This is a genomic window from Burkholderia sp. AU31624, from assembly GCF_020420065.1.
In the GTDB taxonomy this organism is placed as follows: Bacteria; Pseudomonadota; Gammaproteobacteria; order Burkholderiales; family Burkholderiaceae; genus Burkholderia.
Genome location: NZ_JAIZRT010000005.1, coordinates 454692 through 510441 on the forward strand (window position 1 = coordinate 454692; position 55750 = coordinate 510441).

General features: G+C 66.1%; 55 protein-coding genes and 2 pseudogenes (2 of these 57 only partly in view). 18 read left to right on the plus strand and 39 right to left on the minus strand.

Going from position 1 to position 55750, the window contains the following annotated elements:
* Positions 1 to 165: the 5' portion of a toxin-antitoxin system YwqK family antitoxin gene (locus LGM89_RS21165; protein WP_226273793.1), read on the minus strand. 129 nt of this gene lie to the left of the window's left edge; only the first 165 of its 294 coding nucleotides appear in the window; it begins with the start codon at positions 163 to 165; the stop codon falls past the left edge of the window.
* Positions 166 to 1054: 889 nt separating this feature from the next.
* Between LGM89_RS21165 and LGM89_RS21170 the strand changes: the two genes are divergently transcribed.
* Together LGM89_RS21170 and LGM89_RS21175 are read left to right on the plus strand one after the other, a co-directional pair.
* The gene (locus tag LGM89_RS21170; RefSeq protein ID WP_226273794.1) at positions 1055 to 1987 is read left to right on the plus strand and encodes an STM4504/CBY_0614 family protein; all 933 of its coding nucleotides are present in this window, start codon (positions 1055 to 1057) and stop codon (positions 1985 to 1987) included.
* Positions 1988 to 2103: 116 nt separating this feature from the next.
* The gene (locus tag LGM89_RS21175; protein ID WP_226273795.1) at positions 2104 to 2268 is read left to right on the plus strand and encodes a hypothetical protein; all 165 of its coding nucleotides are present in this window, start codon (positions 2104 to 2106) and stop codon (positions 2266 to 2268) included.
* 53 nt (positions 2269 to 2321) lie between these two features.
* Here LGM89_RS21175 and LGM89_RS21180 read toward each other — a convergent pair whose 3' ends face one another.
* Positions 2322 to 3227 carry an NAD(P)-dependent oxidoreductase gene (locus tag LGM89_RS21180; RefSeq protein ID WP_226273796.1) on the minus strand — a complete coding sequence of 302 codons (906 nt, stop codon included), beginning with the start codon at positions 3225 to 3227 and terminating at the stop codon, positions 2322 to 2324.
* Between the two features lie 516 nt (positions 3228 to 3743).
* Between LGM89_RS21180 and LGM89_RS21185 the strand changes: the two are divergent.
* Positions 3744 to 3914, plus strand: a pseudogene (locus LGM89_RS21185) (chromate transporter); the annotation flags it as partial.
* Between the two features lie 122 nt (positions 3915 to 4036).
* Here LGM89_RS21185 and LGM89_RS21190 read toward each other — a convergent pair.
* From LGM89_RS21190 to LGM89_RS21200, 3 genes are all read right to left on the minus strand, one after another.
* Positions 4037 to 4462 (minus strand): lysozyme inhibitor LprI family protein, encoded by a 426-nt coding sequence (locus tag LGM89_RS21190; RefSeq protein WP_226273797.1) that lies wholly within the window; start codon positions 4460 to 4462, stop codon positions 4037 to 4039.
* Entirely contained in the window at positions 4459 to 4956 is a 498-nt protein-coding gene (locus tag LGM89_RS21195; protein ID WP_085039541.1) for a glycoside hydrolase family protein, read from the minus strand. The genes LGM89_RS21190 and LGM89_RS21195 overlap by 4 nt, the downstream gene beginning before the upstream one ends.
* A gap of 121 nt (positions 4957 to 5077) precedes the next feature.
* Positions 5078 to 5635 (minus strand): SOS response-associated peptidase family protein, encoded by a 558-nt coding sequence (locus LGM89_RS21200; protein ID WP_226273798.1) that lies wholly within the window; start codon positions 5633 to 5635, stop codon positions 5078 to 5080.
* 55 nt (positions 5636 to 5690) lie between these two features.
* On the opposite strand from LGM89_RS21200, the gene mutS reads away from it, so the two are divergent.
* A complete protein-coding gene (gene mutS, locus LGM89_RS21205) occupies positions 5691 to 8354 on the plus strand; it encodes a DNA mismatch repair protein MutS (protein WP_226273799.1) in 2664 nt (887 codons plus the stop codon).
* Complete coding sequence (locus LGM89_RS21210; RefSeq protein ID WP_226273800.1) at positions 8335 to 9606, plus strand: hypothetical protein; 1272 nt, start codon at positions 8335 to 8337, stop codon at positions 9604 to 9606. The genes mutS and LGM89_RS21210 overlap by 20 nt, the downstream gene beginning before the upstream one ends.
* Here LGM89_RS21210 and LGM89_RS21215 read toward each other — a convergent pair.
* Complete coding sequence (locus LGM89_RS21215) at positions 9586 to 10128, minus strand: FKBP-type peptidyl-prolyl cis-trans isomerase (protein ID WP_059554208.1); 543 nt, start codon at positions 10126 to 10128, stop codon at positions 9586 to 9588. The two genes, LGM89_RS21210 and LGM89_RS21215, sit on opposite strands and share 21 nt — an antisense overlap.
* Before the next feature lie 32 nt (positions 10129 to 10160).
* On the opposite strand from LGM89_RS21215, the gene LGM89_RS21220 reads away from it, so the two are divergent.
* The 3 genes and pseudogenes from LGM89_RS21220 to LGM89_RS21225 all read left to right on the plus strand — a co-directional run bounded on the left by LGM89_RS21220 (position 10161) and on the right by LGM89_RS21225 (position 11877).
* Positions 10161 to 11381, plus strand: coding sequence for a cupin domain-containing protein (locus LGM89_RS21220; protein ID WP_226273858.1), 1221 nt, complete (start codon positions 10161 to 10163; stop codon positions 11379 to 11381).
* A gap of 56 nt (positions 11382 to 11437) precedes the next feature.
* Positions 11438 to 11684: pseudogene (locus tag LGM89_RS37330) on the plus strand (hypothetical protein).
* Positions 11614 to 11877 (plus strand): hypothetical protein, encoded by a 264-nt coding sequence (locus tag LGM89_RS21225; protein WP_021162672.1) that lies wholly within the window; start codon positions 11614 to 11616, stop codon positions 11875 to 11877. The pseudogene LGM89_RS37330 and the gene LGM89_RS21225 overlap by 71 nt, the downstream one beginning before the upstream one ends.
* A 113-nt stretch (positions 11878 to 11990) precedes the next feature.
* Here the strand turns inward: LGM89_RS21225 and LGM89_RS21230 are convergent, their stop codons facing one another.
* The 10 genes from LGM89_RS21230 to LGM89_RS21275 form a co-directional block, all read right to left on the minus strand.
* Positions 11991 to 12767 carry an MBL fold metallo-hydrolase gene (locus LGM89_RS21230; RefSeq protein WP_226273801.1) on the minus strand — a complete coding sequence of 259 codons (777 nt, stop codon included), beginning with the start codon at positions 12765 to 12767 and terminating at the stop codon, positions 11991 to 11993.
* 4 nt (positions 12768 to 12771) lie between these two features.
* Positions 12772 to 13917, minus strand: coding sequence for an outer membrane protein assembly factor BamC (gene bamC, locus LGM89_RS21235; RefSeq protein WP_089456463.1), 1146 nt, complete (start codon positions 13915 to 13917; stop codon positions 12772 to 12774).
* A 111-nt stretch (positions 13918 to 14028) separates the two neighbouring features.
* Positions 14029 to 14934 (minus strand): 4-hydroxy-tetrahydrodipicolinate synthase, encoded by a 906-nt coding sequence (gene dapA, locus LGM89_RS21240; RefSeq protein ID WP_011352532.1) that lies wholly within the window; start codon positions 14932 to 14934, stop codon positions 14029 to 14031.
* Between the two features lie 48 nt (positions 14935 to 14982).
* Positions 14983 to 15585, minus strand: coding sequence for a class I SAM-dependent methyltransferase (locus LGM89_RS21245; RefSeq protein WP_089495148.1), 603 nt, complete (start codon positions 15583 to 15585; stop codon positions 14983 to 14985).
* An 8-nt stretch (positions 15586 to 15593) separates the two neighbouring features.
* The gene (locus LGM89_RS21250; RefSeq protein ID WP_011352534.1) at positions 15594 to 16796 is read right to left on the minus strand and encodes a tryptophan--tRNA ligase; all 1203 of its coding nucleotides are present in this window, start codon (positions 16794 to 16796) and stop codon (positions 15594 to 15596) included.
* Positions 16797 to 16804: 8 nt separating this feature from the next.
* Positions 16805 to 17467: a site-2 protease family protein gene (locus LGM89_RS21255; RefSeq protein ID WP_089495149.1), complete on the minus strand. Its 663-nt coding sequence runs from the start codon at positions 17465 to 17467 to the stop codon at positions 16805 to 16807.
* 49 nt (positions 17468 to 17516) lie between these two features.
* Positions 17517 to 18149, minus strand: coding sequence for an L-threonylcarbamoyladenylate synthase (locus tag LGM89_RS21260; protein ID WP_226273802.1), 633 nt, complete (start codon positions 18147 to 18149; stop codon positions 17517 to 17519).
* Between the two features lie 73 nt (positions 18150 to 18222).
* A complete protein-coding gene (locus LGM89_RS21265; protein ID WP_226273803.1) occupies positions 18223 to 19053 on the minus strand; it encodes a 3',5'-nucleoside bisphosphate phosphatase in 831 nt (276 codons plus the stop codon).
* 81 nt (positions 19054 to 19134) lie between these two features.
* Positions 19135 to 20025, minus strand: coding sequence for an alpha/beta fold hydrolase (locus LGM89_RS21270; RefSeq protein ID WP_089425744.1), 891 nt, complete (start codon positions 20023 to 20025; stop codon positions 19135 to 19137).
* 178 nt (positions 20026 to 20203) lie between these two features.
* Positions 20204 to 21061 carry a ferritin-like domain-containing protein gene (locus LGM89_RS21275; RefSeq protein WP_226273804.1) on the minus strand — a complete coding sequence of 286 codons (858 nt, stop codon included), beginning with the start codon at positions 21059 to 21061 and terminating at the stop codon, positions 20204 to 20206.
* Positions 21062 to 21210: 149 nt separating this feature from the next.
* Between LGM89_RS21275 and LGM89_RS21280 the strand changes: the two genes are divergently transcribed.
* From LGM89_RS21280 to LGM89_RS21290, 3 genes are all read left to right on the plus strand, one after another.
* Positions 21211 to 21735, plus strand: coding sequence for a gamma carbonic anhydrase family protein (locus LGM89_RS21280; RefSeq protein WP_071334714.1), 525 nt, complete (start codon positions 21211 to 21213; stop codon positions 21733 to 21735).
* Positions 21736 to 21760: 25 nt separating this feature from the next.
* Entirely contained in the window at positions 21761 to 22711 is a 951-nt protein-coding gene (hslO, locus tag LGM89_RS21285) for an Hsp33 family molecular chaperone HslO (protein ID WP_089440497.1), read from the plus strand.
* Positions 22712 to 22845: 134 nt separating this feature from the next.
* Entirely contained in the window at positions 22846 to 23205 is a 360-nt protein-coding gene (locus LGM89_RS21290; RefSeq protein WP_089473144.1) for a hypothetical protein, read from the plus strand.
* A gap of 90 nt (positions 23206 to 23295) precedes the next feature.
* Here the strand turns inward: LGM89_RS21290 and ftsB are convergent, their stop codons facing one another.
* From ftsB to LGM89_RS21335, 9 genes are all read right to left on the minus strand, one after another.
* Positions 23296 to 23721, minus strand: coding sequence for a cell division protein FtsB (gene ftsB / locus LGM89_RS21295; RefSeq protein WP_046546044.1), 426 nt, complete (start codon positions 23719 to 23721; stop codon positions 23296 to 23298).
* An 81-nt stretch (positions 23722 to 23802) separates the two neighbouring features.
* Complete coding sequence (gene eno / locus LGM89_RS21300; protein WP_011352544.1) at positions 23803 to 25086, minus strand: phosphopyruvate hydratase; 1284 nt, start codon at positions 25084 to 25086, stop codon at positions 23803 to 23805.
* A gap of 106 nt (positions 25087 to 25192) precedes the next feature.
* Complete coding sequence (gene kdsA, locus LGM89_RS21305) at positions 25193 to 26047, minus strand: 3-deoxy-8-phosphooctulonate synthase (RefSeq protein ID WP_046546045.1); 855 nt, start codon at positions 26045 to 26047, stop codon at positions 25193 to 25195.
* 2 nt (positions 26048 to 26049) lie between these two features.
* Entirely contained in the window at positions 26050 to 27702 is a 1653-nt protein-coding gene (locus LGM89_RS21310; RefSeq protein ID WP_046546046.1) for a CTP synthase, read from the minus strand.
* A gap of 181 nt (positions 27703 to 27883) precedes the next feature.
* Positions 27884 to 28729, minus strand: a complete 846-nt coding sequence (locus tag LGM89_RS21315; protein WP_089495152.1) for an alpha/beta fold hydrolase — start codon at positions 28727 to 28729, stop codon at positions 27884 to 27886.
* A 229-nt stretch (positions 28730 to 28958) separates the two neighbouring features.
* The gene (locus LGM89_RS21320; protein WP_226273805.1) at positions 28959 to 31457 is read right to left on the minus strand and encodes a DNA internalization-related competence protein ComEC/Rec2; all 2499 of its coding nucleotides are present in this window, start codon (positions 31455 to 31457) and stop codon (positions 28959 to 28961) included.
* Between the two features lie 57 nt (positions 31458 to 31514).
* Entirely contained in the window at positions 31515 to 32303 is a 789-nt protein-coding gene (locus LGM89_RS21325; protein WP_089495154.1) for a TatD family hydrolase, read from the minus strand.
* Between the two features lie 67 nt (positions 32304 to 32370).
* Positions 32371 to 33129 carry a lipoprotein-releasing ABC transporter ATP-binding protein LolD gene (gene lolD, locus LGM89_RS21330; RefSeq protein WP_372684011.1) on the minus strand — a complete coding sequence of 253 codons (759 nt, stop codon included), beginning with the start codon at positions 33127 to 33129 and terminating at the stop codon, positions 32371 to 32373.
* Positions 33122 to 34375 carry a lipoprotein-releasing ABC transporter permease subunit gene (locus LGM89_RS21335; RefSeq protein WP_226273806.1) on the minus strand — a complete coding sequence of 418 codons (1254 nt, stop codon included), beginning with the start codon at positions 34373 to 34375 and terminating at the stop codon, positions 33122 to 33124. The genes lolD and LGM89_RS21335 overlap by 8 nt, the downstream gene beginning before the upstream one ends.
* A gap of 162 nt (positions 34376 to 34537) precedes the next feature.
* On the opposite strand from LGM89_RS21335, the gene LGM89_RS21340 reads away from it, so the two are divergent.
* The 5 genes from LGM89_RS21340 (at position 34538) to LGM89_RS21360 (ending at position 41271) form a co-directional block, all read left to right on the plus strand.
* Positions 34538 to 35602 carry a regulator gene (locus LGM89_RS21340; RefSeq protein WP_089495313.1) on the plus strand — a complete coding sequence of 355 codons (1065 nt, stop codon included), beginning with the start codon at positions 34538 to 34540 and terminating at the stop codon, positions 35600 to 35602.
* 14 nt (positions 35603 to 35616) lie between these two features.
* On the plus strand, positions 35617 to 37314 hold the full coding sequence (recJ, locus tag LGM89_RS21345; protein WP_046546052.1) for a single-stranded-DNA-specific exonuclease RecJ: 1698 nt from the start codon (positions 35617 to 35619) through the stop codon (positions 37312 to 37314).
* Positions 37315 to 37466: 152 nt separating this feature from the next.
* Positions 37467 to 38571 (plus strand): peptide chain release factor 2 gene (gene prfB, locus LGM89_RS21350; RefSeq protein WP_111941483.1). Its coding sequence is split into 2 segments (ribosomal slippage): positions 37467 to 37547 and positions 37549 to 38571, totalling 1104 coding nucleotides; the frame shifts between segments, so codons are not numbered across the junction.
* Positions 38572 to 38653: 82 nt separating this feature from the next.
* On the plus strand, positions 38654 to 40180 hold the full coding sequence (gene lysS / locus LGM89_RS21355; RefSeq protein ID WP_089431260.1) for a lysine--tRNA ligase: 1527 nt from the start codon (positions 38654 to 38656) through the stop codon (positions 40178 to 40180).
* Positions 40181 to 40527: 347 nt separating this feature from the next.
* Complete coding sequence (locus LGM89_RS21360) at positions 40528 to 41271, plus strand: glycine zipper 2TM domain-containing protein (protein WP_089495157.1); 744 nt, start codon at positions 40528 to 40530, stop codon at positions 41269 to 41271.
* Between the two features lie 142 nt (positions 41272 to 41413).
* On the opposite strand, the gene iscX is transcribed toward LGM89_RS21360, so the two are convergent.
* The 12 genes from iscX to LGM89_RS21420 all read right to left on the minus strand — a co-directional run bounded on the left by iscX (position 41414) and on the right by LGM89_RS21420 (position 50538).
* Positions 41414 to 41623, minus strand: a complete 210-nt coding sequence (gene iscX, locus LGM89_RS21365; protein WP_069621826.1) for a Fe-S cluster assembly protein IscX — start codon at positions 41621 to 41623, stop codon at positions 41414 to 41416.
* Between the two features lie 19 nt (positions 41624 to 41642).
* The gene (fdx, locus tag LGM89_RS21370; RefSeq protein WP_011352558.1) at positions 41643 to 41984 is read right to left on the minus strand and encodes an ISC system 2Fe-2S type ferredoxin; all 342 of its coding nucleotides are present in this window, start codon (positions 41982 to 41984) and stop codon (positions 41643 to 41645) included.
* An 88-nt stretch (positions 41985 to 42072) separates the two neighbouring features.
* Complete coding sequence (hscA, locus tag LGM89_RS21375; RefSeq protein ID WP_226273807.1) at positions 42073 to 43941, minus strand: Fe-S protein assembly chaperone HscA; 1869 nt, start codon at positions 43939 to 43941, stop codon at positions 42073 to 42075.
* 54 nt (positions 43942 to 43995) lie between these two features.
* Entirely contained in the window at positions 43996 to 44523 is a 528-nt protein-coding gene (gene hscB / locus LGM89_RS21380) for a Fe-S protein assembly co-chaperone HscB (RefSeq protein WP_089495314.1), read from the minus strand.
* 97 nt (positions 44524 to 44620) lie between these two features.
* The gene (gene iscA / locus LGM89_RS21385; protein ID WP_012492710.1) at positions 44621 to 44944 is read right to left on the minus strand and encodes an iron-sulfur cluster assembly protein IscA; all 324 of its coding nucleotides are present in this window, start codon (positions 44942 to 44944) and stop codon (positions 44621 to 44623) included.
* A 64-nt stretch (positions 44945 to 45008) separates the two neighbouring features.
* A complete protein-coding gene (iscU, locus tag LGM89_RS21390) occupies positions 45009 to 45416 on the minus strand; it encodes a Fe-S cluster assembly scaffold IscU (RefSeq protein ID WP_089425757.1) in 408 nt (135 codons plus the stop codon).
* A gap of 68 nt (positions 45417 to 45484) precedes the next feature.
* The gene (locus LGM89_RS21395) at positions 45485 to 46708 is read right to left on the minus strand and encodes an IscS subfamily cysteine desulfurase (RefSeq protein ID WP_046546057.1); all 1224 of its coding nucleotides are present in this window, start codon (positions 46706 to 46708) and stop codon (positions 45485 to 45487) included.
* Between the two features lie 64 nt (positions 46709 to 46772).
* Positions 46773 to 47312, minus strand: coding sequence for a Fe-S cluster assembly transcriptional regulator IscR (iscR, locus tag LGM89_RS21400; protein ID WP_009691731.1), 540 nt, complete (start codon positions 47310 to 47312; stop codon positions 46773 to 46775).
* A gap of 114 nt (positions 47313 to 47426) precedes the next feature.
* A complete protein-coding gene (locus LGM89_RS21405; RefSeq protein WP_089495159.1) occupies positions 47427 to 47909 on the minus strand; it encodes a low molecular weight protein-tyrosine-phosphatase in 483 nt (160 codons plus the stop codon).
* Positions 47910 to 48010: 101 nt separating this feature from the next.
* Positions 48011 to 48238: a hypothetical protein gene (locus LGM89_RS21410; protein WP_089495160.1), complete on the minus strand. Its 228-nt coding sequence runs from the start codon at positions 48236 to 48238 to the stop codon at positions 48011 to 48013.
* A gap of 130 nt (positions 48239 to 48368) precedes the next feature.
* Positions 48369 to 49781, minus strand: coding sequence for a lactate utilization protein B (locus tag LGM89_RS21415; protein ID WP_089440509.1), 1413 nt, complete (start codon positions 49779 to 49781; stop codon positions 48369 to 48371).
* A 34-nt stretch (positions 49782 to 49815) separates the two neighbouring features.
* Complete coding sequence (locus tag LGM89_RS21420) at positions 49816 to 50538, minus strand: (Fe-S)-binding protein (RefSeq protein ID WP_069248359.1); 723 nt, start codon at positions 50536 to 50538, stop codon at positions 49816 to 49818.
* 184 nt (positions 50539 to 50722) lie between these two features.
* Here LGM89_RS21420 and LGM89_RS21425 point away from each other — a divergent pair, with 184 nt between their 5' ends.
* A complete protein-coding gene (locus tag LGM89_RS21425; RefSeq protein ID WP_034183553.1) occupies positions 50723 to 51532 on the plus strand; it encodes an IclR family transcriptional regulator in 810 nt (269 codons plus the stop codon).
* A gap of 92 nt (positions 51533 to 51624) precedes the next feature.
* On the opposite strand, the gene pbpG is transcribed toward LGM89_RS21425, so the two are convergent.
* Complete coding sequence (gene pbpG, locus LGM89_RS21430) at positions 51625 to 52791, minus strand: D-alanyl-D-alanine endopeptidase (RefSeq protein ID WP_089440510.1); 1167 nt, start codon at positions 52789 to 52791, stop codon at positions 51625 to 51627.
* 653 nt (positions 52792 to 53444) lie between these two features.
* On the opposite strand from pbpG, the gene LGM89_RS21435 reads away from it, so the two are divergent.
* Positions 53445 to 54011 carry a phasin family protein gene (locus LGM89_RS21435; protein WP_226273808.1) on the plus strand — a complete coding sequence of 189 codons (567 nt, stop codon included), beginning with the start codon at positions 53445 to 53447 and terminating at the stop codon, positions 54009 to 54011.
* Between the two features lie 202 nt (positions 54012 to 54213).
* Here LGM89_RS21435 and lpdA read toward each other — a convergent pair whose 3' ends face one another.
* A protein-coding gene (gene lpdA, locus LGM89_RS21440; RefSeq protein ID WP_089495162.1) for a dihydrolipoyl dehydrogenase crosses the window boundary here: on the minus strand, positions 54214 to 55750 show its 3' portion. The gene runs 230 nt beyond the window's last position; the window shows 1537 of its 1767 coding nt (coding positions 231-1767); the start codon falls outside the window, past its right edge; it ends in the stop codon at positions 54214 to 54216.

Here is a 55750-nt window from a genome sequence, read left to right on the forward strand (position 1 = left end):
GCCGTGTTCGTAGACTCCTTCAGACGCGATAGTACCGTCCTCTCTGTATTCAACGAAGAGGCCGTGCCGAACCCATCGCCGCCCATCAGCGGCCAGGTATCTGCTATAGCGGTATCTAAATGCACCGCTTGGATACAAAACTTCCACGATGTTCAATTCCGCCATTGCACCCTCCGCTTTGCACCTCTTCGTCAGCCAGCACGTCATTCAAGACTGTGCCGTAATCGCGACATCATTATGTTGCCCATGTGAGACGAGCATTGCGAGAGCGACTTTGCCAGCTCCTGCTCATAAGGAATGTCGAGACTCTCGACCCCGTGAACAATGCTCCACAGTACTCCCGCCCCATCACTATCGGGGAATCGTTCAAAAAGACCGAATAGGACACTCAGCGACTTTTCCGACGCCCCAACGCTCCAGAGATCTTCCAAAAGACGCTCGAGCGGTAACCAGTCTCCACCAGCCGGACTAAATTGGGCGATTTGAGAAAGAACCTCTTGCTCTGACCGAAACGGGCGCGGCTGACTGTCGACGCACATGATGGGTGGTGGGTAAGCTCGTAAGGGCTTCCGAGTTGACTGGGCTGCAGAATTGTTGCTGATCCAGACTTGGTTGTCGAACATGTACTGCGAGCCACCTGTCGTGATCGGCGACAACTGGCCGAACGGCGAACTTCGCGCAGGCATACTAGGGCCGCTGGTAAACTCGGGCAGCTAAAGCAACTTTTCCCGGTCACATGAGCATGCAACCCACCGCAGCACCTGCACCCGTCACTCCAATGATGCAGCAGTACCTGCGCCTTATCTGACAAGGCACGGCACATAAACCTACGCCGAGACCTACGCCTGCCCTTTTGAGGATCGTCCGCTGACGACCCATGTCCGCCGCTCAATGCCGCACTGGGTGAACGGCAGCATTCAAGGTTCAATACCGCATTGCGAACCATACGCTGGCTCAGTGCCGCGCCCGCAATCTAAGGACACAAGCGACGCGTTTGCATCGCGTTCGTTGTAACATCCTCCGGTACCCAATCCAACCGACTATACAGGTAGCTATGAGCGTAGTTGACCTCTATTCGAAGCGCAAGAAGCGGGCGCAGGGCCAGGTTATTGACACGTATCAGTATGACGTGTTTCCTAGGCCGTTACGTGTTCAATTATGGCAGATTTTCGAGCGAGTTCTTGGGAATACGACGGAATTCTACGATAGTCTGAAATTGGTTAATGCCACCTATAACGGCATAGTGCGTGTTTTATGTCACGAATATGGGGAATTCTGTCTCAGTGTAAAAGAGGACCATCCCGCTATTTTTCAGCTTCGAGATTTTATTCTTTCGACGGCGAACGTAGATCATCTTTTGGACGCTGTCGAATTGGCGCTCCGCGCAATCGACCGCCAGACTCGCAAGCCTGAATATCGGCGCGTTAGAAACTGCAATGCGCTGGCCGACGGCGCCATCGAGGAGGTCAACATCCGCATGCGAGAACACGGCGTCGGCTACGTGTTTCAAAACGACGAAATAATGCGAGTTGATTCGCAGCTTATACACGCGGAAGTCGTGAAGCCCACGCTCCAGCTACTGAATGTTCCCGGCTACGAGGGGGTGCAAGATGAATACCTTGCCGCGCACGAACACTACAGGCACGGTCATGCGAAGGAGGCTCTCGTTGAGTGCCTGAAGGCATTTGAGAGCATGATGAAGGTTATTTGCGCAAAGCGTAATTGGAGTGTTGGTGGCCGTGGTACCGCTGGCGACCTGATCAAGGCGATTTTTGATAACAAACTTGTTCCCGACTTCTGGCAAAGCCATTTTGGATCGTTACGTTCTACGCTGGAATCAGGTATCCCGACCGCGCGAAACAAGCTGGCTGGACATGGGCAGGGCGCAGAGCCTATCAATGTGCCTAACGATATTGTTGCCTACATGCTTCACATGACTGGGGCAGCGATTGTTCTGTTGTCGGAGCGCGATAAAGCCCTAAACTAGTACCGCAAACGATCGCGGTGCTGAGACACGGTTAAGGCCTCGCCCTCAGCCCCAGGGCCCATTCGGCCCGACACTCTGAGACCCGTTGGCAAGGCAAAACGGCCGTTCGAGCGTCCATGAGAGCGCGCCAGCGAGTGTCGCAAACTAGCCGGCAACCGCCGGACGTGATCTCCAGCAACTGGCCGAACGGCGAACTTCGAGCGGTCGCCGCGCCGATCGCGGCCAGCATGCAGGTCCTGTGCGTCGACATCAATTGGGAAGCCGCCGCGCATCGCGGATGAGACGGCGACCGAGGCTCATGGCCGCCGTCGGGGCTCCGCGCCGCGACGACGATTTAACTCCGGCCCCCGCGAGGCTTCCTGAAGCATTCGAACACGGCGGCCAGCTCATGTTGACCGTGGCCCATGGCGATGGCCTGCTGGAGTCGCGCCAGGACTTCCTGCGGGTAGCGGCTGTCCGTGCCAGCTACGTGGCTGTGCGCCACAAACTGCTCGATGCCCGCGGTCCAGGTGTCGATCGTGGCCTGCGACCCTGAGTAATCCCCCTTGTTGATCATCTGCACGCACGTTCGAAGCGTGTCCTCGACGAAGGGACGACGGGCCAAGGCAAGCGACAAGTAGGCGTCGAGGGAGACGCCTTCGGCATCACACACGGCGGCGCCGTAGAGAAACGCGAGCGCGGCCCCCAGGGCATACGAACCGGTAATGGCGCCATCGAGAACGGCGGCATCCCCGAATCGCTCGCCAACGAACACGGCATGTCCACTCAGGTTCGCCAGAATAGGCTGCAGGGCTTCGAAGGTCGAACGCGAGCCGGCATACAGAATCGATCCATCCGGCGTGCCGATATGGTGCGGGTAGCAGCTGATGGTGCCGTCCAGGTAAGCCACGCCGTGTTCCGCAGCCCACTCCGAAGCTTCTTGCGCGCCCTCCGGCGTGCCCGTCGTGAGCTGAACGATCGTTTTGCCTTTGAGACTGGCCACGACTTCCGGGGTGCGCAGCAACGAGTCGGACGTGTCATAGTTGCTCACGCAAACCACCACGATCTGACTCGCATCGACGGCCTCGGCGGCCGAGTGCGCAATGCGGGCGCCAAGCTCGGCAAGCGGCTCGGCCTTGCTCGCAGTGCGGTTCCAGACGGTGACGCGATGATGAGCGGCAAGCAATGTCTTGGCCAGGGCCGCTCCCATGGGGCCGAGCCCAATGACGGATATTGACTGCGTCGTGACGGTATCTGCCATCACAAACCTCCTTGGAATCAGGTAGACGAAATTTCAGAAGACATTGCCTTCGGCCGAAGGCTCATGAAAAACCGAACATCAACACTCAGCGCTGTCCAGAAAATCCGGCCGGTTCAAAAACACCCGGTATTCACACTCCAACCTGTCCATGCTCGACTCCTTGGGAAAATTCGTTCTCGGATCGTCAGATCCGAATTATTCTAATGACCAAGTCAGTTGACCGTGTATGCGCCGCCGACAGGAATCGTGGGGAATGCGGCATGACTGCACCGCACGCCCGAACGTCTATCGGACAAATTGGTCGAGTGACCAAGTCAAGTGTGTCCAAATATTTTCCCGACGGTAATACACGTTTACGCTAGCCCCATGCTGCGCGGAACCGACGCCACGCGAGGTACGCTTCAATCGGCGATCTGCGCGTGCGGCGCGAGCGACAGTCACCCAGCGCGACGCGCGCCCGCAGTGGCGGCGCTATCGTAGCGGCTCTGCGTCCATTCCCCACCCGAGCCGCAGCCCATGCCCCCCACCGCGCTCCCCTCTTCCCGCAACCCCTGGCCCGTCTTCGTCGCGTTCCTGCGCCTGTGCCTCACGTCGTTCGGCGGCCCGATCGCGCATCTCGGCTACTTCCACGACGAATTCGTCATACGGCGCCGCTGGCAGCCCGAGCGCAGCTACGCGGATATCGTCGCGCCGTCATCAAATGGGGCAGTGAATCGCCCCTGCTGCTGCAAATCCTCGGCATGTAAAAAAGCCCGCTCGCAGCGGGCCTTTGCGCGTCTGGTACATCGATCGAGCACAGCGTTACGCGGTCATGTCGGCTTTCGAGTCGCGGTCGCAGATAGCCTCTGCGTCATCTTTTTCGTCACGATCGCCGCACAGGTCGCTTGCGCCGCCGGCCGCATCGACCCATCCCCCCACTCCTTACGCGCCGACTTCTCGCACGACGCGTCTCGGGCCTTCTTCCACTTCGAGATCTTCGCCTCAAGCGCAGCCTTGCGCTCCGGATGCGCTTCGATCTGCTTGTCGACGACCTGCTGCAACTGACGCTCGGCGACGATCTGGTCGCGCCACGCACAAAAGTTCATGCTGGTCTGACTGCCATCGCAATTGTTCAATAGCCCGACCACTTCACTCGCCGGTAGACCGCTGCGTGCCGCGATTTCGTCTGCGGGCGTCTGCTCGGCATGTGCGGCAGCCGACACGATCAGGAGCAGCCAAACGCACTGTTTCCTCATGGCGTCACCTGCGGTTGGAACGGAGCTGCTTCCAATCGCCGCCGGTTGACGAGGCCGCCCGAACGGACCGCGCGAAGCCGACGACCATGCGCATCGCGCGGATGAACGTAGACGCGCTGATTCATGTGGGACACAACGCCGGCATCGTTGCTCTGGTTCGCGGCGTGTAGTGCGTCTACGGCCCCGGTATTGCCAGCGTTGTAGGTGTAGCTGACGAGTTCGTCGAACTGGGCCTGCGTCAACTCTCGCTGGGTGACGGTTCTACGCACCTGGGCTTCAGCTCGGCTCACGCCCGTAGCGAGTTGCGCATTAACCTGCGCGGCAGTAACCGGGCGACGCAGCTCCTCGGGGGTGCAGGGCCCCGTATGCGCAAGCGTCCCAACCCCAAAGGTGCAGTTGTTCGCCTGATCGTTGTAATAGGCCATGACCGCCTGTTCCCGCGTCCGCAGAGCGGCCCAGCCGGCCTCGCTTAACCGCATATTTTCATTTGCCATCGTCGCCCTCTCAAAGCGCATATTCGTATCCCACGACTCCGCGTGGTCGAGGCACTTTACCACTTGCTGAGGACCACAATCGCGAAACCGCAAGCAGGCTAGAGGCGGGACGGCGTAAAAGTCACTTTGGCATCACTGCCATCTCATCCGCCGGATAGAGATGCAGCATCGTGCGGGCAGCCTCAATGTTCTTCGTGTGCAGCCACTCGTCATAATCAGCTGGGCGCAATATGACCACTGACCTCTTTTCGTCGCCGGGCTTGTGCATATGCCCCATCACGCCATGACCGTCCGCGTTGACGGTCATCATTGTCATGCCGATCAGCGAGCGACCGTCCTCGCCTTCGTAACGCCGCCAGATGCTGGCGACGCAATACGACTGCCAATCTGTAAGCCCGATCCTCTGCCAGACATTTCGGCCCGTTTCGTAACAGGGCTCGTATATCCATCGTGCCAGGATCAAGCAGCGCTGCCCAGCTCGCCACGCCTTGCCATACAGCCGGGACTCACCGACTGTTTCTGAACGGGCGTCGACCGTGTCGAGCTTTTTCCGCTTCTTGCCGTTGTCGTCGACGCGCTCCCGCTGCATAAACTTCGGCCAGAATCCGAACACCGCCTTGACGATGCCAAGGCCATCCCGGTCATCCGCATCCGACCAAACGGCCAACTTCGCGCCCACACATGAAGCCACTGGTAAACTCGGGCAACCAAAGCAACAACTTCACGCCTGACTTATGACCACGCTGTCGCCCGACGCCTTCGCCGGCCATACTCCGATGATGCAGCAGTACCTGCGCATCAAGGCCGACCATCCCGACACGCTTGTCTTCTACCGGATGGGCGACTTCTACGAGCTGTTCTTCGAAGACGCCGAGAAAGCCGCACGCCTGCTCGACCTGACCCTCACGCAACGCGGTGCCACCGCCGGCACGCCGATCAAGATGGCCGGCGTACCGCATCACGCGGTCGAGCAGTATCTTGCGAAGCTCGTGAAGATGGGCGAATCGGTCGCGATCTGCGAGCAGATCGGCGATCCCGCCACGTCGAAGGGCCCCGTCGAGCGCAAGGTCGTGCGCGTCGTCACGCCCGGCACGCTGACCGATGCCGCGCTGCTGTCCGACAAGAACGACGTCTACCTGCTCGCGATGTGCACGGGCCACAACAAGCGCGGCGTCGCGGTGAACATCGGCCTTGCGTGGCTGAACCTCGCCAGCGGCGCGCTGCGGCTCGCCGAAATCGAACCCGATCAGCTCGCGGCCGCGCTCGAGCGCATCCGGCCGGCCGAGATCCTCACACCGGACGGCGCGACCGACGCCGTGCCGGCCGGCGCCGGCGCCGGCGCAAGCAAGCGCGTGCCGGCATGGCACTTCGACATCGCGTCGGGCACGCAGCGCCTGTGCGACCAGCTCGATGTCGCGAGCCTCGACGGTTTCGGTGCGCATTCGCTCACGAGCGCGTGCGGCGCAGCCGGCGCGCTGCTGCTCTATGCGGCCGCCACGCAGGGCCAGCAACTGCGACACGTGCGCAGCCTGAAGGTCGAGAACGAAACGGAGTACATCGGTCTCGATCCGGCCACGCGCCGCAACCTCGAACTGACCGAGACGTTGCGCGGCACCGAGTCGCCGACGCTGTATTCGCTGCTCGACACGTGCTGCACGACGATGGGCAGTCGCCTGCTGCGGCACTGGCTGCATCACCCGCCGCGCGCGTCAGTCGCCGCGCAGTCGCGCCAGCAGGCGATCGGCGCGCTGCTCGATGCACCGGCCAACGCAAGCCTCGATGCGCTGCGCAGCGCGCTGCGCCAGATCGCCGACGTCGAGCGGATCACCGGGCGTCTCGCCCTGCTGTCCGCGCGCCCGCGCGACCTGTCGAGCCTGCGCGACACGTTCGCGGCGCTGCCGGCACTGCGCGAGCGCATCAGCGCGATCGTCGCGAACGCGGACGCACTCACCCGCGTCGACGCAGCACTCGCACCGCCCGCCGAATGCCTCGACCTGCTGACGAGCGCGATTGCGCCCGAGCCGGCCGCGATGGTGCGCGACGGTGGTGTCATCGCGCGCGGCTACGACGCCGAACTCGACGAGCTGCGCGACATCTCGGAGAACTGCGGGCAGTTCCTGATCGATCTCGAAGCGCGCGAGCGTACGCGCACCGGCATCGCGAACCTGCGCGTCGAATACAACAAGGTGCACGGCTTCTACATCGAGGTCACGCGCGGCCAGACCGACAAGGTGCCCGACGACTACCGCCGGCGCCAGACGCTGAAGAACGCCGAGCGCTACATCACGCCCGAACTGAAAACCTTCGAGGACAAGGCGCTGTCCGCCCAGGAACGCGCACTGGCGCGCGAGCGCGCGCTGTACGACGCAGTGCTGCAGGCGCTGCTGCCGTTCATCCCCGAGTGCCAGCGCGTCGCGTCGGCGCTCGCCGAACTCGACCTGCTCGCCGCATTCGCCGAACGCGCCCGCGCGCTCGACTGGGTCGCACCGACCTTCACCGACGAAATCGGCATCGAAATAGAACAGGGCCGCCACCCGGTCGTCGAAGCACAGGTCGAACAATTCATCGCGAACGACTGCCGCTTCGGCACCGAGCGCAAGCTGCTGCTGATCACCGGCCCGAACATGGGCGGTAAGTCGACGTTCATGCGGCAGACCGCATTGATCGCGCTGATGGCCTACGTGGGCAGCTACGTGCCGGCCAAGTCGGCATGCTTCGGCCCGATCGACCGGATCTTCACACGGATCGGCGCGGCGGACGATCTCGCGGGCGGCCGCTCGACGTTCATGGTCGAGATGACCGAAGCCGCAGCGATCCTCAACGACGCGACGCCGCAAAGCCTGGTGCTGATGGACGAGATCGGCCGCGGCACGTCGACGTTCGACGGCCTCGCGCTCGCATGGGCCATCGCGCGCCACCTGCTGGCGCACAACGCGTGCTACACGCTGTTCGCGACGCACTACTTCGAGCTGACGCAACTGCCGGCCGAATTCCCGCAAGCGACCAACGTCCACCTGTCGGCCGTCGAGCACGGCCACGGCATCGTGTTCCTGCACGCGGTCAACGAAGGCCCGGCCAACCAGAGCTACGGCCTGCAGGTCGCGCAGCTCGCAGGCGTTCCGGCGCCCGTGATCCGCGCCGCGCGCAAGCACCTCGCGTATCTCGAACAGCAGTCGGCGTCGCAGCACACGCCGCAGCTCGACCTGTTCAGCGCGCCGCCGGTGGCCGCCGACGATCTCGAATGCGCAGACGCGCCGGCGCTGCCCGACAGACCGCATCCGGCGCTCGAAAAACTGCGCGACATCGATCCCGACGATCTCAAGCCGCGCGAGGCGCTCGACCTGCTGTACGAACTGCGCACGCTGGTCCGGTCTCACGATGTCGACGGACACGCATAAGCGCATCCCGCGCGGCCTGCCGGCTCGCACGGCCGCCGCGCTCGTCGCGGCGGCGCTCGCGCTCGCGCAGGCCACCGCCCTGGCCGCGCCGCCGAAACGCAGCACGACGCCCTACTCGTTCGCGGTCGTGTCGGGTGTGATCAACGTCCCTGGCGACGAACCGGCCGCCCAGCGGCTGCTCGATGCGATCGCGCGCGAGCGCAACCTCGCATTCGTCGTCTACGCGGGCGATCTCAAGGGTTCGAAGGAAGCGTGCCGCGATGCGCTGTATTCGCAGCGGGGCGCGATCCTGGATGCGGCCCGCGTGCCGCTCGTGTTCATTCCCGGCCACGACGACTGGGTAACGTGCAACACCGCGGCCGGCGGCGGCTACGATCCGGTCGAGCGGCTCGACTTCCTGCGGCAGACGTTGCTCGCCGATTCCGCACTGCCCGACCCGGGCGCACTGCAGATCACGCGGGAAAGCGAAGTCGCACGGTTCCGACCGTATCGGGAAAACGCCCGCTGGATGCGCGACGACATCGTCTACGTCGCGCTCAACGCGCCGGCGCCGAACAACCACTACCTGACGGCCGGCGGCCGCAACGGCGAATTCGAGGACCGCATCATCGCGAACGGTTTCTGGATCGACCACGCGGCCGAATACGCGAAGCGGCGCGAGGCACGCGCGATGGTGGTGATGTTCGAAGGCGATCCGCAGTTCGAACGCTATGAACGCGCGGAACGCTTCGCATGGCTGCGTTTCAACCGGCCGCGCGTGCGCGACGGCTTCCGTGAGCTGAAACGAACGCTGGTGAAGGCGGCGGCGACGTTCCGCGGCCCGATACTCGTGATGCACGCGAGCAGCGAACCGCTTGCGAGCGGTTTTCTGATCGACCGCCCGCTGCGTGCAGATGACGGTGAACTGGTGGGTAATGTGACGCGCGTCGCGATCGGACCGCGCCATCCGACGAATCAGTGGGTCAAGGTGAGCGTGTCGCCGGCCCGGCAGACGATCTTCAACGTGAGCCTGCAGGAGGTGCCGAAGAACCTGCCCGTGCCGCCCGCGCTGCCGCTCGTGCCGCGTGACGACGTGCCGCTGCCGCAGATGCCGGAAATCCCTGCGTTGCCGGCGCTGCCCGACTCGTCGTCGGTCGCGCCGCCATTGCAGGGTGACGGCGCCGCACCGGGCGGCGCGTCGTGGCCGGCGCCCGCCCCTGCGTCGGGGCCGGCACCCGGCTTGCCTGCGAGCTCAGTGCAGGGTACGCCCTGACGGCGCTTCGCCGTCTTCGTCGTCGTCCTCGTCGACGATCTCGAGCCCTTCCGCACCATGTGCGTGCTCATGCTCGATTTCGTCTTCGGTGGCTTCGCGAACGTCCTTCACGGTGAGCGCGAAACGCAGCGCCATGCCTGCCAGCGGGTGATTGCCGTCGAGCACGACCTTGTCTTCGGCGACGTCGGTGACCGTGTAGATCAGCGAATCGACTTCCTCGTCGCCGTCTTCCGGCGTGCCTTCGAACTGCATGCCCACTTCGAGCGGCTCGGGAAAACGATCGCGCGGCTCGATCTTCACGAGTTCGGGATCGTAGTCGCCGAACGCGTCCTGCGGCTCGAGCTGAACCTGCGCCTCGTAGCCCGGCTCATGGCCGTCGAGCTGTTCCTCGATCTTGGGGAACGTGCCATCATAGCCGCCGTGCAGATAGACCATCGGCTCGTCGCTTTCCTCGATCAGATTGCCCTGTGCGTCCGACAGCTTGTAAGTGACCGACACGACGGTGTTTTTTGCGATTTTCATCCAATTCTCCCAAATACAAGTCTCATTATACGATGCGCAACCGGTCTCAAGCCGAACCGCGGGATGCCGCTGCCGCCCCGCTCGGCGCGCCGCCTTCCGATCTTCCCACACCGCTGCTCGGCGGTCTTACGCCGGCGCAATTCATGCGCGGCTACTGGCAGAAGAAGCCGCTCCTGATCCGCCAGGCGATCCCCGGCGTCGCGTCGCCGGTCTCGCGCGACGCACTGTTCGAGCTCGCAGCGGACTATGACGCGGAATCGCGACTGATCACCCATTTTCGTAACAAGTGGCAACTTGAGCACGGCCCGTTTGAGCCCGGCTCGCTGCCGGCCGTCACGCGCAAGGCCTGGACCCTGCTCGTGCAGGGTCTCGACCTGCACGTCGATGCGGCGCGCGCACTGCTCGACCGCTTCCGCTTCATCCCCGACGCGCGTCTGGACGACCTGATGATCTCCTATGCGACGGATGGCGGCGGCGTCGGTCCCCACTTCGATTCGTATGACGTATTCCTGCTGCAGGTCGAAGGCCGGCGCCGCTGGCGTATCGGTGCGCAGAAGGATCTGTCGCTGCAACCGGACGTGCCGCTGAAGATCCTCGAAAATTTCGAGCCGAGCGACGAATGGGTGCTGGAACCCGGCGACATGCTCTACCTGCCGCCGCACATCGCGCACGATGGCGTCGCCGAAGGCGAATGCATGACCTGCTCGATCGGCTTCCGGGCCCCGTCCGCCGGCGAGCTGGGCGCCCAGTTCCTGTACTATCTCGCGGAGCGTGGCGGCCTGCGCGACGGTGGCGGCGACGATCTTTACCGCGATCCGAAGCAGCCGGCCGTCGACACGCCCGCCCAGCTGCCTCCGGCGATGGTCGAGCGCGTGGCCGAGATCGTGGACGCGATCCGCTGGCGCAAGCGGGACGTCGCCGAATTCCTCGGCTGCTACCTGAGCGAGCCCAAGCCGAACGTCGTTTTCGACCCGCCCGCGCGCCCGCTGTCCGAGGCCGCGTTCGTCACGCAAGCGTCACGCCGTGGCGTGTGTCTCGACAGAAGGGCCGCATTGATGTATAACGCGCGCTCGTACTTCATTAATGGTGAAGAAGGACCGCTCGAGCAAGCCGGCGAATGGCTGCCCGAACTGGCCAATCAACGCCAGATGGAGGCGAAACGGTTTGTAACACTATCCCGGGTTCCCTCGATGACAGCCTTGTTGCACGAGTGGTATCGTGCGGGCTGGATACGGGTCGGAAACCGGATTTAGTGTGAGTCGCCCCGTATGCCCGTACGGATCAAATTCTGTATGGGAAAGACAACGTATTGACCCCGCATTTGTCGACGGTCGATAGGAAAGTGCATATAATTTCCGCCCAAGCCGTAGGGAAGATTCACGCTCTAAGAAGTGCATCTCCACCAGCGGCCCAGGTCGGTGTTGGAGCACATTACCGGTATTGTTTCGCGCTGTTGCTTACCTTTAACCATAAAAGGACGTGATCATGAAGAAATCCCTCCTCGTAGCTTCCCTGTTGGCTGCTGTTGCACTGGCTGCTTGCAACAAGAGCGCTGATCAAGCTGCTTCGTCGGCTGCAAGCGACGCGGCTGCTGCTGCTTCGTCGGCTGCTTCGGCAGTTGCTGGTGCTGCGAGCGACGCTTCGGCTGCTGCTTCGTCGGCAACGGCTGCTGCGAGCGACGCTGCTGCTGCAGTGGCGTCGGCTGCTTCGGCAGCGACGGCTGCTCCGGCTTCGGGCGCAAGCCAGTAAGCCTCAGCGTCAGCTGAAAAAAAACCGGCCCGAGGGCCGGTTTTTTTACGTCTGTCGTTTCAGCGTCTATCGCACGGCAGTCGCACCGGGCCGCCGCAGCGGCCCTGCCCCGCTCATCCGAGCGCCAGCCAGTCGAAGCCCGCGTCCTGCGTGGCCACGACCACGTCGTCCCCGCTCGTCCCCAGTACACCGCCAAACGCCTGGCGGACCAGTTCCGGCAGGTTGTTCTGCTGGCTCAGGTGCGCGGCGACCAGGTGCTTGAGGCGGCTGCGCTCCAGCGACGCGAGGATGTCCGCTGCGGCGTCATTGCTCAGGTGGCCGTGGTTGCCGCCGATACGCGCCTTCAGCGACTGCGGATAGCGGCTCGAGGCCAGCATCGCGGTATCGTGGTTGGATTCGAGCACCAGCGCGTCACAGCCGCTCAGGACGGCCGTGATGTGCGGCGTGGCCATCCCGACGTCCGTCAGCACGCCGAGCCGGCTGGCGCCGTCCATAAAGACGAACTGGAGCGGCTCACGCGCGTCATGAGGGACGGTATAGGGCATCACGGCCAGATCGCGGATCGCGGCCGTCTCGTCGCCCCACAGCACATTTAGATCGACATCGGCCTCGTCCGCGCCAACCGCGCGCGCGGTGCCCCAGCTCATGTAGAGCGGCAGCGATCCGCGGCGGGCGAGCGTCAACGCGCTGCCGACGTGGTCGCTGTGTTCGTGGGTGATGAGGATCGCATCGAGATCGCCGATGCAGAGATTCAGTCGGCCGAGCCGGCGCTCGACCTCCTTGGCGGAAAAGCCGCAGTCGAGCAGCACGCGGGTGGTCGTCGTGCCGCTCGAGGCCTCGACGACCAGCGCGTTGCCTTCGCTGCCGCTTCCGAGGCTGGAGAATCGCACGCGCTTAGTTCAGCTGCGCGTGGAGCAGCGAAATGATCCGCTGCGCGTCCGACGAGTTGTCGACCTGGCCGTTCGCGCCGACCACCGCAACCTGCGTACTGCCGTTGCCCTGTGCGCGCACGTTGACGAGGTACTCCTTGCCCGGCTTCGCGGCCGACGGACCGCCATAGAACAGCTTGCCGAACAGGCCGTCGCGCTTGAGCTCTTCCATCGTGTTCGCATAGCGCACGGTGTACACGCCCTTCTCGCGATCACGATTGTCGACCGCGAAGTTGGTGCGGTCGAGCGCCAGGCCCACGCGCAGCCATGCGCGGTCGAACGACTCGGCCAGTTGCAGCGTCGCCCCGCCGCTGCTCGTGTCGCTGACCTGCGCCGGCGCCGTCGCGGGACGGGCATCGGTCAGCAGCTGCTTCGCCTGCGCATCGGTCAGGCCGAACTTCTGCATCAGCTTCGACAGGAATACGGCTTCGAGCACCGGATTGCGCGGACGCTCTTCCCAGCGCGACGACGTGCCGCCCTGCGGGCCGACCATCATTTCCTCCATCGCGCTGTGCGTGATCGAGATATCGGTGTTGCCGTCCGACGTGCGGTTCACGAGCGTACGGAAGCGGTCGCGCGTGCCGGACGAGTACGCGAAATCGATGACTTTGCCGATCGTACGGCGGAACCAGTCGTCGGGGATGTTCGCGCGGTTTTCAGCCCAGTCGGTGGCCATGATGCCCGTCGACGGCGCATCGGTCTTCAGCGAGAAGCCGTTCTCCTGCCAGAACTCCTTCAGGATCGGCCACAGCTGCTCGGGCGTGCGGCCATCGACGACGAGCCAGCGGCGGTCGCCGTCGCGCTCGATGTGCATGCCGAGCGGATCCTGCGCGCTCGGGATGCCGTCGGTCGCGTTGCCCGCCTGCGTCGTGACACGCGGCGGCAGCGTGCCGAGGCCCGCGTTGCTCGGCGGCGCGACGAACTGCTGCGTCGTCGGCACCGGCTTCAGGTCGCTCGGCACCGCGAGCGGCGGCGCCGAACCGGTGTTCTTGTAGTTGACCCGGTCAGGGGCCAGGTAGTCGTTCAGCGTATCGCAGCCAGCGAGCGCGCCCAGCGCCAGCGCCACCACCGACATCTGGATGGCGCGAGAGGAAAAGGCGAAACGTTTCATGAAATCCTTCGTCTTGCTAGAACGCTCGTCAGGAGCGGCGCCGGACGGAGCCGGCCGGTGCGGGTTGATCAGGGTTCGAGCCGGCGGCCGCAGGACGCGGCCGCCTCGGCATCAGGCGAGGACGCCGGCCTCGACGAGGGCCGAACGCACGGCTTCGTGGCAGCGCTCGTCGAGCGCCGTGAGCGGCAGCCGGATGCCGCCCTGCATCTTGCCCATCGCCTGCAGCGCCCACTTCACCGGAATCGGGTTCGCTTCGATGAACAGGTTCTTGTGCAGCGACAGCAGCTTCATGTGCAGCGCGCGAGCCGTCTGTACGTCGCCGGCCAGCGCCGCGCGGCACAGGTCGCTCATCGCGCGCGGTGCGACGTTCGCCGTGACCGAGATATTGCCGTGGCCGCCGAGCAGCATCAGCGCGATCGCGGTCGGATCGTCGCCGCTGTAGATCGCGAAATGCTTCGGCGCGGCCTTGATCAGGTGCGCGGCGCGATCGATGTTGCCGGTCGCTTCCTTCACGCCGATGATGCCCGGGACTTCCGCGAGGCGCAGCGTCGTCTCGTTCGCCATGTCGGCCACCGTGCGACCCGGCACGTTGTACAGGATCACCGGCAGGTCGACCGCTTCGGCGATCGTCTTGAAGTGACGGTACATGCCTTCCTGCGTCGGCTTGTTGTAGTACGGCACGACCTGCAGCGTCGCGTCCGCGCCGACAGCCTTCGCGTGCTTCGTCAGCTCGATCGCCTCGGCGGTCGAGTTGCCGCCCGCGCCCGCGATGATCGGGATGCGTTTCGCCGCATGCTCGACCGCCGTGCGGATCATCAGGATGTGCTCTTCGACGTTGAGCGTTGCCGACTCGCCGCTCGTACCGACCACGACCAGCGCATCGGTGCCTTCCGCGATGTGCCAGTCGATCAGTTTGCGAAACGCCGGCAGGTCGAGACTGCCGTCTTCGAGCATCGGGGTGACGATCGCGGGGATGCTGCCGCGGATTTGAATGCCGTCTTGGGTGCCGTTAGCCATGAAACGCGAATGAGATTATGTACCGGTAAACATTGAGATTGTAGCGGATTAGCCGGGCAGTTCGTAACGTGGAATTCCCGCCCCCGCCTTCGGGGTCGCGCCCTCGCGCACTGCGCAGAGACGCTGGACGAACGCCTCGCGCGGCGCGGCGACGAACCCGTCCTCGTACGCAACCACCCGCAGGCGGCCGTGCACGGCGTCCAGCAGCTCGCCCGGGGCGAGCAGGAACGCGGGGTTGGACGGTTTCCCGACCGTTTCGTTTCCTTGCGCGAAGGTTTCGTAGATCAGCACGCCGCCCGGCGCCACCGCATCGAGCAGATGGGGCCAGAGCGGACGGTGCAGATAATTCGTGACCACCACCGCCGCAAACTGCTCGCCGGCCGGCAACGGCCACGGCGCGCCTTCGAGATCGGCGTCACGGGCATCGACGCCCGGAATCGAACGCAACGCGGCCAGCGCGGCCGGGTCGCGGTCGAGTGCGACGACCGGATGGCCGTGCGACGCGAACCCGCGCGCATGGCGGCCGCCGCCCGCGGCGACATCGAGCACCGCGCCGCCCGGCGACACGAGCCGCGACCATTGCGCGACCCAGCGCGACGGCTCGGCCTGGGCGACGTGGCCACCCGCGGCGGCAATGACGGATGCGCTCATGCGGTCGATCAGTTGTACGACAGGCCCATCGCGTCACGCACGTCGCGCATCGTTTCCGTCGCGTACTTGCGCGCCTTGTCGCAACCGTCCGCGACGATCGCGCGCAGCAGCGACGGGTCGTCCATGTACTTCTGCGCGCGCTCGAGCATCGGCTGCTGTTCGCGCAGGATGCCTTCGACGACCGGCTGCTTGCAGTCGAGGCAGCCGATGCCCGCCGAACGGCAGCCTTTCTGCACCCAGTCGTGCGTCGCCTCGTCGGTATAGACCTGGTGCAGTTGCCACACCGGGCACTTGTCGGGATCGCCCGGATCGGTGCGGCGCACGCGCGCGGGGTCGGTCGGCATCGTGCGGACCTTCTTCGTGATCGTCTCGGCGTCTTCGCGCAGGCCGATCGTGTTGCCGTACGACTTGGACATCTTCTGCCCGTCGAGGCCCGGCATCCGCGATGCTTCGGTGAGCAGCGCCTGCGGCTCGACGAGAATGATCTTGCGCGCGCCTTCGAGATAGCCGAACAGGCGCTCGCGGTCGCTCATCGACAGGCTCTGCGATTCCTGCAGCATCGCGCGCGCCTGTTCGAGCGCCTCGTCGTCGCCCTCCTGCTGATACGCGTTGCGCAGCTCGTGATAGAGCTTCGCGCGCTTGCCGCCGAGCTTCTTCGCGGCATCGAGCGCCTTCTCCTCGAAACCCGGCTCGCGACCGTACAGGTAGTTGAAGCGGCGCGCGATCTCGCGCGTCATCTCGACGTGCGGCACCTGGTCTTCACCGACTGGCACGAGTGAGCCGCGATACAGCAGGATGTCGGCCGCCATCAGCACCGGATAACCGAGGAAGCCGTAGGTCGACAGATCCTTGTCTTTCAGCTTCTCCATCTGCTCCTTGTAGGTCGGCACGCGTTCGAGCCAGCCGAGCGGCGTGCTCATGCCGAGCAGCAGCGCGAGTTCGGCGTGCTCCGGCACCTTGCTCTGGATGAACAGCGTGGCCTGCGCCGGATCGATGCCGGATGCGAGCCAGTCGATCAGCACGTCCCACACGTTCTTCTCGATGACCTCGGGAGTCTCGTAGTGCGTCGTCAGCGCATGCCAGTCGACGACGCAGAAGAAGCACGGGTACTCGGACTGCAGCTTCACCCAGTTTTTCAGCACGCCGTGGTAGTGACCGAGGTGCAGCGACCCGGTGGGTCGCATGCCGGAGAAAATACGTTCAGGGAACATGATTGTCGTTAGAGAAGCGAGGCGAATGGGGACAGGATGGCGCTCAGGACGGCGTAGCCGACGTTGACGAGCGGGCGCAGCCAGAAATTCGTCAGCACGCCCGTCGCGACCAGCGCGAGGACGATGATGAAACCGTACGGCTCGATGCGCGACAGCGCGATCGATTGCTTCGTCGGCAGCAGCGCCGCCAGGATGCGGCCGCCGTCGAGCGGCGGCAGCGGAAACAGGTTCAGCACGCCGAGCACGAGGTTCGCGCTGACGCCGGCAAACGCCATCCGCGTGAAGAACGGCTCGTCGATGCCGACGGCCGGCAGCACGAGGGTCAGCACGCCCCAGATCAGCGCTTGCACGAAGTTGCAGGCCGGGCCTGCGAGCGATACCCACAGGCTGCCCCAGCGCGGATCGCGCAGGTTGCCGAACGACACCGGCACCGGCTTCGCATAGCCGAACAGGAACGCGCCGCCCGTCAGGAAATACATCACGAGCGGAATCGCGATCGTGCCGAGCGGATCGATGTGACGCATCGGGTTGAACGACACGCGCCCCATCATGTAGGCGGTGTTGTCGCCGAGCAGGCGGGCGGCGTAGCCATGCGCGGCCTCGTGCAGCGTGATCGCGAAGATCACGGGCAGCGCGTAGACGGCGATGGTCTGTATCAGGGAAGCATCCATATCGCGTTATTGTAACAAGCGCACTCGCGCAAAAAATGGAACGGCGCGCTTACGCGGCCGAGAGTCCGAACGGTTCGAGCGCGCCGCGCCCCGCGCGCACGAGCTCGGGCTCGTCGCCGGTCAGGTCGATCACCGTCGACGGCTCGCGCGGGCACGCGCCACCGTCGATCACGAGGTCGACCTGCTTTTCGAGCCGCTCGCGGATTTCGTCGGGATCGTTCAGCGGCTCGTCGTCCGGCGGCAGGATCAGCGTCGTGCCGAGCAGCGGCTGGCCGAGCGATTCGAGCAACGCGAGCGTGATCGCGTGATCGGGCACGCGCAGCCCGATCGTCTTGCGCGACGGGTGCGACAGCCGGCGCGGCACTTCCTTCGTCGCCTGCAGGATGAAGACGTACGGGCCCGGCGTCACCGACTTGATCTGCCGGTACTGGCGGTTGTCGACCATCGCGAAGTTGGCGAGCTCCGACAGGTCGCGCACGAGCAGCGACAGGTGCTGCTTCTCGTCGAGGACGCGAATCCGGCGCACGCGCTCGACCGCATCCTTGTCGTCGAGATGGCACGCGAGCGCATAGCTCGAATCGGTCGGCATCGCGATCACGCCGCCCTTGCTGACGATTTCCACGGCCTGCTTGATCAGGCGCGGCTGCGGATTATCCGGGTGAATCCTGAAGAACTGGGACATGGGGGGTCGTAAAGGGGGAAAAGTCGGATGCGCGCGGCCAACAGCAACGCAGGTGGCAGGCCGCCGCCCGGTGTCAGAGCCAGCGTTCCCAGACCGGTGTCAGGTCGGGCGGCAACGGCGGCAGGCTGCCGAGCTCGACACGGCCCTCGCCTGGCGCATGGAAATCCGAGCCGCGCGACGCTTCGAAGCCGAAGCGGCGTGCGACGTCCGCGTATTCGCGGTACTGGTCGGGGGTGTGGCTGCCCGTGACGACCTCGATCGCGCGGCCGCCCAGATCGATGAACTCGCCGAAGAACGCGTCGAATTCGACGGGCGTGTAGCGGTAGCGGCCCGGATGCGCGACGATGGCTTCGCCACCCGCCGCCCGAATCCACGCGACGGCGTCGGGCAGCGTCGCCCAGCGGTGCGGGACGAACCCGGGCTTGTCGTCGCCGAGCAGCCGATCGAACACATCGGATGTCGACGTCGCGTGGCCGTTTTCAACGAGGAAGCGGGCGAAGTGCGTGCGCGAGATCAGGTCGGGATTCGACACGTACTTCAACGCACCTTCGTACGCACCGGGAATGCCGAGCGTGGCGAGCTGCTCGCCGATCGCCACCGCGCGCGCCGCGCGGCCGTGGCGCGTGCGGTACAGGCCGTCGACCAGCACCGGATTCGCGGGATCGACATTCAGGCCGACGATGTGCACGGTGCGCGATGCCCACGTGACCGAAATCTCGACGCCGCTCAGGTAGCGCATGCCCAGCGCTTCCGCTTCGCTGCGCGCCGCTGCCTGGCCGCCGATCTCGTCGTGGTCGGTCAGCGCCCACAGGGTCACGCCGCCGGCATGAGCGCGGCGCGCGACGTCGGCAGGCGGCAGCAACCCGTCGGAAACATTCGAATGGCAGTGGAGATCGGCGTTCATTGTCGGCATGGCAGGTAAGGCTTCATTCTACTGCAACGCGGCAATGCGCCGCCCGCGTGCCCCGCCGCCGCCGCCGCGCGCTTACGCGCAGAACGCCTCGATCAGCGCCGCGATCTGCTCGGGCTGGTCGTGATGCACCATGTGGCCGGCGTCCTCGACGAGCTTCTCGCGCCAGTCGGGGAACGCGTTGAAGCGCGCCTTGAATTCCGGCAGCGGGATGTCGCCCGCGATGTGGGCCAGCGTCGGCGAATTGACGGCTTCGACGTGCAGCACCTTCGCGCGCACCTGCGCCCAGGTGGCCATCACTTCGTCGAGCCGGTACAGCTGCGGCCCCGGCATCTTGTGCGCGGGGTCGGCCAGCAGGTGGTACTGGCCGTCGTCGCCACGCTTCGACCAGTGCGCGGCGAGGAACGCCGCACGGCGCGGGTCGAGCCGCGGATTGGTCTTGATCAGGCGCGCCGCCACGTCGTCGAGGGACGCGTAAGGGCGCAGCACGGGCGGTTCGCGCAACTCGTCCAGCCAGCCGCGCAACCGGCGCGGCGCCTGCTCGGCCCGCGCGGGCGCCAGCCCGAAACCCTCGAGATCGACCACGCGCCGCACGCGCTCCGGCCGCGCGCCGGCATACAGGCACACGACGTTCGCGCCCATGCTGTGCCCGACCAGGTTGACTTCGCCGGCCGGCGCATAGTGGTCGACGAGTGCATCGAGGTCGCCCAGGTACTCGTGGAACCAGTAATGCCCGCCGCCCTGCCGCGCGACCGGCCAGTCGGACAGCCCGAAACCGCGCGCATCGGGCGCGATCACCTGCCAGTCGCCCGCGAGCGCATCGACAACGAACTGGAACGATGCCGAGACGTCCATCCAGCCATGCAGCATGAACAGCGTGGGCGCATCGGGCCGGCCCCAGCGCCGGACATGCAGCTGGACGCCGCGCACCGTGACGAAATCGGAAACAGAACTCGATGCACTCATTGCAGCCGCCAGAAAAAAGAATGATCGTTCGATTATAGCGGCGACGCCCTCTTTCCGGCGTCCGGCAATCGAGGCGCCGCTCTAGCGGTGCGCGTACGCCAGGGGCCGGGAGAAGCGCCATGTCCCGGGCACCCGGGACGGCGGGCGGCACGTCGAAGCGCGGCCGAACGCGAGCCGGCTAGCGTGGCGCGTTGCCGTCCGCCATGTCCTGCGCGGCCAGTTCGTCGAGTTCGGCCTGCTCGAATCCGGCATCGCGGCGTGCATCGAAATTGAACGGGCCACGCAGCCGCGGCGCATGGTATTGCTCGGCGAGCTGCCGGTAGGTCGGCACGGGATCGCGGCCGGCTTCGTCGCACAGATGCCGGAACCAGCGGTTGCCGATCGCGACATGGCCGATTTCGTCGCGCAGGATCACGTCGAGGATCGCGGCCGACGCATCGTCGCCCGCCTGCACGAGCCGCGCGCGGATCGGCGGCGACGCGTCGAGCCCGCGGGCCTCGAGCGTGCGCGGCACGAGCGCCATGCGCGCCAGCACGTCGCCCTTGGTCCGTTCGCACATCTCCCACAGGCCGTTGTGCGCGGGAAAATCGCCGTACGCATGCCCGAACGCCGCCAGGCGTTCGGACAGCAGCGTGAAGTGATAGGCCTCCTCGGCCGCCACCTTCAGCCAGTCCGCATAGAACGGGGCCGGCAGGCCCGCGAAGCGCCAGACCGCATCGAGCGCCAGGTTGATCGCATTGAACTCGATATGGGCAAGCGCGTGCAGCAGCACGGCGCGCCCTTCGGGCGAACGCATGCTGCGTCGCTCGAGCTGGCGCGGCTCGACGAGCGGCGGGCGCGCCGGCCGGCCGGGCAGATCGGCCGGCTCGGGCAATTCGAGCGACGGCGCGATCGCCGCCTGCCCGGCCCGCAACGCATCGTGGAGCGCGCGCACCTGGGCGGCCTTGGCTGCGGGTTCGGCGTCACGCAGCGCGGCAAGCGCGGTGCGGCGCACGCAGGTGGACGCATTGCCGAAAGAAGAAGACTCCATGCTCATAAACGGGGACACCCTGCGTGCGCATCGCGGGAGCGCACGCACGCGACGGTTTACAATAGGCGATTGTTCCGCGGCGCAATGCGCATGCGCCGGGCAAACCAGACGCGCCATTCTACCGGCGCCCATCATCGAAGAGACAAGGAGACTCCGTGACGATCTACAAGCTGGGCGATACGGCCCCGACGATCCACGAAAGCGTATTCGTCGCCGATACGGCGGCCATCATCGGCAAGGTCGTGCTCGAGGAGAACGCGAGCGTCTGGTTCGGCGCGACGATTCGCGGCGACAACGAGACGATCACCGTCGGTGCGGGCAGCAACGTCCAGGAAGGCGCGGTCCTGCACACGGACCCCGGCTTTCCGCTGACGATTGCCGAAAACGTGACGATCGGGCATCAGGCCATGCTGCACGGCTGCACGATCGGCGAGGGTTCGCTGGTCGGTATCCAGGCGGTGGTCTTGAATGGAGCGGTAATCGGCCGCAACTGTCTGGTTGGTGCCGGCGCGGTCGTGACGGAAGGCAAGACGTTCCCGGACAACTCGCTGATTCTCGGCGCACCGGCGAAAGTCGTGCGCGAGCTGTCGGCGGAAGACATTGCGCGGCTGCGCACGAACGCGAAGACATACGTCGAGCGGCGTGCGCATTTCAAGGAGCAACTCGTGCGGATCGGGTGATTCGCACGGATTTCAAGGAAGAAGAGTGAGCGACCAGTTACAGAAATTCATGTTCAATGCGGCGCCCGTGCGCGGCGAGATCGTTTCGCTGCGCAATACGTGGCAGGAAGTGCTCGCCCGCCGCGACTACCCTGCCCCGGTGCGCACGATCCTCGGCGAGATGATGGCCGCGTGCGCACTGCTGTCCGCGAACCTGAAATTCAACGGCACCCTGATCATGCAGATCTTCGGCGACGGGCCGGTCCAGATGCTGGTCGTCCAGTGCGGTTCGGATCTGTCGATGCGGGCCACCGCGAAGTTCGCCGGCGACTCCGCCCAGACGATTGGCGACGACACGCGCTTCGCGTCGCTCGTCAACGCGAGCGGCCACGGCCGCTGCGTGATCACGCTCGACCCGGCCGACAAGCTGCCGGGCCAGCAGCCGTACCAGGGCATCGTGCCGCTGAACGGCGTCGACGGCCCGCTTGAATCCGTCTCGCAGGTGCTCGAGCATTACATGCATCACTCGGAGCAGCTCGACACGCGGATGTGGCTCGCGGCCGATCGCGACCGCGCGGTCGGCATGCTGCTGCAGAAGCTGCCGGGCGACGGCGGCATCGTGCCGCGTAACGCCGAAACCGATACCGATACGTGGGAGCGCGTCTGCACGCTCGGCGGCACGCTGTCCGCGCAGGAACTGCTCGAGGTCGAACCGGAAGTCGTGTTCCGCCGGCTGTTCTGGCAGGAAAACGTGCAGCACTTCGAACCGGCCGGCACGCGCTTCCAGTGCTCGTGCTCGCGCGAGAAGGTCGGCGCGATGCTGCGCATGCTCGGCCGTGAAGAAGTCGACAGCGTGATCGTCGAGCGCGGCCATGTCGAGATTCATTGCGAGTTCTGCAACCAGCGCTATGAATTCGATCCGGTCGATGTCGCGCAGCTGTTCGCGGCACCCGGCGTCGAGACGGGCATTGCGCCCGCGACCGAGCAGCGTCACTGATCAGTGGCCCGATGCCCCCCATCCGGGCACGGGCGCATAATGACGCACGAGCGTCGCACGCAAGGCTCCGGCGCCGAAGTCACGCACTTCGGCGCAAGCCGCTTCCCGTCGTCGGCGCGCTGCAGGAGAAACACATGAGCCCGCTTCATCGTCCGTTCCGCACCATCGTCCTGACGAGCGTTGCCGCCGGCACGCTCGCGCTGGCCGGCTGCGCGATGCCGCCGCCGACTTCCACGATCCTGAGCCGCCTGCCCGAACCCGGTGCATCGGGCGGCCAGCCGCCCGCGCTGTCGAGCGCCGAACGCAAGCGCTATGACGAGATCGACCAGCAGGTGCTGCGCGAACAGAACAGCGCGATGGCAGCCGAGGCCGCCGCGCGCGCATGGGCCTATTACTCGCCGCCGCCGGTGACGGTCTACGGCGGGTATTACGGCGGATGGGGCAATCGCTGGGGCTCGGGCATCAGCTACGGCTACCCGGGATGGTGGTGGTGAGCGTGCATCGCCCAGCCGATTGACTACCGGCAGGAAATAAAAAAGCGCGGCATTTCCCGCGCCTTTTCAATGGGTTCGAGCAATCGTGCATCAGTGATGCGCGGCCTTGCCCTTGTCGCCGCCATGATGCCGCGACGGCTTCGCGATCGACTGCGGATTCGGCACGACACGCACCGGTGCCGCGGAGACGGCGCCGCGCGTCGATGTATTCGACGGCGTGTTGTTCAGCGGAACGGCAGGCGCATTCGGCGACACGAACTGCACGAATACCTCGCCGTCCTTCACCATGCCCATCTCGTAGCGCGCGCGCTCCTCGATGGCTGCGGTGCCGCCCTGCAGATCCTGTACTTCGCCTGCGGTGCGCTCGTTGCGCAGCTTCTCGTCCGCGTTCTTCTGGAGCTGGTCGTCGAGCTGCTGACGCAATTCATGCACCCGCAGCCAGCCGCCGTGTCCCCACCATAGGGGGTACTGAATGAGCGCCAGCAAGGCAATCAGGACGACAGTGACAAGCCGCATGTAAGAACCGCAGATATAAGAAGCGCCGCTCCGCGCACATGCACAGAGCGGCGTCGATATGACGAACCCGATAGTAGCGCGTTAGCGCAGGTTATAGAAAGCCGATTTACCCGGGTAGCTTGCGATGTCGCCGAGATCTTCCTCGATGCGCAGCAGCTGGTTGTACTTCGAGATGCGGTCGCTGCGCGACAGCGAACCCGTCTTGATCTGACCGGCGTTCAGGCCGACCGCGATGTCCGCGATCGTCGAATCTTCCGTTTCGCCCGAGCGGTGCGAGATCACGGCCGTGTAGCCCGCGCGCTTCGCCATTTCGATTGCCGCGAACGTTTCGGTCAGCGTACCGATCTGGTTGATCTTGATGAGGATCGAGTTCGCGATGCCCTTCTCGATGCCTTCCTTCAGGATGCGCGTGTTCGTGACGAACAGATCGTCGCCGACCAGCTGCACCTTCTTGCCGAGGCGATCGGTCAGCAGCTTCCAGCCTTCCCAGTCGCTTTCGTGCATGCCGTCCTCGATCGATACGATCGGGAACTTGTCGGCGAGCGTCGCGAGGTAGTCGGTGAATTCGGCCGACGACAGTTGCAGGCCTTCGCCCGCGAGCTGGTACTTGCCGTCGTGGTAGAACTCGGATGCCGCGCAGTCGAGTGCGAGCAGCACGTCTTCACCGGCACGGTAGCCGGCCTTCTCGATCGCCTGCAGGATCGTCGACAGGCATTCGTCGTTGCTGCCGAAGTTCGGCGCGAAGCCGCCTTCGTCGCCGACTGCCGTGCTCATGCCACGGTCGCTCAGGATCTTCTTCAGTGCGTGGAACACTTCCGCGCCGCAACGCAGGGCTTCACGGAACGTCGGCTGGCTCACCGGGACGATCATGAATTCCTGGATGTCGAGGCTGTTGTTCGCGTGCGCGCCGCCGTTGACGATGTTCATCATCGGCACCGGCAGTTGCATCGCACCCGAACCGCCGAAATAGCGGTACAGCGGCAGGCCGGCCTCTTCGGCGGCTGCCTTCGCGACGGCCATCGACACGGCCAGCATCGCGTTCGCGCCGAGACGCGACTTGTTGTCGGTGCCGTCCAGCTCGAGCAGCGTCTTGTCGAGGAACGCCTGTTCCGACGCGTCGAGGCCCATGATGGCTTCGGAGATTTCGGTGTTGATATGCTCGACTGCCTTCAGCACGCCCTTGCCGTTGTAGCGGCCGGCTTCGCCGTCGCGCAGTTCGATCGCTTCACGCGAGCCGGTGGACGCGCCCGACGGCACCGCCGCGCGGCCCATCGTGCCCGATTCGAGCAGCACGTCGCATTCGACGGTGGGGTTGCCGCGCGAATCCAGAATCTCGCGGCCGATGATATCTACGATTGCACTCATGGGTTTCCTCTGAGAATGACGATGGATTCTTCAAACTGCGACGGCGCGCGCGCCCGAACCGCTTTCGCTACAGACGCGCGAAGCCGTCGCAAGGTTCATTCGATCTTTAATTGAAATCGTTTTCCAGGAACGGATTGCGCTTCACCGCCTGGTCGAGCGTGACGAGGGTCTCCAGCAGCGCACTCATCCGGTTCAGCGGCACCGCGTTCGGGCCGTCCGACTTGGCTTCGGCCGGATTCGGGTGCGTCTCCATGAACAGGCCCGCGACGCCCGTCGCGACCGCCGCACGCGCGAGCACCGGCACGAATTCGCGCTGGCCGCCCGAGCTCGTGCCCTGCCCGCCCGGCAACTGCACCGAGTGGGTCGCATCGAACACGACCGGGGCGCTCGTCTCGCGCATGATCGCGAGCGAACGCATGTCCGACACCAGATTGTTGTAGCCGAACGAGACACCGCGCTCGCACGCCATGAAGCGGTCTTCCGACAGCCCCGCTTCACGGGCCGCTTCGCGCGCCTTGTCGATCACGTTCTTCATGTCGTGCGGCGCGAGGAACTGGCCCTTCTTGATGTTGACGGGCTTGCCCGAGCGCGCGCACGCATGGATGAAATCGGTCTGGCGGCACAGGAACGCCGGCGTCTGCAGCACGTCGACGACCGACGCGACCTGCTCGATCTCTTCGATCGAATGCACGTCGGTCAGCACCGGCAGGCCGAGCTGGCGCTTCACCTCGGACAGGATCCGCAGGCCCTCGTCCATTCCGAGGCCACGGAACGACTTGCCCGAGCTGCGGTTCGCCTTGTCGTAGGACGACTTGTAGATGAACGGAATGTTCAGCTTCGCGCAGATCTCCTTCAGGCGGCCGGCCGTGTCGATCGTCATTTGCTCCGATTCGACGACGCAGGTACCCGCGATCAGGAAGAAAGGCTTGTCGAGACCGACCTCGAAATCGCACAGCTTCATGCTTACACTCCGCGCGCTTGCTTGTTGACAAGCGCAGCTTCGACGAACGACTTGAAGAGGGGATGACCGTCACGCGGCGTGGACGTGAATTCCGGGTGGAACTGGACGCCGACGAACCACGGGTGCATCGAACGCGGCAGCTCCATCATTTCCGGCAGATCCTCGCTCGGGGTACGGGCGCTGATGATAAGGCCGCCGGCTTCGAGCTGGGGCACGAAGCGGTTATTGACTTCATAACGGTGGCGATGGCGCTCGTTCACGTCCTTGCCATAGATCTCTTCCGCCATCGTGCCCGGCTTGATCGGGCAGCGCTGCGAACCCAGGCGCATCGTGCCGCCGAGATCGGATTCCTCGGTACGCGTCTCGACCTTGCCGTCGCGGTCGTACCACTCGGTGATCAGCGCGACCACGCGTTCCGGCGTGTCCGGCTCGAATTCCGTGCTGTTCGCCTGCTTCAGGCCGACGACGTCGCGCGCGAACTCGATCACCGCGAGCTGCATGCCGAGGCAGATGCCGAGATACGGCACCTTGGCTTCCCGCGCATAGCGGATCGCCGCGATCTTGCCTTCCGTGCCGCGACGGCCGAAACCGCCCGGCACCAGCACGGCGTCGAGATGCTTCAGGCTGTCGACACCGTTCGTCTCGATCTCTTCCGAGTCGATGTATTCGATGTTGACCTTGGTCGACGTGTGCAGCGATGCGTGGCGCAGCGCCTCGATCAGCGACTTGTACGACTCGGTCAGGTCGACGTACTTGCCGACCATGCCGATCGTCACTTCGTGCTTCGGGTTCTCGAGCTTCTCGACCAGCTCCGACCACATGGTCAGGTCCGCGTCCTTCGGCGACAGCTTCAGTTCCTCGCAGATGATGCGGTCGAGGCCCTGGTCGTGCAGCATCTGCGGAATCTTGTAGATGCTATCGGCGTCCCACACCGAGATCACGGCGTCTTCCGGCACGTTCGAGAACATCGAGATCTTCTTCGATTCGTCGTCCGGAATGCGGCGGTCCGCACGGCACAGCAGCACGTGCGGCAGGATGCCGATCTCGCGCAGCTTCTGCACGCTGTGCTGGGTCGGCTTCGTCTTCAGTTCGCCGGCGGTCGCGACGTACGGCACCAGCGTCAGGTGCACGAAGCACGCGCTGTTGCGGCCGAGGCGCAGGCTCATCTGGCGCGCGGCTTCGAGGAACGGCAGCGATTCGATGTCGCCGACCGTGCCGCCGATCTCGACGATCGCGACATCCGGCTCACCGCAGGTGGCCGACGCGGCCCCGCGCTCGATGAACGCCTGGATTTCGTTCGTGATGTGCGGGATGACCTGCACGGTCTTGCCGAGATAGTCGCCGCGGCGTTCCTTGCGGATCACCGATTCGTAGATCTGGCCGGTCGTGAAGTTGTTGGCCTTGCGCATCTTCGTGCTGATGAAGCGCTCGTAGTGGCCGAGGTCGAGGTCGGTCTCCGCTCCGTCTTCCGTCACGAACACTTCGCCGTGCTGGAACGGGCTCATCGTGCCGGGGTCGACGTTGATGTACGGATCGAGTTTGAGGAGGGTGACTTTCAGACCGCGCGATTCAAGGATCGCGGCGAGGGAAGCGGCGGCAATACCCTTGCCAAGGGAAGAAACTACGCCGCCGGTGACGAAAACATATTTGGTCATCGCTGGATGCTCGCGGGAAAAACGGATTATACCGTAAAGCCCGCCCTTCTCTCAGCAATTGACTCGATGATCGCGCCCTTTCGCGCCGCCTCGCACCAGCCGTGCGCGCCGGGACGCAGCCGCCCGCCGGCCGGTGCAACCGCGCGTGCCGGAGGCGGCGCCCCGGCCGCCAAACCCTGCGTCAGGCGCGCTTCGCGAGCGGGGTGACTGCATGTGACACATCGCCCTCGGCCGCCCTCAGCGAATTCAGCATCCGCTGCAATGCGCGCGCGGTCTCGAGCGGCCGCTCCATCGGAAACAGGTGGCTGCCTTCCAGCCATTCGACGCGGCCGCGCGCCGCGCGGCGTGTCGCATCGAGCCCGACCTGGCGCACCTCGCGCGAACGCGTGCCGGCGAGAAAGCCGAGCGGCACCGGCGCGCCGTGCGCGAGCCGCGGGCCGAGCGTATGCGGCAGCGTCCGGTAGATCAGGTATTCGACCTGCCGGTCGAACGCGAGCGAGCGCTCGCCGTCGGCGCCGACCTGCGGGATCCCGTAGTCGATGTAGTCGGCCAGCATCCGTTCGTCCCAGCGGGCGAACGCCGGTTTCTCGCGGAAGTGCCGCCAGACTTCGTCACGGCTGACCCAGTGCGTACGCCGGTTGCGCGTCGCGGCGGCGGGCGACAGCCGCTCGTCGAGCCCCGCCCACTGGCTCGCGCGCAATGCGCCGGCGCGCCAGCCCGCGATGATCGGCGAATCGATCATCACGACGCCGCGCACCCATTGCGGCTTCTTCAGCGCGGCCATCAGCGACAGGTAGCCGCCGAGCGAATGGCCGACGAGCCAGACGGGACGCTCGTAGCGGCTGCCGATGTCGTCGAGCAGTTGCTCGACGAGATGCGGCCAGTCGCGCGTCACCGGGTAGCGGCGGTCGTGGCCGATCCGTTCGATGTAGCGCAGCTCGTAGTCGTCGGCCAGTTCGGCGAAGATCGTGCGGTACGTCGATGCCGGAAAGCCGTTCGCATGCGAGAAGTGGAGGATGTCCTTCAAACGCCGATGTCTCCTTTGTCGACCGGAGTTAGTGCTTTAGCACTTACTCCGGTCCCATGCTTCGCGGTCGACCGGAGTTGGCGCTTCAGCGCCTACTCCGGTCCCATGCTTGGCGGTCGGCCGGAGTCAACTTCTCCAGTCTCATGCTTCGCGTTCTGCCGGGGCCCACGCTTCGGCATTGAGCGCGGATCCCGGGCCATCTTTATTGATACGCCGGCTTTCGCCGCGCTCACCGATCCATCCAGTACCGTCGCCAAACGTCGCGATGACGCTCGAAGGCAAACCCGCCGTCGGCCGGCGCGACGTCGAACCGCACGGCGCCGTCGCGATCGGTGCGCGGCACCGGGATCCCGCGCGCCTCGTAACGGGCGAGAACCGTCCGGTGCGGATGTCCGAAACGATTGCGATAGCCTACAGGAAATACCGCGACGCGCGGCCCGACCGAATCGAGGAAAGGCTCGACCGACGACGTGCGGCTGCCGTGGTGCGGAACGACCAGGATCTGTGCGGCCAGCGCGTCGGGCGCAGCGTCCACGAGCCGGCGTTCGCCGCGCGCATCGACATCACCCGTCAGCAGCGCGGACGTCTCGCCCGCATCGATGCGCAGCACGCACGACCGCCCGTTCGACGAGCCCGCGCCCGGGCCGCCTTGCGGCCACAGCATCGTGAACGCGACGCCGTCCCAGGTCCAGCGCTGCCCGGCCGCGCACGGCAGCCGGTCGGCGACGCCGGCGGCTGCCGCATCGCGCCACAACCGGCTGTTCGGCACGATGCCGGCCAGCAGCTGGCGCACGTCGGCTGCCGCGTAGACGGCCGGCGCACCGCCCGCGTGATCGGCATCCGCGTGACTGAGCACGAGCGAATCGATCACCGCGATGCCGCGTGCACGCAACGCCGGCGCGACGATCCGCGCGCCGGCGTGGGTCGACTCCGCGCCCGGCCCCGCATCGAACAGCAAGGTGCGCCGCGCGGTCTCCACCAGCACCGACGCGCCCTGCCCGACGTCGAGCACGGTCAGCCGGAAGCCGCCCGGCGGCGGCGCATCGGCTGCCGGTGCGACGAGCGGCAGCCACGTGAGCGGGGCCGCCCAGCGCAACGGCCAGCCGCGCGGCATCAGCGCCCATGCGACGCCCGCGCAGGCCAGCACCAGCACCGGCCAATCGGGCATGCGCAGCCAGAACACGCCGGCCGGCCAGCCGGCGAGGTATCCGAGCAGCGTCATCATCGGTTCGAGCGCCGCGTGCGCAAGCCGGAACGCGTACGCATCGAGCGGCGCGGGCAGCGCGATGCCGGCCAGCACGACGGGCGTCACGACCGAGCTGACCCACGGAATCGCGAACGCATTGCCGAACGGGCCCGACAGGGATATCTGCGCGAACCAGGCGGCCGTGAGCGGTGCGAGACCGATCGTCACCGCGTACTGCACGCGCGTGGCCTCGGCGATCCGGCGCCCGGCGCGGGCACCCCACGCGCGCAACCGGCTCGACAAGCCGGCCGCGCCGTCGCCCTCCTCGTTTTCCGTCTCAACCTCACGCACGCCACGCCAGCCTGCGACGGCCAGCAGGATCACGGCGACCGCCCCGAACGACAGCCAGAACCCGGCCGACAGCACGGCCCACGGGTCGGCAAGCAGCACGCCGCCGAGCGCCGCGCACAGCACCGCGGAAGTCGGCACGCTGCGCCCGGCCAGGTACGCAATGCCGCCGGCCGCGATCATCCACCACGCGCGCTGCGCCGGCACGTTGAAGCCCGCGAGCGCCGCATAGCCGGCCGCAGCTGCCAGCGCGGCGAGCGCGGCCGCGTACGGCGCCGGAAACACGAGCGTTGCGGCCCGTGTGCGCCAGCGCAGGCGGCGCCAGCGCAGGCGGCGCCAGACCATCGACACGAGCCCACCCGCGATCGCGCCAACGAGCCCGACATGCAGGCCGGAAATCGCAACGAGGTGGCTCGTACCCGTGCTGCGCAGCACGTGCCAGTCATCGTCGCCGATGCCCGACTGGTCGCCGATCGCGAGCGCGGCGACGATGCCGCGATGGTCCGCGTCGCTGCGGAGCGACTCGTCGATACGCGCGCGCAGCGCATCGCGCAGCCGATCGATCGACGCACGCCATCCCGCGGCGCGCGCATCGAGCAACTCCGCCCGCCGGGGCGCGCTCACATACCCGATCGCGCGAATGCCTGCGGCCAGCCACGCCGCCTCGCTGTCGCGCACACCGGGATTGGCCTCGGCATGCGGGCGCTTCAGGCGCACGACGAAACGCCAGCGCTGTGCGGCGCGCAGGTCGGGAAGTGGATCGCGTGCCGCCGATGCGCCATAGGCGCGCCACGACAGCCGGATCAACGGCGGAAAACGGGCCAGCCCCGCATCGTTCGACTCGACCGCGAACAGCAGCCGCGCACCGGTCTCGTCGACCACGGGCAGCCCGCGGATCACGCCGGTGACGACGATGTCGCGCCCTTCCCACTCGACGGGCAGGTTGTCGCGCAGCCGCCATTCGGCCCGCGCGGCCGCGTAGCCGAACCCTGCATCGCAGGCCGCGAGCGCACACAGCATCCATCCGAACATGGCGGTCGTGCGCGTACGCTGGCGACACATGCACCACACGCTCAACACCGCGCAGCCCGCGAGCACGGCCACACCGATCGTCCATGCGAGCGCACCCGGCAGCGCCGCCTGCCGCTGCAGTACGGCCACGCCGAGCGCGAACGCGATCCACCACACGCGCATCGCCCCTCCTCGTCGACCCGGCGCCGCCATCGAGCATGCGACGCCTCAGGGCAACGATTATGCGGACGAAAGTGCGAGTCGCGGCAGCGCGGCGAGCGCGTTAGCCGAAGTGCATAGGGACACCGCGCCGGCGTCGATCCCGCGCAGTTCGGCGAGCACGTCGCCGATGCGCGGCACCTGGTCGGGCGTGTTGCGGGATTTGTACGCCCATTCGGGCGCGATGTCGGGTGCGTCCGTCTCGACGACGATCGCCTCGAGCGGCAACTGCGCCGCTAGCCGGCGGATCTGCAGCGCACGCGTGAAGGTCACGTTGCCGCCGAAGCCGAGATGCAGCCCATGCGCGAGATACGCTTCAGCCTGCTGGAAGCTGCCGTTGAACGCATGCGCGATACCGCGCCGCACGCCGAAACGGCGCAGCCCGGCGAGCACGCGATCCTGCGACTTGCGCACGTGGCACAGCACGGGCAGGTCGAATTCGCGCGCGAGCTTCAGCTGCCCCTGGTAGAAGAACTGCTGCCGGTCTTCGTCGAGCCCCGGCACGAAATAGTCGAGCCCGATCTCGCCGATCGCGACGAAGCGCGGATCGTCGAGGCTCGCCTCGATCTCCATGCGCAGCCGGTCGAGATCCTCGTCGCGTGCGCGTGGCGTATACATCGGGTGGATGCCGAGCGCGTAGACCGCGCCCGGCGTGCGTTGCGCGAGTTCGCGCACCGTCGTGAAGTTATCGCGCCCGACGCTCGGGATCACGATGCGCGACACGCCGGCCGCGCGCGCCGCATGCGCGACCGCGTCGCGGTCGGCGTCGAACTCGGCGGCATCGAGATGGCAGTGCGTGTCGATCCACATGGCGGCAGTCCTGCGCGCTGGCGCCGCACCGGGACCATCCCGGCAGCAGGCCAAGCGCGTTCGCTTCTTACACCGGCAGCGCCGGCTCCTCGTGCAGCACGCCGTCGCGCAGCCGCATGATGCGGTCGCAGCGCGCGGCGAGATCGGGATCGTGCGTGACGATCACGAAGCTCGTTTCGAGCGTCTCGGACAGCTCGAGCATCAGGTTGAACACCGTATCGGCCGTCGTGCCGTCGAGGTTGCCGGTCGGCTCGTCGGCGAGCACGCACGCGGGCTTCGTCACCAGCGCGCGCGCGATCGCGACGCGCTGCCGCTCGCCGCCCGACAGCTCGCCCGGCCGGTGCTTCGCACGCGGGCCGAGACCGACGCGTTCGAGCATCGCCTGCGCCTGCTCGCGCGCGTCCTCGGTCGTCATCCGGCGAATGCGCAGCGGCATCGCGACGTTGTCGAGCGCGGTGAACTCGGGCAGCAGGTGATGGAACTGGTAGACGAAGCCGAGCGCACGGTTACGCAGCTCGTTGCGCTCGCGCTCGGCGAGTTGCGTGAACGGCTTGCCGAGCAACGACACCTCGCCCGCGCTCGGCTCGTCGAGCCCGCCCAGCACGTGCAGCAGCGTGCTCTTGCCGGAACCCGACGCGCCGACGACCGCGAGCTTCTCGCCGCGCCGCACCGTCAGCTCGGTATTGTTGAGCACCTGCACGTTGAAGCCGCCCTGCACGAACGCCTTCGTGATCCCGCGCGCCTGAAGCACGTATTCCTGCATACCTGCCGAATCCTGTCTGTTGTGTTGTTTTGCATCCGCGAATGCGGTCGCGCGGTCATTCATAGCGGAGCGCCTCCGCGGGCTTCACCTTCGCGCCGCGCCAGCTCGGATAGAGCGTCGCGACCGCCGACAGCGCGAACGCGATCAGGCCGATCCGGATCACGTCGCTCGCGACGAGTTCGGACGGCAGCTCGCTGATGAAATACACGGACGGCGGCAGGAACTGCACGCCGAACAGGTGCTCGATCATCGGGATCAGCCACGGGATGCTCCACGCGATCAGGCAGCCGAGCGCGACGCCCGACGCCGTGCCGACGAAGCCGATCGTCACGCCCTGCACGACGAAGATCTTCATGATCGACCCCGGCTGCGCGCCGAGCGTGCGAAGAATCGCAATGTCGGCCTGCTTGTTGGTCACCGTCATCACGAGCGACGACACGAGGTTGAACGCGGCCACCGCGATGATCAGCGTGAGGATGATGAACATCATCCGCTTCTCGATCTGCACGGCCGAGAACCACGTCTTGTTCTGTTGGGTCCAGTCGCGGATGTACAGGCTGCCCGACAGCGTATGCGACAGCTCGACCGCCACGTCCGGCGCCTTCTGCATGTCCTTCAGCCGCAGCCGCACACCGGTCGGCGCGGCCATCCGGAACAGCGCCTCGGCGTCGCGGATGTTGATCATCGCGAGCGTGCTGTCGTATTCGTAGTGGCCGGACTCGAACACGCCGACGACCGCGAACTGCTTCAGCCGCGGCATCATGCCGGCCGGCGTGATCGATCCTTCCGGCGCGACCAGCGTGACCTTGTCGCCGACCGTCACGCCGAGGTTGCCCGCGAGCGCATCGCCGAGCACGATGCCGAACTGGCCCGGCACCAGCGCGCCGAGCTGGCCCGCCTTCATGTCCTTGCCAATGTCCGACACTTGCGGCTCGAGCGCCGGCTCGACGCCGCGCAGCATCACGCCGCTCACCGCGTCCTGGCGGGTGAGCAGCGCCTGCGCGTCGACGTACGGCGCCGCGCCGATCACCGACGGATTGCGGCGCGCTTCCTGCGCGGTGAGTTGCCAGTCGGGCATCGAGCCCGTCGGCGAGAACACCTCGACGTGCGCGAGCACCGACAGCATGCGGTCGCGCACTTCCTTCTGGAAGCCGTTCATCACCGACAGCACGACGATCAGCGCCGCGACGCCGAGCGCGATCCCGAGCATCGACACGAGCGCGATGAAGGAAATGAAGCCGTTACCGGTCGTGCGTTTGCCGGCGCGCGTGTAGCGCCAGCCGATCTGCCATTCGTACGGAAGTTTCAAGCGAATCCTTTCTGCTGGTTACGGCGGGGAGGCGCCCCGCGGCCGGACCGCCGCCCGGTGGCGGCCACCGGCCCGGGCACGGTCGAAAAACGGCCGCCGGACGCGAACGGGCCGTCAGCCGGCCCGATCACGCGCGCAGTTTGCCATACAATGCGCACCATCATGCACGACCGACGCCTCCATTTTCTCGTTCCGTTCGCGCTGCCGTCGGCGGCCGATGCGGCCTCGTCCCTGCACACGCTGGACAGCCCCGCGCTCGAAAAGTTGCTCGCCCGCGCCAGCCTCGTCGAGCGCGTGGCCGGTGAGGACTTCCAGCGCACGCTGCCGCACGAGCGCTGGCTGGCCCGCCAGTTCGGCGCCACCCAGGGCAACGCCGCGGACGAGGCGCCGCTCGCGCCCTACATGCTGCTGGCGGACGGCGGCGACCCCGGCGCGCAAGCGTGGGCCTGCGTCGAGCCCGTTCACGTCGAAATCGCGCACGATCACCTGGTGCTCGTCGATCCGGCGGCCCTCGCGCTCGACGAAGGCGACGCCGCCGCGCTGCTCGCAGTCGCGCGGCCGCTGATCGAGGAGCTCGGCGTCCGGCTCGAGGCGCCGAACCCGTCACGCTGGTACCTGTCGAGCGAGCAGCTCGCCCGCCTCGCCGGCGCCGCGCCGCTGCGCGCGAGCGGCCGCAACATCGAGATCTGGCTGCCGCACGAGGCCCATACGGGCGAACGCTCGCGGATGTGGATGAAGCTGCAGAACGAGGTGCAGATGGCCTGGTTCCAGCATCCGGTCAACGAGGCCCGCGAGGCGCGCGGCCTGCCGGCCGTCAATTCGATCTGGTTCCATGCGCAGGGCACGCTGAAGCCGGTCGGCAAGCCGTTCGCGCGCGTGCTGTCCGCGTCGCCCGCGGCGCTCGGCCTCGCGCGCGCCGCGCACGCCGACGCCGGCGCGCCGCCGGCCGCGTTCGGCACGCTGCCCGCCGCCGATGGCGCGACGCTCGTCGAACTGCCCGCGCTGACCACCCCGTTCATCGAGCAGGACTGGGCGCGCTGGCACGACGGACTCGCCGCGCTCGAGCGCGACTGGTTCGCGCCGGCCCTTGCCGCGCTACAGAACGGCGAGCTCGCGAGCGTCGATTTCACGCTGTGCGGCGACACGAGTTCCGTGACGCTGCACGCGACGCGCGGCGACCTGCGCAAGTTCTGGCGCCGCCGCGCGCTGGCCTCCCTGTTCGAATAACAAAGCAGACCCGTATGACCCGGATCGTTACCCGTCCCGTCGCGCCCGCCGACGCCGAAGTGCTCGCGCGCCATGGCCTGCATCCCGTCCTTGCACGCCTGTACGCGTCGCGCGGCGTGCAGTCCCCCGCCGACATCGAGACCGCGCTGGCGCGACTCGTTCCGCCCACCGAGCTGAAAGGCTGCGCCGACGCTGCATCGCTGCTCGCCGACGCGATCGCCGACAAGCGGCGCCTGCTCGTCGTCGCCGACTACGACTGCGACGGTGCAACCGCATGCGCGGTCGCGGTGCGCGGCCTGCGGATGTTCGGCGCGCAGATCGACTACCTGGTGCCGAACCGATTCGAATACGGCTACGGCCTCACGCCCGAGATCGTCGAACTCGCCGCCGCGCGCAAGCCCGACCTGCTGATCACCGTCGACAACGGCATCGCGAGCGTCACGGGCGTCGAAGCCGCGAACGCGCGCGGCATCGACGTGCTCGTGACCGACCACCACCTGCCCGGCGACGCGCTGCCCGCCGCGCGCGCGATCGTCAACCCGAACCAGCCCGGCTGCGCGTTCCCGAGCAAGCACCTCGCCGGCGTCGGCGTGATGTTCTACGTGCTGCTCGCGCTGCGCGCCGAGCTGCGCCGCCGCGGCGCGTTCGCGAGCAAGGAAGCCGAGCCGCGCCTCGACGGCCTGCTCGACCTCGTCGCGCTCGGCACCGTCGCCGACGTCGTGCGGCTCGACGGCAACAATCGCGTGCTGGTCGCACAGGGGCTGCAACGCATCCGCAACGGCCGCATGCAGCCGGGCGTCGCCGCGCTGTTCCGCGCGGCCGCGCGCGAAGCGCGTACGGCCTCGGGCTTCGACCTCGGCTTCGGCCTCGGCCCGCGCCTGAACGCCGCCGGACGGCTGTCCGACATGTCGCTCGGCATCGAGTGCCTGATCACCGACGACATCGGCCGCGCGTGGGATCTCGCGCAGCAGCTCGACGTGATGAACCGCGAACGCCGCGAGATCGAGGCCGGCATGCAGCAGCAGGCGCTCGCCGATCTCGCCGACGTCGATCCGGCCGACGCGTGCACGATCACCCTCTTCAACCCCGAGTGGCACCAGGGCGTGATCGGCATCGTCGCCGGCCGGCTCAAGGAAAAATTCCACCGCCCGTCGTTCACGTTTGCGCACGCGGACGACGAAGGCAAGCGGGTCAAGGGCTCGGGCCGCTCGATTCCCGGCTTCCACCTGCGCGACGCGCTCGACCTCGTGTCGAAACGCGAACCGGACCTGATCGTCGCGTTCGGCGGCCACGCGATGGCGGCCGGCCTCACGCTCGACACCGAGAACGTGCCGCGCTTCGCGGCCGCGTTCGAGGCCGTCGCGCGCGAATGGCTGTCCGACGACGCGCTCGCCCGCGTGATCGAGACCGACGGCGAACTCGAGGATGCGTACTTCACGCCGCAGTTCGTCGGGCTGCTCGACGAGGCCGTCTGGGGGCAAGGCTTTCCGGCCCCGCTTTTCTCCGGTGAATTCGACGTCGTGTCGCAGTCGCTCGTGAAGGAAAAGCACCTGAAGCTGCAACTGGCGCGCGGCCGCCAGCGCTTCAATGCGATCTGGTTCAACCACACGGAGCCGCTGCCGGAAAGCGCACTGGTCGCCTACCGCCTCGTCGCCGACACGTGGAACGGCGTCACGCGCGTCCAGCTGATCGTCGAACACGCGGCCGGCTAGGCGCGGGCCGCCCGGCCTGTATTGCCCGCCGATGCATGCACGCCGCGCCGGACGGGGCCGCGGCGCGCGTGCGAGCACCGTTTGCGTCACCGGGCAACCCCGCCGATCGGCTATAATTCCGCTTTTTTACGAAGCAAGAATAGCGAACGATCATGGAAGCGGAACGTCTCAACGCGATCGAAAGCTCCCTGCTCGACCTGCGCAACCGCGCGGGCGAGCTCCGGGGGTATCTTTGACTACGACGCCAAAGCTGCGCGTCTGACCGAAGTCAACAAGGAACTCGAAGACCCGAACGTCTGGAACGATTCGAAGAACGCCCAGGCGCTCGGTCGCGAGAAGAAGCTGCTCGAGGGCGTCGTCACGACGCTCACCGCGCTCGATGGCGACCTGCGCGACGCGCTCGACCTGTTCGAGCTGGCCCGCGAGGAAGGTGACGAGGACACGCTCGTCGCGTCGGAAGAAGACGCCGCGAAGCTCGAGGCACGCGTGGGCGACATCGAGTTCCGCCGGATGTTCTCGAACCCGGCCGACCCGAACAACTGCTTCATCGACATCCAGGCCGGCGCCGGCGGCACCGAGGCGTGCGACTGGGCGTCGATGCTGCTGCGCCAGTACCTGCGCTACTGCGAACGCAAGGGCTTCAAGGCCGAAGTGCTCGAAGAGTCCGACGGCGACGTCGCCGGCATCAAGAACGCGACGGTCAAGGTCTCGGGCGAATACGCGTACGGCTTCCTGCGCACCGAAACGGGCATTCACCGCCTCGTGCGCAAGTCGCCGTTCGACTCGTCGGGCGGGCGCCACACGTCGTTCTCGTCGGTGTTCGTCTACCCGGAAATCGACGATTCGATCGAAGTCGAGATCAACCCGGCCGACCTGCGCATCGACACGTACCGCGCATCGGGCGCGGGCGGTCAGCACATCAACAAGACCGACTCCGCGGTGCGGATCACGCACATGCCGACCGGTATCGTCGTGCAGTGCCAGAACGACCGCTCGCAGCACCGCAACCGCGCCGAAGCGATGGCGATGCTGAAATCGCGCCTGTACGAAGTCGAAATGCGCAAGCGCCAGGCCGAACAGGACAAGCTCGAATCGAGCAAGACCGATGTGGGCTGGGGCCACCAGATCCGTTCGTACGTGCTTGACCAGAGCCGCGTGAAGGACCTGCGCACGAACGTCGAAATGAGCAACACGCGCGCCGTCCTCGACGGCGACCTCGACGACTTCATCAGCGCGAGCCTCAAACAGGGCGTGTAAGCGCCGCGGCGCGACCCTGCCGGGTCGCGCCCCCTTGCCCTTCCCGTTTGCGTTGCCGCACCCACTCCGAATTCCGACCATCATGACCGAACCGACCCAAACGCAGCCCGCCGTCACCGCGGACGAAAACCAGATCATCGCCGAGCGCCGCGAGAAGCTGCGCGCCCTGCGCGAGCAAGGCGTCGCCTACCCGAACGATTTCCGCCCGGAACATCACGCAGCCGATCTGCAGACGAAATTCGCCGACTCGGACAAGGCCGCGCTCGAAGCGAACCCGGTCGAGGTGTCGGTCGCCGGCCGCATGATGCTCAAGCGCGTGATGGGCAAGGCAAGCTTCGCGACGGTGCAGGACGGTTCGGGCCAGATCCAGTTCTTCGTGACGCCGAACGACGTCGGCGCGGAAACCTACGACGCATTCAAGAAGTGGGACCTCGGCGACATCGTCGCCGCGCGCGGCGTGCTGTTCCGCACCAACAAGGGCGAGCTGTCGGTCCAGTGCAAGGAACTGCGCCTGCTGTCGAAGGCGCTGCGCCCGCTGCCGGACAAGTTCCACGGCCTGTCGGACCAGGAAATGCGCTACCGCCAGCGCTACGTCGACCTGATCGTCACGCCGGAAACGCGCGACACGTTCCGCGCCCGCACCAAGACGATCGCGTCGATCCGCAAGTTCATGGACAACGCCGAGTTCATGGAAGTCGAGACGCCGATGCTGCACCCGATCCCGGGCGGCGCGGCCGCGAAGCCGTTCGTCACGCATCACAACGCGCTCGACATGCAGATGTTCCTGCGTATCGCGCCGGAGCTGTACCTGAAGCGCCTGATCGTCGGCGGCTTCGAGCGCGTGTTCGAAATCAACCGTAACTTCCGGAACGAAGGCGTGTCGCCGCGTCACAACCCGGAATTCACGATGATGGAGTTCTACGCCGCGTACACCGACTACCGCTGGCTGATGGACTTCACCGAGCAGTTGATCCGCCAGGCGGCGATCGATGCGCTCGGCACCGCGACGATCCAGTACCAGGGCCGCGAGCTCGACCTGGCGAAGCCGTTCCACCGCCTGACGATCACGCAGGCGATCCAGAAGTACGCACCGGACTACACCGACGGCCAGCTGTCGGACGACGCGTTCCTGCGCACCGAACTGAAGCGCTTCGGCGTCGACGTGTCGCAGCCGGCGTTCCTGAACGCAGGCATCGGCGCGCTGCAGCTCGCGCTGTTCGAGGAAACGGCCGAAGCGCAGCTGTGGGAGCCGACCTTCATCATCGACTACCCGGTCGAGGTGTCGCCGCTCGCACGCGCATCGGATACGGTGCCGGGCATCACCGAGCGTTTCGAGCTGTTCATGACCGGCCGCGAAATCGCGAACGGCTTCTCGGAGCTGAACGATCCGGAAGACCAGGCCGCGCGCTTCAAGAAGCAGGTCGAGCAGAAGGATGCGGGCGACGAGGAAGCGATGTTCTTCGACGCCGACTACATCCGCGCGCTCGAGTACGGGATGCCTCCGACCGGCGGCTGCGGGATCGGCATCGACCGTCTCGTGATGCTGCTGACCGACAGCCCGACGATCCGCGACGTGCTGCTGTTCCCGCACCTGCGCCGCGAAGACTGATCGCTGCGCCCGCGTGTGCGCCGCGCCCTGCGGCGCGCACGCGTCAGCTTTGTAACGACGCGTAAATCCCGCCAGCCGGCGTCCGCCGGCTTTCGATCCTCCCCCGTTTTATCCCCTCGTCGCGACGGCCTTTTCCGGGTTTTCCCTGTCATGGCTGCCGATGCTCCGCTGCAATTCGTTACACCTTGATACGGCGCGCCGCTGGGCCGTGGACGACACTCCTGTTGCGTCACCACGCATGACCACGGGACCAGAACGAGGCGCCGGAACGCCGAGTCTGCTCGCTCCCGAGCGTGGGATCCTGCTCCGGCGCAGCGCGCCGATCCGGATCGACATTGGAGAACAAAATGGACAACCAGAATCAGACCACGCCGCAAAAGCAACGCCTCCACCCGCTGATCGCCACCGCGGCCGGCGCCGTCATCGTCGCCAGCCTCGCGGCGACGGCAGCGATCACGGGCGTCTTCCCGAAGGCCAACAGCAACAATGCGCAGAACGGTCAGACCCAGGCCGCGCTGATCGCATCGCAGCCGGCCGTCGATACGGCCGCGGCCGCCAGCGCCGCGCTGGCCGCGCAAGCCCAGCAGCAGGCGGCCGAACAGGCCGCCGCGCAGCAGAAGGCTGCCGAGCAGAAGGCCGCCGTCGCGCAGGCTGAACCGAAGCCCGCGCCGCGCCCGGCCGCGCCGCATCGCCGTCATACGACGGCACCGCAGCCGCCGCAATACGCGCAGCAGCCGTCGGCCCCGGCCCAGAGCTACTGCCAGAGCTGCGGCACGGTCGTCGCGATCTCGCAGACGCGCACGCCGGGCCAGAGCTCGGGGATCGGCGCCGTGGGCGGCGCTGCAGCCGGCGGCCTGCTCGGCAACCAGTTCGGTCACGGCAACGGCCGCACCGCGATGACGATCATCGGCGCGCTGGGTGGCGGCCTCGCCGGCAACCAGGTCGAAAAGCAGGTGCGCGCGGAAACCGACTATCAGGTGCAAGTGCAGATGGAGAACGGCGCGACGCGCACGTTCACGTACCACAACCCGCCGCCGTTCGGCCAGGGCCAGCGCGTACGGATCGAGAACGGCACGCTGGTCGGCGCGTAATCGCCAGATCGCGTCGGCGCCCCCTGCCCGCATGTCGTGCGCGGGCAGGCGGCCTGAAAACGAAAACGGCTCGTGAGCAATCTCACGAGCCGTTTTTTCATTGCGCCCTGCGCGCCCATGCGGCGCACACGGTGCCCATCGGTCAGTCTTCGTCGTCGAAGTCCGATTCGTCGATCCAGTGGGCCTGGATCGCTTCGAGGATCTTCTCGCCGGAGTGCGCCGGATCGTCGTTGAAGCCGTCGAGCTCGAGCACCCATTGGCGCAAGTCGACGAAGTTGATCCGCTGGGGGTCGATGTCCGGGTGCTTGTCCGCCAGCGCAATGGCTATTTCACGCGAATCGGTCCATTTCATCGCCTGCCTCCGGTTCCGGTCAGTGGTTTTCCTTCGCGTGGTTGATCGAGTACTTCGGAATCTCGACCACCAGGTCCGAATCTTCCTTCACGATCGCCTGGCACGACAGGCGCGACGTCGGCTCGAGGCCCCACGCCTTGTCCAGCAGATCGTCCTCGTCCTCCTCGGACGGCGTCAGATCGTTGAAGCCTTCGCGGATCACCACGTGGCACGTCGTGCACGCGCACGACTTCTCGCATGCATGCTCGATCTCGATCCCGTGTTCGAGCAGGTTGTCGCAGATACTCTTGCCGGGCGTCGCGTCGATCACCGCGCCATCCGGGCACAGTTCGACGTGAGGCAGCACTACCAGTTGAGGCATGTCCGTTCCGTCAGTCAGGGTGCGGCGCCAGGCGCCGCACGGTTCAGTGTCGCGCGGGCCGTTGCCGGCCGATGCGCAGTTCGTGAGTTCAGATCTCGTCGAGCCGGCGGCCCGACAGCGCACGCTTGATGCTCTTGTCCATCCGGCGCGCCGCGAATTCATCGGTGCCGTCGGCCAGCGCCTTGGTCGCCGCTTCGATCGCGTTCGTATCGTCGCCTTGCGCGACCGCGCGCAGCGCGGCGGCCAGCGTGTCGACTTGCGTGCGCTCGCTCGCGTCGAGCAGTTCGCCGTCGGCCGCCAGTGCGGCCTGCGTCGCCTCGAGCATCCGCTGGGCCTCGACTTGCGCTTCGCGCAGCGCGCGGGCGCGCATGTCGATCTCGGCGGTCTTGAAGCTGTCCTCGAGCATCTTCGCGATGTCGTCGTCGGCAAGACCGTACGACGGCTTCACGACGACCGACGCCTCGACGCCCGACAGCTGCTCGCGGGCGAACACCGACAGCAGGCCATCCGCGTCGACCTGGTAGGTCACGCGAATGCGCGCGGCGCCAGCCGTCATCGGCGGAATGCCGCGCAGCTCGAAGCGCGCGAGCGACCGGCAATCGGCGACGAGTTCACGCTCGCCCTGCACGACGTGGATCGCCATCGCGGTCTGGCCGTCCTTGAAGGTCGTGAATTCCTGCGCGCGCGCGATCGGAATCGTCGAGTTGCGCGGAATGATCTTCTCGACGAGGCCGCCCATCGTCTCGACACCGAGCGACAGCGGAATCACGTCGAGCAGCAGCCAGTCGTCGCCGGTGCCGCGATTGCCTGCGAGCAGGTCGGCCTGGATCGCCGCGCCGAGCGCAACGACCTGATCCGGATCGAGGTTCACGAGCGGCGGCTGGCCGAAGTACTTCGCAACTGCGTCGCGAATCACCGGCATGCGCGTCGCGCCGCCGACGAGCACGACACCCTTGATGTCGGCCGGCGCAACCTGTGCATCGCGCAGCGCCTTGCGGGTCGGCGTGAGCGTGCGCTGCACGAGCGGCTCGACGAGCGACGCGAACGTGTCGTGCGAGATCGTCTGCACGAGGTGCGCGCCACCCGACAGCGTGACGTCGAGCGACGCCTCCGGTGCGGACGACAGCGCTTCCTTCAGCACGCGCACACGGTCGAGCAGCAGGCGCACGTCCTCGGGTGCGAGCGTCTTCGCGTCGATGCCGGCCTGCGCGAGCACGTGATCGAACAGCGCATGGTCGAAATCGTCGCCGCCGAGCGCGGAATCGCCGCCCGCGGCCAGCACTTCGAACACGCCCTTCGTCAGCTTCAGGATCGACAGGTCGAACGTGCCGCCGCCGAGGTCATACACCGCATAGAGGCCTTCGGCCCCGTTGTCGAGCCCATAGGCAATCGCCGCGGCGGTCGGTTCGTTCAGCAGGCGCAGCACGTTGAGGCCCGCGAGGCGCGCCGCATCCTTGGTCGCCTGGCGTTGCGCTTCATCGAAATACGCGGGCACCGTGATCACCGCGCCAACCAGGTCGTCGCCGAGCGAATCTTCCGCGCGATAACGCAGCGTCGCGAGAATCTCGGCCGACACCTCGACCGGGCTCTTCACGCCGTCGATGGTACGGATCTGCACCATGCCCGGCGCATCGACGAATTCGTACGGCGCGTTCGCCGCGCCTTCGACCTCGGCCTTGCCGCGGCCCATGAAGCGCTTGACCGACACGATCGTGTTGCGCGGATCGGTGGCGGCCTGCTCTTTCGCCTCGTGGCCGATGCGGCGGCCGCCCTTCTCGAGGTAGCGGACCACCGACGGCAGCAGCACGCGGCCCGTTTCGTCCGGCAGGACTTCAGGCACGCTGTTGCGCACGGCCGCGACGAGCGAATTCGTCGTGCCGAGATCGATCCCGACGGCGAGTCGCCGCTGATGCGGCGCCGGCGCCATGCCCGGTTCGGAAATTTGCAGTAAAGCCATCTTGGTTCGTTCGGGCGCTCGGCCCGTTTGCTGCGCGTGCCGCAAGGCACGCGGTTAAGTTTCGAGGCGCTCGATCTGCGCGCCCACTTCCGACGCGACCCGTTCGATGAACATCAGCTGGCGGACGGCCTCGGCGGCCGCCTGATCGGCGCCGCTGTCGAGCAGCGTGCCGAGGCGCTCCACCCGCACGCGCCGCTCTTCGCGCAACTCGGCGAGCAGCACGTCGAGCGCGTCGACGTTGCGGGCGGCCGCGGCATCCTCGATGCCCTCGCGCCACTCCATCTGCTGCATCAGAAACGCAGGCTCCATCGCGGTGTTGTTTTCCGCGCCGATGTCGACACCGCGCAGCGACAACAGATACGACGCGCGCTTCAGCGGATCGCGCAGCGTGCGATACGCTTCGTTCGCGCGGGTGGCCCATTGCATCGCGATGCGCTTCTGCGCGTCGCCGGCCGCCGCGAAGCGGTCCGGGTGCACCTGCGTCTGCACCGTCCGATACGCGGCGTCGAGCGCCGTCTCGTCGAGCGCGAATTGCGCCGGCAGGTGAAACAGGTCGAAATGGCTGTCTTTCAGCGAGACCATCGTCGCGTTCAATTCCGTTTCGTCGCGCGGCAAACGCCGCACATTAAAAAGGCGGCCCGTGCCGCCTCTTGCCCGCATCGCGCGGAGACCCGCGTGATCACACGCGGAACGATTCACCGCAGCCGCACTCGTCCTTCACGTTCGGGTTGTTGAACTTGAACCCTTCGTTCAGGCCTTCGCGTGCGAAGTCGAGCTCGGTGCCGTCGATGTAGGCCAGGCTCTTCGGATCGACGATCACCTTCACGCCATGGCTCTCGAACACCTGATCCTCGGGAGCGAGCTCGTCGACATACTCGAGCTTGTACGCGAGCCCCGAGCACCCGGTCGTGCGAACGCCAAGCCGCAGACCCATACCCTTGCCGCGACGGACGAGGTATTTCTGGACGTGCTGTGCTGCTTTTTCGGTCAGTGTAATTGCCATGATGTCCTTGCCGCGGCGCGCCACCGGGGCCCGCCGCGTTCCTTCTGAAGCCGCTCGATGCCGCTCAGGCTGCTGCCTGATCGCCTGCCGTGGTGTCGTGACGCTTCTTGTAGTCGGCCACGGCTGCCTTGATCGCGTCTTCCGCGAGGATCGAGCAGTGAATCTTCACCGGCGGCAGCGCGAGTTCTTCCGCGATCTGCGTGTTCTTGATCGACAGTGCTTCGTCGAGCGTCTTGCCCTTCACCCATTCGGTGACGAGCGAGCTCGATGCGATCGCCGAACCGCAACCGTAGGTCTTGAACTTCGCGTCTTCGATCACGCCGTCCGCGCCGACGCGGATCTGCAGCTTCATCACGTCGCCGCAGGCCGGCGCGCCGACCATGCCCGTGCCGACCGTGTCGTCGTCCTTCGCGAACGAACCGACGTTGCGCGGGTTTTCGTAGTGATCCAGAACCTTGTTGCTGTAAGACATGACTCAGACTCCTTGACTCGTTACGTCTGCGTGCGCGAATCCGCCCGCGGGTATGTTCAATCCGGCGCTCAGTGTGCGGCCCATTCGATCGTCGACAGATCGATGCCTTCCTGGTGCATTTCCCAGAGCGGCGAGAGTTCGCGCAGCTTCGCGATCTTGCTGTTCAGCAGGTTGATCACGAAGTCGACTTCCTGCTCCGTCGTGAAGCGGCCGACCGTGAAGCGGATCGAGCTGTGGGCCAGTTCGTCGTTGCGGCCGAGCGCACGCAGCACGTACGACGGCTCCAGCGACGCCGACGTGCATGCGGAGCCCGACGACACCGCGACGTCCTTGATCGCCATGATCAGCGACTCGCCTTCGACGAAGTTGAAACTGATGTTGAGGTTGTGCGGGACACGGCGCTCCATGTCGCCGTTCACGTACGTTTCCTCGATTTGCGACAGGCCGCGCAGCAGCTTGTCGCGCAGCATGCGGATGCGCTCGTTTTCCGTCGCCATTTCTTCGCGTGCGATACGGAACGCTTCGCCCATGCCTACGATCTGGTGCGTCGCCAGCGTGCCCGAACGCATGCCGCGCTCGTGGCCGCCGCCGTGCATCTGCGCTTCGATGCGCACGCGCGGCTTGCGACGCACGTACAGCGCACCGATGCCCTTCGGGCCGTAGGTCTTGTGCGCCGAGAACGACATCAGGTCGACCTTCAGCTTCGCGAGGTCGATCGCGACCTTGCCGGTAGACTGTGCGGCGTCGACGTGGAACACGATGCCCTTCTCGCGGCAGATCTCACCGATCGTCTCGATGTCCTGGATCACGCCGATCTCGTTGTTCACGTGCATCACCGACACGAGGATCGTGTCCGGGCGCAGTGCGGCCTTGAACACGTCGAGGTCGATCAGGCCGTCATCCTTCACGTCGAGGTAGGTGACTTCGAACCCGTCGCGCTCGAGCTCGCGGCAGGTGTCGAGCACGGCCTTGTGCTCGGTCTTCACCGTGATGATGTGCTTGCCCTTGCCCTTGTAGAAGTTCGCGGCACCCTTGATCGCGAGGTTGTCCGATTCCGTTGCGCCGGACGTCCAGATGATCTCGCGCGGATCCGCGTTCACGAGCGCGGCCACGTTCTCGCGCGCCTCCTCGACCGCACGCTCCGCGTCCCAGCCATACGCGTGGCTGCGCGACGCCGGGTTGCCGAACTGCTCGCGCAGATACGGCACCATCTTGTCGACCACGCGCGGGTCGACCGGCGTCGTCGCGCTGTAATCCATGTAGATGGGCAGGTGGAGAGTGTCTTGGGTCATCTGTCGCTCCGGGAATTCTGTGCAGGGACTATGTGCGTTATGGGGTATGGCGGCGCCTTCGCGCTCACGAACTCGCGATGTTGAACACCGAATTGGGGCCGAGCGGCATCGTGCGAACCGGCTCGGCCGGTGCCGCAACGGGCTCCGGCGTCCGCCGGTCGCGCAGCACCGCTGGTGCGCCCTCGCGAGCGCGCTGCTGATCGACGAGATCCTGCAGCGACACCGAATCGAGGTATTCGACCATCTTCTGGTTCAGCGTCGACCACAGCTCGTGCGTCATGCAATGGCCGTCTGGCTGTTTCGAGCCGTCGCACGTGCCTTTGCCGCCGCACTGCGTGGCGTCGAGCGGTTCATCGACCGCGATGATGATGTCGGCAACGGTGACGTCCTGCGCGCGACGCGCGAGGTTGTAGCCGCCGCCCGGGCCGCGCACGGATTCGACGATTTCATGCCTGCGCAGCTTGCCGAACAGCTGTTCGAGATACGAGAGCGAAATCCGCTGGCGCTGGCTGATGCCTGCAAGCGTCACCGGGCCCTGCTCCTGGCGCAGTGCCAAGTCAATCATCGCCGTGACGGCGAAACGGCCTTTGGTGGTGAGTCTCATGGTGTCTAGGGGACTGCAATCTTGACGATTTTGGTCAAGTATAAATATTTGACGTTTTTAGTCAAGTATCCATGTCTTTGAAAGGGTATTCGCAGATCGCTGAAAACCGCGCGATCAGCGCTCCGTACGGGCCCTGAGCGCCTCCAGCAGGCCCGCGCACGCGCGCTCGACCTGATCGAGCACCTGCTCGAAGCCCTGCGTACCGCCGAAATAGGGGTCGGCTACCTCGGTCTCGGCCGAATCCGGCGCGAATTCCATCAGCAGGCGCACCTTGTCGCGATGCTGCGGCGGGCAGCGGCGGCGCAGCTCCGCGAGATTCGCCTCGTCCATCGCGAGCAACAGGTCGAAGCGCTCGAAATCCGCCGCGCTCACCTGTCGTGCACGCAGCGCCGACAGGTCGTAGCCGCGGCCGCGAGCGGCCGCCTGGGCACGCGTATCGGGCGGCTCGCCGACATGCCAGTCGCCGGTGCCGGCCGAATCGATCTCGATCCGGTCCGCCAGCGCGGCCGCGTCGACCTGATGACGCATCACGCCTTCCGCGGTGGGCGAACGGCAGATGTTGCCGAGACAGACGAAACAGATCGAAACGCGGGTCATCACACTATCGGAAAGCCGCGGCGGGCCGCGTGGGAGAACAGCCCGCCATTATACAAAGGCGGCCGAAATCGCGCCGCCGCGCAAAGCGACGGCGCCATGCCTTACAGCGCCTTCGGCACGGCGAGCACGACGTCGCCGGACGCCGCCGGCAGCGGCTTCGCCGTATCGTCGACTAGCCCGAACGACACCGCACGCGCCAGCTCGGCGGATGCCTGGTGAACGGCAAGCGGGCCACGCGACGGCGCCTCGGCCATCGCATGCAGATAGGCAGCCGCGGCCAGCGGAACGACGATTGCCAACGGCCAGTACATCGATATTGTCTTTTTCATGATGCGGACCTCCTTGGACCTCGCACCCCGAAACCCAATTCCGGGGACTACAGACAGGATTCTATAGCCCGCATCTATCGAGATAAATATGCAAATAGCGAACGCACTGTTGTCGCCCGATGAACAGTCGTCAGCCGAGGTGGCTTTGCGACGCCGCGTACAGCTCGCGGAACGTGCGTCCGGTCGGCGTCGGCATATCGCGCGTATCCATCCAGCCGCCCATCATCGGCAGGCGCCGCAGCGTGCCGCCGCTGCCGCCCAGCCGCTCGAGGATGCGCACCGCGAGCTTGGTCGTGAGCGCGTACAGCATCGGCCGGCGCGCGAAGAAACCCCATGCGGCGAGCGCCGCCCGCTCGCGCCACGGCCGCAGGTGTCGCTCGACCTGCTTCTCGCGCAGCGTGCGCAACAGGTGCGACAACGGAATCCCGGCCGGGCACACGCTGTCGCATTCCCCGCAAAGTGTTGCGGCCTGCGGCAGATCGAGTGAGCGGTCGAGCCCGACGTAGCTCGGCGTCAGTACGGACCCCATCGGCCCCGGGTACACCCAGCCGTACGCGTGGCCGCCGACCTTCTGGTACACCGGGCAATGGTTCATGCATGCGCCGCAACGGATGCAGCGCAGCATCTCCTGGAATTCGCCGCCGATCAGCCCCGTGCGGCCGCCGTCGACCAGCACCACGTAGTTGTGCTCGGGGCCGTCCTCGTCGCCCGGCCCGCGCGGCCCGGTCAGCAGCGAGAAATAGTTCGACGTCTTCTGCCCGGTCGCGGAGCGCGGCAGCAGGCGCATCGCGGTCGCGAGATCCTCGAGCGTCGGCAACACCTTTTCGATGCCCGTCACCGCCACATGCACGCGCGGCATCACGGTGCACATCCCCTCGTTCCCTTCGTTCGTCACGATCGCGACCGAACCGGTCTCGGCGATCACGAAGTTGCCGCCCGTCACGCCCATGTCGGCCGACATGAAATGCGGGCGCAGCACCTCGCGCGCCTCGCGCGTCATGTCCGGAATCTCGGTGAGCCGCTCGCGATGATGTGTGCGCGCAAACAGGTCGGCGATCTCGTCCTTGTCCTTGTGCACGACGGGCGCAATGATGTGGCTCGGCGGCTCGTTGTCGTTGATCTGCAGGATGTACTCACCGAGATCCGTCTCGATCGACTGCACGCCCATTTCCGCGAGCACCGCGTTCAGGCGCATTTCCTCCGACACCATCGACTTGGTCTTGATGACCTTCTTCACGTCGTGACGGCGCGCGATGTCGGCCACGAGCCGCGCGGCATCCTCGGTCGTTTCGGCGAACAGCACCGTCGTGCCGCGCCGCGTCGCCTCGCGCTCGAACGCCTCGAGCCACACGTCGAGGTTCTCCAGCGCGCGGTTGCGGCGGGCTTTCAGCGCGGCGCGCGTGGCCGGGAAGTCGATCGCGGTCATCGCATCGGCGCGCGCGGACACGAACTTCGTCGACAGCTTCTTCAGGTTCTGCTGCAGGCGCTGGTCGGCCAGCTTCTGGCCGGCGCGCGCCTTGAAATGCATCGATTGGACTTGCATCGCGGTATCGGGGAAAAGTGAGCGGAACCGGGCGTCAGACGTCGCCCGCCAGCACCTGCGCGACGTGCAGCACGCGCGTGTCGCGGTCGCCGGTGCGGCGCAACCGCCCTTCGATGTTCAGCATGCAGCCGAGATCGCCAAGCACGACGGCGCCCGTGCCGGACGCGCGCACGTTCGCGCATTTCTCGTCCGCGATGGCGGCCGAAATGTCGCCGTACTTGACCGCGAACGTGCCGCCGAAGCCGCAGCAGTGCTCGCAGTCCTTCATTTCGGTGACGGCGATGCCGCGCTGCGCGAGCAGCGCGCGCGGCTGCGCCTTCACGCCCAGCTCGCGCAGGCCCGAGCACGAATCGTGGTAGGTGACGGGCCCCGTGAATTCGCCCGGCGCGAGCGACACCTTCGCGACGTTCGCCAGGAAATCGGTCAGTTCGTAGACTTTCTGCTGGAACCGCGTGTAGCGCCCCATCAGTTCGGGGTCGTCGCGAAACAGGTCGCCGTAGTGCGCGCGAATCATCCCGCCGCACGAACCTGACGGCGCGACGACGTAATCGAACTGCTCGAACTCGCGCAGCGTCTTTTCCGCGAGATCGCGCGCGAGCGCACGGTCGCCCGAGTTGTAGGCCGGCTGGCCGCAGCAAGTCTGCGCGGGCGGCACGATCACCTCGTAGCCGGCGTCGCGAATCAGCTTGAGCGCCGAAAAACCGATTTCGGGGCGCATCAGATCGACCAGGCAGGTCACGAACAAACCGACTCGCATACGTGCTCCTTCGAGAAAACGGCTCTCATTATCCGCCGTTTGGCCAGCAAGACCAACGCCGGCGCTCATGCAAGCCCGCACGGCGCGAAACGAGGACTTCCTCGAACGGCGTTCGCTTTTTTCACAATACGAGATACAATCGTCCCAACACCGCTTGACGCGTCAACCGATTTCTCCCCCCGACATGAGCCAACCCACCCCGGATTCAAAAACGTCGATCCAGGTGATCGAACGCATGATGCGGTTGCTGGACGCGCTCGCCGCGCACAGTGACCCTGTCAGCCTGAAGGAGCTTGCGCAGCGGACGGAGCTGCACCCGTCGACCGCGCACCGCATCCTCAACGACATGGTGACCTGCCGTCTCGTCGACCGCTCCGATCCCGGCACGTACCGCCTCGGCATGCGGCTGCTGGAGCTCGGCAACCTCGTGAAGGCGCGCCTGTCGGTGCGCGACGCGGCGCTGATGCCGATGCGCGAACTGCACCGCCTCACCGGGCAGACCGTGAACCTGTCGGTACGCCAGGGCGACGAGATCGTCTACATCGAGCGTGCGTATTCGGAGCGCTCGGGGATGCAGGTCGTTCGTGCGATCGGTGGCCGCGCGCCGCTGCACCTCACGTCGGTCGGCAAGCTGTTCCTCGCGGCCGACGAAACGTCACGCGTGCGCGCCTATGCGACGCGTACTGGGCTGTCCGGCCATACGCAGAACAGCATCACCGACATCGCGAAGCTCGAGCGCGAGCTGACGATCGTGCGCCAGCAATCGTGCGCGCGCGACAACGAGGAACTGGAGCTCGGCGTGCGCTGTATCGCGGCCGGCATCTACGACGATTCGGGCAAGCTCGTCGCGGGCCTGTCGCTGTCGGCGCCGGCCGATCGCCTCCAGGATGCGTGGCTCGGCCAGTTGAGCCGCACGGCCCTCACCATTTCGGAATCGCTCGGCTACCGGCCGGCGCCCGCGAAGGATGCGGACGGGCTGCAGCGGCAGGCATAAGCCGCTCCCGCTCGCCCAATGAAAAAGCCCCGCGATTGCGGGGCTTTTTTTCAGCCATCGGCGCGGCGGCGAACCGCCACGCCATCGTGCGATCAGGTCCCGCCGCTCGGCGTGTTGGCCGCCGTCAGGCGCTCGCCGCCACCCGCATCGAGCCAGTTGCGTAGGCGCGCCGCATCGGCAAAGCGCGAATACTTGCCGAACGAATCGAGCAACACCATCACCATCGGCTTGCCGTGGATCGTCGCCTGCATCACGAGGCACTCGCCCGCTTCGTTAATGAAACCCGTCTTCTGCAGACCGATGTCCCACGAGCCATTGCCGCGAATCAGCGCGTTCGTGCTGTTGTAGACCAGGTTGCGCTTGCCCGTGTACACCTCGTAGGTGCGATCGGTCGAGAACTGACGAATCATCGGGTATTGGTACGCCGCATTGACCATCTTCACGAGGTCGCGTGCGCTCGACACGTTCGAGCTCGACAGACCCGTCGAATTCTCGAAGTGCGTGTCGGTCATGCCAAGCGACTTCGCCTTCGCGTTCATCGCGGCGATGAACGCCGGACGACCACCCGGGTAGTAACGCGACAGCGCGGCGGCCGCGCGGTTTTCCGACGCCATCAGCGCGATGTGCAGCATGTCTTCACGCGACAGCACCGAACCGACCGACAGGCGCGAGCCCGTGCCCTTCTCGTAGTCGCGGTCTTCGTCCGTGACTTCGAGCTGGTCGGTCATCGGCGTCTTCGAATCGAGCACGACCATCGCCGTCATCAGCTTCGAGATCGACGCGATCGGCACGACGGCGTGCGAATTCTTGTCGAACAGCGGCTCGCCCGAATTCTGGTCGACGACGTACGCGACGCTCGAACGCAGCGCGAGCGCGTCCGGCGTGTCGTGCAGGCCGAACGCCTGGCCGACGGTCGGCCGGCGCGGCTGGAACGCGACCTTGCGGACTGCGCCGTGATGGCCGCCATGCACGTTCGACGCGAGCGTCACGCGCTTGCGCGACGCCTTCGCGCGCGGCGCGTCGGCGGCCGCGACCTTCGCGGATTTGTCGGAACTGGCCTTGGCCGACTTCTTCTTCGCGGACGAAGCAGGAGCGACAGCCTTTTTCTTGGCGGCTTGTTGGGTCTTCGCAGTGGCGGCAAAGGCGTCAGCCGGCGCGACGGACGCAGTGGTCGCCAGCAAGGCGACTGCGACCGACACAGCCGTGCCGAGCGTCATGCTCTGCAACAATCTGCGCGGTGAAAACGATTCGGCTTTCATTGGGGTCTGGACAAAGCGGGCGGGAGGTTTCCGCAAGTGTAGTTAAAGCTGAAAAAAAGAGCAATATTAGGCACTTACCGATCGTCGTTAAACCGGAATGTAAGGGTCGGCCAACCTCTGACCAATGAACCCTCCCGCTCCCATCGAAAAAATCGATGGGGTGCGCTGCCCGACAGTACCCGTCTCCCGATTACACACGGTTAATTGAGATAACGTCACTTCAGAGGCAATTTAAAGCGGGGAAACTACGTATCCGGCGCTCGGGGTGCCAGGGGCGCCGGTCTCGGCCATGGCGGCGGCACGTCGCCACGGGACACGTATCGAAACGGCGCGTTTTCGACAGGAACAGAAGGATAACGTTCCACAGGCCTGTCAGGTTTACCTGTGCATGATCATGGTGCGCCGCGCCTGCCCCTCAGCCGTGCGCACCATCTGGGATCGCGGCATGAAACCGATTCCGAACAGGCACGATAACTCGTTGTTTTATCGATAATTTGTCGCGATTGTGCAACGCACAAAAAATACTTGACATTGGTTTTCTCTGCCCTAAAATAAGCCTCATTGCTGCGTTGCACAAAGCACGCGCATCCGAGGTTCCCCAGCGTAGTGCCCTTTACCCTGCGATCGACGCGATCGCTTTTCAGGAGCTTGACATGTCCTTGCTGACCCCCGAGCAAATCGCCGCCGCCCAGAAAGCCAACCTCGAAAGCCTGTTCGGTCTGACGACCAAGGCGTTCGAAGGCGTCGAAAAGCTGATCGAACTCAATCTGCAGGTCGTGAAGTCGACGCTGGCCGAAGGCCAGGAAAACGCACAGCGTCTGCTGTCGGTGAAGGACGCACAGGAACTGATCGCGCTGCAAGCCAGCCTGTCGCAGCCGGTCGCGGAAAAGGTGCTGTCGTACGGCCGTCACCTGTATGAAATCGCATCGTCGACGCAAGCCGAGTTCGCGAAAGTTGCCGAAGCGCAATTCGAAGAGCAGAACAAGAAGGTCCAGGCACTCATCGACAACGTCGCGAAGAACGCCCCGGCCGGTTCGGAAACGGCTGTCGCCGCACTGAAGTCGGCACTGAACGCTGCGAACACCACGTACGAAACGGTTCAGAAGGCCACGAAGCAAGCCGTCGAAATCGCTGAAACGAACTTCAACGCTGCTGCTGCCGTCGCAACGAAGGCTGCTACCGCCGCTGCTGCACGTCGTACGAGCAAGCCGGCCGCGTAAGCGTCCCCTGCTCCTGAAAGAGCCGCGCCCAGCGCGGCTTTTTCGTTTCTGGCGCCGGAACATGCTGGAACCGGCGCGTTGCCGACCATGCTCGAACGGTCGTTTGAGCATCGGCCGCCAACAAAAGAAAACGCCGCCGCCCGGATCACCCGGGAGGCGGCGTTTTTTCACGGCCGGCACACTGCCGGCCGAGCCGGCCGCGTTACTTCTTGCGTTGCGGAGGCAGGTCGGTACAGACGCCTTCGTACAGCTCGGCGGCCATGCCGACCGATTCGCCGAGCGTCGGGTGCGGATGGATCGTCTTGCCGATGTCTTCCGCGTCCGCGCCCATCTCGACGGCGAGGCACACTTCGCTGATCAGGTCGCCCGCGTTCAGGCCGACGATGGCACCACCGATCACGCGATGGGTTTCCTCGTCGAAGATCAGCTTCGTGAAGCCTTCGTCACGGCCGTTCGCGATCGCGCGGCCCGATGCGGCCCACGGGAACACGGCCTTGCCGTACTTGATGCCTTCGGCCTTGCACTGGTCTTCCGTCTTGCCGGCCCACGCCACTTCCGGATCGGTGTACGCCACCGACGGGATCTGCAGTGCGTCGAAGTACGCCTTTTCGCCGTGCGCGGCTTCCGCTGCGACGTGGCCTTCATGCACGGCCTTGTGCGCGAGCATCGGCTGGCCGACGATGTCGCCGATCGCGAAGATGTGCGGGACGTTCGTGCGCATCTGCTTGTCGACGTCGATGAAGCCGCGATCCGTGACCGCGACACCCGCCTTGTCGGCGCCGATCTTCTTGCCGTTCGGGCTGCGGCCCACCGCGACGAGCACGAGGTCGTAGCGCTGCGCTTCCGCCGGGGCCTTCTCGCCCTCGAACTTCACGTAGATGCCGTCTTCCTTCGCTTCCGCGCCGACCGTCTTGGTCTTCAGCATCACGTTGCCGAAGCGCTTCGCGTTGTACTTTTCCCAGACCTTCACCAGATCTCGGTCCGCGCCCATCATCAGGCCGTCCATCATTTCGACGACGTCGATCTCGGCGCCGAGCGTCGAGTACACCGTGGCCATTTCGAGGCCGATGATGCCGCCGCCGATCACGAGCATGCGCTTCGGCAGCTGGCGCAGTTCGAGTGCGCCGGTCGAATCGACGACGCGCGGGTCTTCCGGCATGAACGGCAGCTTCACGGCCTGCGAGCCCGCGGCGATGATGGCCTGCTTGAACTTGACGACCTTCTTGCCGTTTTCGCCCTGAACTTCCATGTGGAACGGATCGACGAAAGCGCCGACGCCCGTGACCACTTCGACCTTGCGTGCCTTCGCCATGCCGGCGAGGCCCGTCGTCAGCTTCTTGACGACGCCGCCCTTGAAGTCGCGCAGCTTGTCGAGATCGACTTCCGGCTTGCCGAACGTGATGCCGTGCGACGCGAGCGCCGCGGCCTCCTCGACGACCAGCGACGTATGCAGCAGCGCCTTCGACGGGATGCAGCCCACGTTCAGGCACACGCCGCCGAGTGTCGAGTAGCGTTCGACGAGCACCGTCTTCATGCCGAGGTCGGCGGCGCGGAACGCGGCCGAGTAGCCGCCGGGGCCAGCGCCGAGGACGAGCATGTCGCATTCGATGTCGGCGGCACCCGCGTAGCTGCCGGCTTGCGGCGCGGGTGCCGGCGCGGCTGCGGCCGGTGCGGGTGCAGCCGCTGCGGGCTTCGCCGGTTCCGGTGCTTTCGCGGGTGCGACTGCGCCTGCCGAGGCT

Bases quoted from the DNA above. Each gene is read 5' to 3' on its own strand.
- LGM89_RS21245 (WP_089495148.1), bottom strand. From the start codon at position 15,585: ATGAGCGCATCCGTCATTGCCGCCGCGGGTGGCCACGTCGCCCAGGCC.
- LGM89_RS21275 (WP_226273804.1), bottom strand. From the start codon at position 21,061: ATGAGCATGGAGTCTTCTTCTTTCGGCAATGCGTCCACCTGCGTGCGC.
- LGM89_RS21215 (WP_059554208.1), bottom strand. From the start codon at position 10,128: ATGAAAATCGCAAAAAACACCGTCGTGTCGGTCACTTACAAGCTGTCG.
- hscA (WP_226273807.1), bottom strand. From the start codon at position 43,941: ATGGCTTTACTGCAAATTTCCGAACCGGGCATGGCGCCGGCGCCGCAT.
- LGM89_RS21190 (WP_226273797.1), bottom strand. From the start codon at position 4,462: ATGAGGAAACAGTGCGTTTGGCTGCTCCTGATCGTGTCGGCTGCCGCA.
- iscU (WP_089425757.1), bottom strand. From the start codon at position 45,416: ATGTCTTACAGCAACAAGGTTCTGGATCACTACGAAAACCCGCGCAAC.
- lolD (WP_372684011.1), bottom strand. From the start codon at position 33,129: ATGAATGACCGCGCGACCGCATTCGCGGATGCAAAACAACACAACAGA.
- LGM89_RS21325 (WP_089495154.1), bottom strand. From the start codon at position 32,303: ATGTGGATCGACACGCACTGCCATCTCGATGCCGCCGAGTTCGACGCC.
- LGM89_RS21425 (WP_034183553.1), top strand. From the start codon at position 50,723: ATGAGCCAACCCACCCCGGATTCAAAAACGTCGATCCAGGTGATCGAA.
- LGM89_RS21220 (WP_226273858.1), top strand. From the start codon at position 10,161: ATGCGCAACCGGTCTCAAGCCGAACCGCGGGATGCCGCTGCCGCCCCG.
- fdx (WP_011352558.1), bottom strand. From the start codon at position 41,984: ATGCCTCAACTGGTAGTGCTGCCTCACGTCGAACTGTGCCCGGATGGC.
- LGM89_RS21310 (WP_046546046.1), bottom strand. From the start codon at position 27,702: ATGACCAAATATGTTTTCGTCACCGGCGGCGTAGTTTCTTCCCTTGGC.
- recJ (WP_046546052.1), top strand. From the start codon at position 35,617: ATGACCCGGATCGTTACCCGTCCCGTCGCGCCCGCCGACGCCGAAGTG.
- LGM89_RS21360 (WP_089495157.1), top strand. From the start codon at position 40,528: ATGGACAACCAGAATCAGACCACGCCGCAAAAGCAACGCCTCCACCCG.
- LGM89_RS21410 (WP_089495160.1), bottom strand. From the start codon at position 48,238: ATGAAAAAGACAATATCGATGTACTGGCCGTTGGCAATCGTCGTTCCG.
- iscX (WP_069621826.1), bottom strand. From the start codon at position 41,623: ATGAAATGGACCGATTCGCGTGAAATAGCCATTGCGCTGGCGGACAAG.
- LGM89_RS21175 (WP_226273795.1), top strand. From the start codon at position 2,104: ATGAGAGCGCGCCAGCGAGTGTCGCAAACTAGCCGGCAACCGCCGGAC.
- iscR (WP_009691731.1), bottom strand. From the start codon at position 47,312: ATGAGACTCACCACCAAAGGCCGTTTCGCCGTCACGGCGATGATTGAC.
- LGM89_RS21260 (WP_226273802.1), bottom strand. From the start codon at position 18,149: ATGTCCCAGTTCTTCAGGATTCACCCGGATAATCCGCAGCCGCGCCTG.
- LGM89_RS21270 (WP_089425744.1), bottom strand. From the start codon at position 20,025: ATGAGTGCATCGAGTTCTGTTTCCGATTTCGTCACGGTGCGCGGCGTC.
- LGM89_RS21405 (WP_089495159.1), bottom strand. From the start codon at position 47,909: ATGACCCGCGTTTCGATCTGTTTCGTCTGTCTCGGCAACATCTGCCGT.
- LGM89_RS21415 (WP_089440509.1), bottom strand. From the start codon at position 49,781: ATGCAAGTCCAATCGATGCATTTCAAGGCGCGCGCCGGCCAGAAGCTG.
- LGM89_RS21210 (WP_226273800.1), top strand. From the start codon at position 8,335: ATGTCGACGGACACGCATAAGCGCATCCCGCGCGGCCTGCCGGCTCGC.
- hscB (WP_089495314.1), bottom strand. From the start codon at position 44,523: ATGGTCTCGCTGAAAGACAGCCATTTCGACCTGTTTCACCTGCCGGCG.
- iscA (WP_012492710.1), bottom strand. From the start codon at position 44,944: ATGGCAATTACACTGACCGAAAAAGCAGCACAGCACGTCCAGAAATAC.
- LGM89_RS21265 (WP_226273803.1), bottom strand. From the start codon at position 19,053: ATGAACGCCGATCTCCACTGCCATTCGAATGTTTCCGACGGGTTGCTG.
- LGM89_RS21290 (WP_089473144.1), top strand. From the start codon at position 22,846: ATGAGCCCGCTTCATCGTCCGTTCCGCACCATCGTCCTGACGAGCGTT.
- LGM89_RS21180 (WP_226273796.1), bottom strand. From the start codon at position 3,227: ATGGCAGATACCGTCACGACGCAGTCAATATCCGTCATTGGGCTCGGC.
- LGM89_RS21250 (WP_011352534.1), bottom strand. From the start codon at position 16,796: ATGTTCCCTGAACGTATTTTCTCCGGCATGCGACCCACCGGGTCGCTG.
- LGM89_RS21255 (WP_089495149.1), bottom strand. From the start codon at position 17,467: ATGGATGCTTCCCTGATACAGACCATCGCCGTCTACGCGCTGCCCGTG.
- mutS (WP_226273799.1), top strand. From the start codon at position 5,691: ATGACCACGCTGTCGCCCGACGCCTTCGCCGGCCATACTCCGATGATG.
- lysS (WP_089431260.1), top strand. From the start codon at position 38,654: ATGACCGAACCGACCCAAACGCAGCCCGCCGTCACCGCGGACGAAAAC.
- ftsB (WP_046546044.1), bottom strand. From the start codon at position 23,721: ATGCGGCTTGTCACTGTCGTCCTGATTGCCTTGCTGGCGCTCATTCAG.
- LGM89_RS21395 (WP_046546057.1), bottom strand. From the start codon at position 46,708: ATGACCCAAGACACTCTCCACCTGCCCATCTACATGGATTACAGCGCG.
- LGM89_RS21195 (WP_085039541.1), bottom strand. From the start codon at position 4,956: ATGGCAAATGAAAATATGCGGTTAAGCGAGGCCGGCTGGGCCGCTCTG.
- LGM89_RS21340 (WP_089495313.1), top strand. From the start codon at position 34,538: ATGCACGACCGACGCCTCCATTTTCTCGTTCCGTTCGCGCTGCCGTCG.
- LGM89_RS21420 (WP_069248359.1), bottom strand. From the start codon at position 50,538: ATGCGAGTCGGTTTGTTCGTGACCTGCCTGGTCGATCTGATGCGCCCC.
- bamC (WP_089456463.1), bottom strand. From the start codon at position 13,917: ATGAAACGTTTCGCCTTTTCCTCTCGCGCCATCCAGATGTCGGTGGTG.
- dapA (WP_011352532.1), bottom strand. From the start codon at position 14,934: ATGGCTAACGGCACCCAAGACGGCATTCAAATCCGCGGCAGCATCCCC.
- kdsA (WP_046546045.1), bottom strand. From the start codon at position 26,047: ATGAAGCTGTGCGATTTCGAGGTCGGTCTCGACAAGCCTTTCTTCCTG.
- LGM89_RS21170 (WP_226273794.1), top strand. From the start codon at position 1,055: ATGAGCGTAGTTGACCTCTATTCGAAGCGCAAGAAGCGGGCGCAGGGC.
- LGM89_RS21435 (WP_226273808.1), top strand. From the start codon at position 53,445: ATGTCCTTGCTGACCCCCGAGCAAATCGCCGCCGCCCAGAAAGCCAAC.
- LGM89_RS21225 (WP_021162672.1), top strand. From the start codon at position 11,614: ATGAAGAAATCCCTCCTCGTAGCTTCCCTGTTGGCTGCTGTTGCACTG.
- eno (WP_011352544.1), bottom strand. From the start codon at position 25,086: ATGAGTGCAATCGTAGATATCATCGGCCGCGAGATTCTGGATTCGCGC.
- pbpG (WP_089440510.1), bottom strand. From the start codon at position 52,791: ATGAAAGCCGAATCGTTTTCACCGCGCAGATTGTTGCAGAGCATGACG.
- LGM89_RS21320 (WP_226273805.1), bottom strand. From the start codon at position 31,457: ATGCGCGTGTGGTGGATCGCGTTCGCGCTCGGCGTGGCCGTACTGCAG.